Raw genomic sequence first — 56,345 nt, 5'->3', positions numbered from 1 at the left:
GAACCAGCACCAGATGGCCGACATTGCCCGAATGACCGCCACCGCCCGATCCGATACAGGTCAGCCCGTCCACCCCTGCCGCAATCGCCTTTTCGGCAAACCGCATCGATGTGACATCATGGAAGATCTTGAGGCCCGCATCATGCACGCGGGCGGCAAGCTCGGTCGGATTGCCAACTGCGCTGATGATCACCTCGACGCCATAGCGCTTGGCGAGATCGAGGTGGCGAGATGCCTCTTCGGCGTCCATCTGCGTGGCCAGGTTGACCGCCAGCGGGCCAATGCGCGCATCGGGGCTTGCCGCCTTGTGCTCGTCCAGAGCCTGCCGTATTTCGGCGAGCCAGCCTTCAAACATCTCGAAGCTGCGGGCGTTCTGGCGGGGCAAGGCCCCCATGATCCCGGCAAGACAGGCTTCTCGCACCATATCAGGATTGCTCACGAGAAACATCGGCGCACACACTGCAGGCAGTATCAGCCGGTCCCGCATGGACTGTTCAAGCGCCATATCCTAAGCCTTCCCCTCACGACGACATGTCATTTTATCGGTATAATGATATAGATAATTATCGGCGGCTCTGGCAAGCGATTATGGGAACACAGAGCCAACAGCAACAAGGATGGATATGAGCGAGCACGATCAGATCGCACAGGCCTATCAAAGCGTCGTCATGGGACGCCGCAGCATCCGGGGCTATCTGCCCAAGCCGGTGCCCAAGGCGCTGGTCGAAGAGGTGATCGCCATGGCGATGCGCGCGCCTTCGTCGCTCAACACCCAGCCCTGGAATTTCACCGTCGTCAGCGGCGCTGCGCTGGATGCGATTCGCAAGGGCAATACCGAACGCAACCTGGCAGGCGTCCCCTCCTCGCGCGAGTTCAAAGCGAGCGAAAGCTATGAAGGCGCGCACCGCGAACGGCAGATCGGGGTCGCCAAACAGCTGTTTGCCGCGATGGACATTCCGCGCGAAGACAAGGCAAAGCGCCTCGACTGGGTGCTGCGCGGCTTTCGCCAGTTCGATGCGCCGGTGTCGATCATCATCACTTATGACAAGGTGCTGCAAGGCAATGACATCGCGCCGTTCGATTGCGGCGCGGTGGTCAACGCGCTGGTCAACGCGGCATGGTCGCGGGGTCTGGGCTGCGTGATCAACAGCCAGGGAATCATGCAATCCCCGGTCGTGCGCGAAAACGCCCGCATCCCCGATGATCAGCTGATCATGATGTGCGTCGCCATGGGCTGGCCGGATGAAAGCTTCCCCGCCAACGCGGTGGTTTCGCACCGCAAATCGGTCGAGGAGGCGGTGACCTTCATCGACTTCGAGGAATGATCCTCAGTCTTTTGCCATCCAGTCGGCAAAGGCCTGTTTGTAATCGGGGTGCCAGCGCGACAATGCCGGACGGTTTTCGGTGATGTCGCCCGCATTCCACAGGACGCGGCGATTGTCGGTCTCGCGCGACGTTTCATTGTCGATGCACCAAAGATAGAAATCACCGCGCGACAGGCCCTCCATCATCACGTCGACCACCTGCTCGGGGGTCCAGGCTGCGGCGGGCTTTTCGGCGAAATGGCCCTTCATCATGCCCGTATAGGTAAATCCGGGAATCAGCAGATGCGCGCTGATCCTTCCCTGAGTTTCTTCGCGCAGCGTATGCGCCAGCCCCTCGGTCAGCGACTTGAGGCCGGCTTTGCTGACATTGTAAGCGGTGTCGCCCGGTGGCTGGGTGATACCCTGCTTGGAGCCGGTGTTGATCACAAGCCCCGGCGCGTCGCCTGCCACCATGGCAGGTACAAAGACCTGGATGCCATATAGCGGCCCCAGCAGATTGGTGCCGATCACCCGGTCCCACCCGTCCGGGTTGACCAAGGCGTTGCCGCCGCGACCGGTGCCGGCGTTGTTCATCAGCACCGAAACCGGGGTGCCCAGCCCTGCCACCCGATCGGCCAGCGCCTGAACCGAAGCACGGTCAGACACATCCGCTGGAATCGCGACGGCATTGCCACCCACCGCATCGCGGGCCGCAGACAGCTTGTCGGCATCGATGTCGCTCAGCACCACGGTCATGCCCAGGCCAGCCAAGCGGTGCGCGGCGGCAAGGCCGATGCCGTCTGCCGCGCCGGTAATCACGGCGAGTTTTCCGGCTGCAATGGCGGGATGGGTCATGGCTAATATCCTTATTTGACCAGGGAAATCAGGTCAGTCAGCGACTTTGGAACAGACGCGCATGCGCAGATCAAGCAACGGCGCATCGAGGATCGCGCGGCCCACGTCCACCGCGTCTGCCCCGGCGGCGGCGGCGGGGCCAAGATCCTGCAACCGCACGCCGCCGCCAAAGGCCAGCCGCACGCGGCTGCGCAGGTCCAGCCTTGTCAGCGCGGCATGGACATCGGCCAGATCATTGAGATCGGCCGTATCGACCATGATGATGCCAGCCCCGGTGGTGACGGCGGAAACCGCCTCTGCCACCGATTTGACCTGCACCGCAACCGGGCCGTGGCCCACCGCAATGCCCGCCGCGATCGCCTGATCCACCCCGCCCAGCATCATCACCGCATTCTTGGCGACATAGACGAAATCGCCATCGACCAGACGCGGCAAGATGCCCGAGACAGCCAACCCTGCGCGCAGCAACGGCTTGAGCGCCAAAGGCAGCTTCTTCCAGCCGCCACAGGCAATCGACAGCCCCTCAGGCGCTGCCTGCCGAAAGACGCGCGCGCGCGTCGCAATGCCCGATGCAAAGCCCAGAGCGCCAAGCACATGGTCTTCTGCAATGCCCAGCCGGGGGGCCATACCGATCAGCTCAACCAGCGGCTGGCCAGCCTCGACGACCTGGCCTTCAGCGACCAGCAGCCGCCACGATCCGCCCTCGCCCAGCGAGGTGGCAGGATCGACAAAACCGGTGCCCGCGATGGTGCCGGGCTCGCAGGCTTCGACCACAGCCCGATACCGCCCCGTCGCCCCCGCCAGCAGCGCGCCTGCAATATCCGCCGCTGCGGGGACTGCGGTCACAAGGTCACCAGAAAGAAGTTCGCGCCATTGGGCAGATGTTCGAACACCTTGCCGCCATAAGCTCTGGCAGAGGTCACCACCTCGCATTGCGGCCATTTGCCAAAGCGCGCACCTGCCGCTTTCAGGAACGCGAGCGCGGTCGGCGTGACGGTCTCGCCCATGCCGTCGGCGCCATAGACCGGAATGCCGCTCAGCATTTCCTGCACCGCAGGCGGCGGGCTGGCGAGCAGGCCGTGTTCGCAACGGATCACCCCGTCGCACATCGGCAGGGGGCTGCAATGGAACTCCGCCGGGTCAATCCGGGTGAACAGGCTAGCCGCGACACAGGTGTCGAGGATCGAATCGAGCGCGCCGACCTCGTGGAAATGCACCTCATCGACCGTGCAGCCGTGCACCGTCGCTTCGGCCTCGGCCAATATCGCAAAAGCGCGGCGGGCCAGCGCTTTGGCGGGATCACTCAGGGCGCTGCGGTCGATAATGTCGTAAATCACCGCCGGGGTGCGGTGATGATGCTCGTGCGGCAGCGTGATCCGCGCCTGCCATCCGGTGATCCAGTTGACGTGGTGCGGCTCGATGGTCACGCAATCGTGCAGCGCCTCGACCCCGATGCTGTCGACGATCGCGGACAGCTCGGCATTGCTGACATTCGCCAGCCGCGCCAGCCCGGTGAGCAGCATATCGCCGCTGATGCCCGACGGGGTCCGCAGGACAATGGCTTGCTGTTTCACGCCGTTTTCCCTGCCATCATGTTGAGCATGCGGATCGCACCGCAGGCGGCTCCAAATCCGTTGTCGATATTGGTGACCAGCACGCCTTGCCCGCAGCTGGTCAGCATCGAATGCAGCGCGCTGGTGCCGCCTGCGGCCACGCCATAGCCGGTCGACGATGGCACCGCGATCACCGGTTGCCCGGTCAGCCCGCCCATTACCGATGCCAGCGCCGCATCCCAGCCCGCCACGACGATGACGATGTCAAGGCTGCGGATATGGTCGATCCTCGCCAGCAGCCGGTGGATACCCGCCACGCCGACATCTGCGATCAGTTCTGTTGCGAGTCCGGAGAACTCCAGCGTCCGCACCGCCTCCAGTGCTACGCGCAGATCGGATGTGCCCGCGGTCACCACCGCGACCGATCCGGCGCGCGCAGGCAGATTGCCGTTCAATGTCCCCGTCCAGCCTTGCGGGTCATAGTCCAGCGCAGGGCAACCCAGCGTCTGCAAATGGTCATAGCGATCCGGGGGCAGCCGGGTGAACAGCACCGGCGCATTGGGCTTGGCGGCAAGTTCTGTGACGATCGCCTTGAGGGCGATGACATCCTTGCCCTCGCAGAATATCGCCTCGGGCATGCCCAGCCTTGTCAGCCGTTCTTCATCATGGACAAAGCCGCTGGTCATTCAGGCGCTCGCTTTCTGGCCGACAAAGGCCCTTCCCGGGCGATACGCCTCGTCATCCAATACGGCGGCGGCAATGCCTGGCTCCACCGATGCTGCCAATGTGCACAGATCCTCCAGGAGCGGCGCCGTGATAGCCGGGCGGTCGCCATCGGCCACCTCGACAATCAAAAGCTCACCGCGCACCCGGCACCGCACCACGGCAAGCCCGGTGCGCTGCTTGATCAGGCTCTCGCACGCATGAACGGCGCGCAGCCGTTCTGCAGTGACGCGGGTGCCGGTGTAAAGCCGACTGGCAAGGCAGGGCGAAGAGGGCAGCTCTGCAAACGGCAGGTCCAGCTGACGCGCCAGCACGCGGATGTCGGCCTTGGCAAACTGCGCCTCGATCCACGGATGGCGCACCCCGCGTTCGGCTGCGGCATCAAGGCCAGGGCGATATTCGCCCAGATCGTCGAGGTTCGCGCCGCTGACCACGGTGCCATTGCTATGGCCGGCGGCAATCTGCATCAGGCTGTCATACAGGTTGGACTTGCAGAAATAGCAGCGGTTGACCGGGTTGGAGAGATAGCTTTCATCCTCAAACTCGCCCGATTGCACGATGGACAGCGCCCAGCCTTCCTGCTGCGCCAGCGTGCGCACCCGCTGCGTCGCTTCGGGCGGGACCGCAGGGCTGATCGCATGTGCAACCGTCACCCGCCCGGGCATGTGGCGGTGCGTGACGACGGCCAGCAGCGTGGAATCGATCCCGCCGCTGCACGCGATGATCACGTGGTCCAGCGTGTCGAGTGCAGCGTGGATACGGGCCAAAAGATCAGGCATAAGCTGGCTTTGCGGTTGAGACATAAAGCTTATGCTGCGCAACATAATGCATGACAGCGGCAGGCATCAGCTTGGCAGTTGGGCGCTCGCCAGATGCCAGCATCGCGCGGATCTGAGTGGACGACACTGCAACGTGCGGAAGGCCCAGCCAGATCAAACGTTCATCTGCTATCTGGGGCGGCTTGGCCATGCGCGGGAGGATGGCAAAGCGCAGCATGGCATGCAGGCGGTCTATTCCCTTCCAGCGCGGCAGTCGTTCGATGCAATCATCGCCGAGCAGAAAAAACAGCTCTGTACCGGCGGGATAGTGGATTCGCAGGTCGGTCACCGTGTCTACTGTGAAGCTTGGCCCTTGCCGTTCTATTTCGATAGCACTGGCGTCCATAGCCGACTCCTCAGCCAAGGCCGCATCCAGCATCGCCAGACGATGGGCCCCGTGCGCCAAGCCACCAACGCCCTTCAGCGGCGGCGTGCCGGAAGGGATGAACAACACCCGGTCAAGCGCCAGCGCGCGCATGGCACCGCGCGCAGCGGCCAGATGGCCCTGATGCACCGGGTTGAAGCACCCGCCATACAAGCCCACCCGCATGATCAGGCTCCGACCAGCCAATAGCTGCCCATGCCGATGGCCAGCACCGCAACGCTGCCGCGCAGCGGCTTGTCCAGAGTCCTGGCCTGGGTCGCGATAAGCGTCTGCACCCGGTCCAAGCCATGACCAAAGCCCATCATGCCGATCAGCACCCCGGACGAGAACACCAGCACATAGAGCACCCCCAGCAACGGAGAGAGCAACCCGATCGGCAGCAGCGCAAACACCGCTGCGCTGCCTGCCGTGCCATGCACCATTCCGATCAGGAACGGTGCCTTGGAGCGCAGGCTGGATGGAGGCTGATCCCCGCCCCGGCTGCGCCACAGCGCCAGCGCAAGGCTGCCGCCCGCCGCGATCAGGATGACGCCGACAAAGCGTTCTGCGCCCTTGGGCAAAGTTTCAGGCATCGGGACATCGAACAGCAGCAGCGCCAGCGCCGCGATCACCAATATGCCGCCATGGCCCACGCCCCAGGACACGGCATAGCGCGCCGTCGCTCCGCGCGCATCGGGGCGAGCCCCCAAAGAGGACATCGTCATGACATGGTCCGGGTCGAACGCGTGCAGGATGCCCATCAGCAGTCCGGCGGACAGGACCGAGAGAAATCCCAGCGCCATCATGAGTGAGAATGACCCACTTTGTGTGCCTTCCACAGCGCACGGATGGGCGCGGCGACCGCTTCGGCGATCACGGAAGGCGACTGGCCCTGGCCCATGGCAATGGCAAGTTCAGGCAGCGCGGCGAGCACCTCGCGCGTCGGCCCCGGCAGCGCGACCAGCAATGTCTCGCCAACGCGCCCGCAAGCGACCCGCACATGCGGCTTGACGTGGCGGCCGTGGCCCACGGCATATTGCGCGAGGATGGCGGTGGACAGGTCAGGGGCCAGCCGCTGCATCGCTTCGATGGTCTTGTCCTTGTCCTCTGCCCCCACCCCGCCGGTCGTGATCAGCAGGCCATAGCCCTCGCCCAGCAAATGCCCGATACGCGCCGCGATCAGCGCCTCGTCGTCCTCGACAACGCCTGCGTGGTGGACAAGGTAGCCCATGTCTCCCAGCACGGATTTGACCGCCGCGTAGTTGGTATCCTCAATCTCACCGCGTGCCACCTCTCCACCGGTGGACAGCACCACAACAGCGCGTGAGACATAGGCCTGCAGGCTCGACTCCAGCCGGGCCGCATTGGCGATGATGTCGGCCGCCTGTTCTGCAGGGGCACCGATCACGCCCAGCACGCCATGGCTGTGCACCGATGCCGCACGGCCAAGCTGCACACCAGGGAATGCCGCCAGCGCGGCCAGAAGCTGCGCCTCTTTGCCCGCAATCGCATCCAGGCTGACCGAGGGGGAGACGACATCGAACACAACCCGGCCATCGCGCACATCGGTGACGAAGATATCCTGTGCGCCCAGCCCCAGCACCTGCCCCGCGCACTTGGCTAGCTGTGTCAGGTCGACATCCCTGAGCAGGATGTCTTCGACCCACAATTCGGTCTTCTCAAGCAGATCGAGCCCGGTCATCGCAGGTCAGGCCAGTCCGCGCTGCGCAAGCCATTTGGGCAGCAGCTCTTCACCCACCAGCTTGTCCACCGCAGGCGCGCGTTCCTTCAACAGATCGGCCAATTGCTGGTTGCAGGTCAGGTGGCCATAGCTGCCATCGAACACGATCAGCTTGTCGGTCTGGCCCTTTTCGCAGGCCATGGCGATGCCCTGCTCCAGGCTGTCGACCACCTTGGCGCGATCCATCAGCAGCGGGTTGGTCGGGTCCTCGCGCCACATCTCCGCCTGCTCCTCCCCCACGATATACATCGGCGTGGTGAACGGCATGGTGACATAGGGGATACCTGCGCCAACCCACGCCTGGTTGACGACGACGCCGCGCATATTCTTGTTGCGCGAGAAGTTCACAGGATTGGTGGGCGATTGCATGAAGCCTGCTACCACCGGCTGGTCGAGATCAAACGCATCCGAATGGTTGGTGAGCAACGTGCCGAAGATCAGCCCGCCGCCGTGCAGATAATAGCCCCAGCGTCCGCCATCCCAGACCGCGACACAATCCTTGATCTCGGCAAACAGCCGCTGCATCCGGCCATAGGTTTCCAAATGGCTTTTGGTGATGCGCCGGTCGATGGCATAAAGATCCGTCGTCGCATCGACTCCCACAACCCCCATCGGCGTGGTGCACAGCACCGAGCTGAACGTATAGCGCGATTGAATGAAGTCGGAATCGAACAACGCGCGCGGGATCACGCTGCCGCTGCGGTTGCCGAACATGCTGTGATAGACCGAGCGGGTCTCGTAGCGCGCATAGGACATGCAGAACGACTTGAACGACTTGTACAGCAGCCGGTTGAAATACATTTCGCGCGGGTCGTCATAATAAGCGTGGATGAACTTGGGCGCATCGAATGCGCGCTTGATCAGGTACATCGGGCCGATGGCGGTCTCCACCTCGACCCCTTGGTCGAACGGCCCTAGCCCCTTGACCCGACCCTCGAACGCCTCGTTAAAGCCGAAATGCTCGGCGACCTCGTCGGCCTCGCGGAAACCGCGATAGATGGCGAGGCGCAGGTGGATCTTGCGGCATCCGGTGCGTTCCATCACCACTTCGCGGATCGTCTTGATCATCTCGGCATAGGGCCAGCCGCCCATCAGGCCGAAGCCGTGCTCGGATGCCAGAATGTTGACGCTGTCGGTCGCCGCGATGTTCGACATATCGACCAGCGCCAGCGATTTGCGCGTTTCCGCCCGCACGCGTTCCAAATCCGCCTCCAGCGTCTCGGGATAGCCCGAAGTGATTGGCGGGGCAAAGCTCGGGAAGAAATCGGTCAGCGGCACCGAGACCATCGAATCGACCGTCTCGGACACGTGAGGCTGCAGCGCCGGGCCGTAATCCGAATGCATGAAGGCGGGGGGCTTGATCGCGGCAAGAGCGGTCATCACACGATCTCCTTGGGCAGCGGGCCGTATTTGTGGCCGGGATCGAACACCTCGCGATCTTCGGCGATGTACGCATCAGGATACCGAGCGCAGGCCTCGTCGCTCAGGTCGAACAGCGAGAGCGTCGTGGGATACCAGCGATGCTGCGGCGGCGGGGTCATGTCGCGGCCCGCCGCCTCCAGCAGCCTGAGCGCCGGCGCGACGCAATAGATGCCACAGCCAGAGCGCATACCGGTCATCGCGCAGACCTCTTCCAGCGTCTCCGCGCCCTTGATCACCGCGCCTGCAATCTCCGATGCCGGGGTCAGCGTACACACGCACACCGACACGGACGCCTCGATACCGGCCTTGAGCAGCAGCGCGGCAACCGCATCCTGATCGACCTCTTCAGCCCGGACCGTGGTGACCAGAGGCGCTTCGCGCGGCTTCATCCACATGATGTTTTCCGGGCAGCGATCGACGCAACGCCCGCAGCCGATGCACAGATCATCGTTGATGACCGGCTTGCGCGCCTCCATGCGGATTGCGCCGCTGGGGCAGACGATGTCGCACAGCTTGCAGCCGGTGCAGGGATCGGCGTTATAGTCTGCGACCAGTTTGACAATCGCCACGTCACACACTCCCTGAAGATGGGGCAGGTACGCGCAAGGCATCCAGCAGCACGCCGATCTGCGCGAACGCTGCAGTGACCGGCCGGATACCCTTGGGGTTGGCGAACAGCGCCTGTGCCAGCCCCCAGATCGAGTGGACATGCAGGATCGCCAGTGCATGCGAGTCCGATGCGTCAGGGATCAGCCCACCCTTGCGGCAGATTTCGAATAGGCGCTCGATCCGAGCAATCAGGTCCACGGTCAGCGCATGAACCTTCGCGGTGATCGAGGCGTCGGCACCCATCAGCGCGGCCGAATGCAACGCCATCTCGCCACGCACGGCCACCCCCAGATCGCACGATCCGTGCAGCCTGCCATAATAGCTCGCCACGGCAGCGAGGTGCCGCACAAGACAGCCCCAAGCCTCTTCGGCCGTCGCGTCATCTGGGCAATCGAGCAGGTCGAGATGGTTATCGCGGCTGATGCGTTCTTCGAGCAGCTCAAGCGCCAGCGCCGACTTTTCGGGATAGTGATACTGCGCAAGAGTCCGGCTGAAACCGGCCTTCAGGCTGATCGCCGACAAGGTCGTGGCATCATAGCCATCACTGCCGAACAGCTGAAGCGCCGCCTCCCGCAGCCGCTGTTTCGCGGCCTCGGTGCGCTCTTCCTGCGTCCGTGCGATTGCAGCGACGCCAGCCATAGCCATCCTCTCAAATTATCTTGCTTTGGCCACCCTACAAACTTACTGTCAGACAGTAAATAGGTTTGACGGCGATTTCATGCGTTGGGCAAACAGCCGGAAATCAAGCCCGGCATTGAGGAGAGAGCCTTGCCCAAGCGCGTCCGCATGGTGGCCCAGATCGTGGCAGACAAATGCACCGGCTGCCGGTTGTGCGAGCAGGTGTGCCCCACGGTCGCGATCGGCATGCGTCCACGGCGCGAAGACGAACCGGGCAAAAGCCGCAACATCGCGATGCTCGCCCCGGAAGCTTGCTATAACGCACAGGCCTGCGTCGAAATCTGCCCGGACGATGCCATCGAGATGGTCGAACTGGCCGAGCCGTTCGACATCGGGTTCGACCTGCCCCAGGTCGACGAAGATGCGGTCAAGGCGCTGTGCCGCAAGGCTGGCTATGGCCGCAACATGCAGATTTGCGTGTGCACCGATACCAAGGCGGGCGAGATCGCAACGGCCATTGTCGCAGGCGCGCACTCGCCCGAAGCGGTGTCATTGGCGACCGGCGCGCGCACCGGGTGCCTCGAACTGTGCATGCAGCCGATCCTGCACCTGCTCGCCTGCGCAGGCCATGGCGATGCGCCGCGCAACCCCAAGAACGGCTTCCAGTGGTATGGCGAATCCGCCACGCTCTGGCAGCATGTTCAAGCCGACGGCACCCTGCCCGATTCGATCCGCGACGCCTTTCCCGAATATCCGCTCGACAAGGAATTCGGCGACATGACCAAATTGAAGAGGCGATAGATATGGCCCTCCTCTCCCCGTTCATGGACGCCTTGCGTCCGCCCGCCTTCCACCGCACCTGGAACAAGCGCGAGCCCGGCAAGGTCGTCGCCAAGCGCGCCGCTGATCTGCCGGACATGACCGCGCTGCCCATCCGCGCGCTCATGCCGGACCTGCCGCCCACGATCTGGTCAGAAGACGCGCTGCTTGGCCCGACCTCGCTCGATGAGGTGCGTAGGCAGGCGCAGGAGCGCGCAGAGGCTATAGACTGGTCGAAGATCCAGCCCGGTCGCATGGTCAACCTGATCGCCAACCCGCACGGCCTGCAGCTGTGCGGCGAGGCCTATGTGACGATGCTCGAGGTGATCGCGGCGCACGTCAAGGAAACGCGCGGGGCCAAGGTGCGGCTGCGGATCGCCGAATCCATGGGACATATCGAAAACCCCGACTGGGTGAAGATTTACCGGTTGGAAGAGCGTTTCGGCGATGTCGAGGAATGCCCGCAAATGGGCGCAGGCACCAAGGTCGATACCAAGCTGGGTGATATGTATGTCACCAAGAAGCTGTTTGATGCGCCGTATTTCATCCACACCCATGTCACCGAAATGCGCGAGGGCTATCTGCACCGGATGCTCGACCGGCTGATGAAACCTTTCGGCATGGCCTATGCCCGGCTTGAATCGCGATCAGCCTATCATTTCGGCTTTGGCCCGCGCACCGGGCAGATCGTGTCACGCTGCATCTTCGAGAGCGACTTCATCCAGGACCGCTACGTTGCGACGATGGTGCTCGATACCACGTCCGAAGGCGTCGCCAGTGTCGAGGCGGACAACGACCTCAAGGCGCTGGATCGGCGGCTAGCGGCCGGAATCATGCGCAATTACGGCATGGCGATCAAGATCCTGGGCGAGATCGAGGATTGCGTCGTGGTGTTCGATGATCACGGCTGCGGCGTCTATTGCTATGCAGGCGGCATCGCGTTCGACAACATGCTGTGCGCCGATGTCGATTTCATGGATCTCGACAACCTCTCGCTGCTCGCCGCCGAACGGCACGACAGCGCAGAGCCGGGTCTCACCATGGGCAAGAACAATGCGATCAAGGGCATCGTCATCAACTATATGGCAGGCGGCGTGCCGCAGCCGTTTCTGTGGGACAATTACCCCGTCCACGTGGTCGGCGACACGGTCAACCGCTGGATGCTCAACGACCCGTCCAACTATCATTTCGACCGTGCCAAGGCTCCCGTCTGGCCGACGCTGGATGAGGCGGTGGCGGCGGCTTGCCGCGATGGTGGCACGGACAATGTCATCGTGTTTGACCGCACCCCCGGCGCGTTCCGCGTCAGCCGCAAGCTGGCTCAGCACCTTCTCGATCGCGCGCCTGCGGTGCGGGATAAAGTGGATAATGTCTATCTGCCCAAATGGCTGCGCCAGCGCGGGCTTACGCCATGACCTCTGTTCAGCTGCTCGAAAAGACCGAGGTCTGGCTGCACGGCATCGACCTCGACAATGCCAACCTGCCGGGTCTCGCCGACGTGGTGGCCGATGTGCTGTCACTGCCGCGCGACAAGGTGTTTGTCACCGATGTGCGCCCGCAGCTGGTGGTGCTGGATATTCTGGCACCGCGCGTTGAGCTTGAGGATGTCGCGGGCAAGCAGGACGCACTGCTGGCGGCGCTGGCGGCTGTTCCGGGCATTCGTGTCGCTGCGGATGCCACCGTGCATTCCGAAGGGATACTGGGCGTCATCGGCACCCCGCGCGCTGACGTGGACCGCTATCTGGCCGATGCGCGCAAGCTGGAAAGCCAGATCGCCACCTATGCTTCGCGCCGCGTTGCGGTGGTCAGCACCGGGAGCGAAATTCTGGCGGGCGAGATCGAGGATACCAACTACGCCGCGATCCGCGAGGCGATGGTGGCAGCCGGTTTCGAGGTCGAGTTTGGCGGCATCGCGGGCGACAGCGAGGCCGAGATCGCAGGCATGGTCGCGCGGCTTTCAGGCGAGGGCTTTGGCATCATCATCACCACCGGCGGGGTCGGCGCGGAAGACAAGGACCATACCGTCGAGGCGCTCGAACGGCTCGATCCACAACTGTCGACCGCCGTGCTGGCGCAATACACGCGGGGCCATGGCAGGCATGTCAAGGACGCTGTGCGGATCGCCATCGCCCGGCTGGGCTGGTCCACGGTCTTTGCCCTGCCCGGCCCGACGCATGAGGTGAAGCTGGCGCTGCCGGTGATCGTCGACGGGCTGGCAGCGGGTAGCAGCCTCCCGCAGCTGGTCGAAGCCATCGCGGCGCCGCTGCGTTCGACATTGCCGCACCATCAGCCGCATCATCATCATTGATCCGCTTCAGCCAGCAGGAACCGCCTTTATGTCTTTATTGCTTGATAACACCCGCGCCGTCGTCACCGGCGCAGCCTCGGGCATCGGCCGCGCCATCGCGCAGGAGCTGTCCGCGCGCGGCGCAAAGGTCATCGCCTGCGATGTCAACGAGGCCGGACTGGCAGAAACGCTGTCCATGCTGGGTGAGCGCTGCAGCACCTTCGTTTGCGACGTCTCCGACCACGCTCAGGTCGAGACGCTGGCCGCTTATGTCAGCGCCACGATGGGCGGTTGCGACATGCTGTTCGCCAATGCCGGGGTCATCGCTGCAGGGCGCTACACCAGGATCACGGCAGCCGAAGTCGACTGGATCCTCGGCGTCAACGTCCGCGGCGTGTGGAGCACCACATCGGTTTTCGCCCGGATGATGGAGCAGCAGCCCGAAGGTGGCCGCATCTGTTTCACCGGATCGGAGCATTCGCTCGGATATCAGCACGCTGGCGCTGCGGTTTATACCGCATCCAAGCACGCGGTGCTGGGGCTGGCCGAGATATTGCGCGCCGAAGCGCCTGAAAATCTGCACGTCAGCATCTTCTGCCCCGGCCTCGTCGGCACGGCGCTGGGCGGCGGCGGTCGTCCCGAAGGCTTGCCCGCGCAACAGCGCAATCTGGAAATGAGCGCCCGCATCCAGGCGCGCGGCATGCCGGTGGATGAAGCTGCGCGCGATGCGGTGGATGGCACGTTGCGCGGTGATTTCTACATCGTCACCCATTCGCATACCATCCGCGCCGCAGAAAAGCGGCTGGATGAGATGCAGTCCGCGTTCGCAGCGCAGGCCCCATGGGAGCGCAACGCGGACCGCTATGAGGTCAACAGCGTCATCGCTGCCGTGGCTGCGGACATGAAAGCCGAAGCCCAGTGACCGCCATGACCACCGCACCCGCTTCGATCTGGTGGCAGGGCGCACGCCCTCAGGCAGACGCGCTCAACCGCATCGGTGCCGATACGATGCAGGCGTTTCTGGGGATAGAGATTACCGATGTCACCGATGATGCGCTGATCGGACGGATGCCGGTCGAACCGCGCACCCACCAGCCATGGGGACGGCTGCACGGCGGCGCATCGATCGTTCTCGCTGAAACGCTCGGCTCGCTGGGCGCGGTGCATACGCTCGATCAGGAGCAATTCATGGCGGTGGGGATGGAGATTAACGCCAACCATATCCGTCCGGTGCGCGAGGGCTGGGTCATCGGCACTGCGCGCCCGGAATCGCGCGGGCGCACCACGCAGATCTGGTCGATCCGCATCACCGACGAACAGGGCAGACTGGTGTGCATTTCGCGCTTCACCGCCGCCGTCATTTCCATCGAACGCAATTGAGGAACTAGCCCATGAAATACATCAACCTGGGGGCGTCGGGTCTGGTTGTCTCGCGCATCTGCCTTGGCTGCATGAGCTTTGGTCGTCCCGGTGCCGGTCGCCATGAATGGACGATCGATGAGGCCGACAGCCGCACGATCATGCGGCAGGCGCTTGAGGGCGGTATCAACTTCTTCGATACCGCCAACGAATATTCGGCTGGCACATCGGAAGAGTTCGTCGGCAGGGCGATCGCCGATTTCGCGCACCGCGACGAGATCGTGCTGGCGACCAAGGCCTATGCGCCGTGGCGCGCGGCGCCCAACACCGGCGGGCTCTCGCGCAAGGCGCTGTTCCAGGCGATCGATGACAGCCTGGCCCGGCTGGGCACCGATTATGTCGATCTGTTCCAGATCCACCGCTGGGATTACGGCGTTCCCATCGAAGAGACGATGGAGGCGCTGCACGACATCGTGAAGGCCGGCAAGGCGCGCTATATCGGCGCATCATCGATGTACGCATGGCAGTTCGCCAAGGCGCAGTTCACCGCCGAACGCCATGGCTGGACCAGGTTCATCTCGATGCAGCCACAGGTCAATCTGGTCTATCGCGAGGAAGAGCGCGAGATGATCCCGCTGTGCATCGACCAGGGCGTGGGCGTGCTGCCGTGGAGTCCGCTGGCGCGCGGCATGTTGACCCGCGACTGGAACGAAAAGACCGCCCGGTCGCAAACCGACATGTTCAGCGCCTATCTATATCGCGCGACCGCAGACAATGACCGGCAGATCGTCGAGGCGGTCGCCGCCGTGGCACTGGAGCGCGGATTGCCGCGTGCGCAGATCGCCATGGCCTGGCTGCTGGGCAAAGCCGGCATCACCGCGCCGATCATCGGTGCGACCAAGCCTTCGCACCTTCACGATGCCATCGCGGCGGTGGATGTCACGCTGTCGCCCGACGAAATCAAGCGGCTGGAAAGCCCCTATCTGCCGCACGCCGTTATCGGCCTTGCTGGGCCATTGCCCGTTGGCGGTACGCTGACACTGAAAGACGCCCAATGACGATCAACGAAACCACCGCCGATCTGGATGTATTGTTCCAGCCCTATCAGCTCCGCGAGCTGACCTTGCGCAACCGCATCGTCGTCTCGCCCATGGCGACCTATTCGGCAGAGGATGGCTTTGTCACCGATTGGCATGTCCAGCATATCGGCAAGCTGGCCGCTGGCGGCGCGGGGCTGGTGTTTGTCGAGCAGAGCTCGGTCAACACCCAAGGGCGCATCACCCATGGCTGCCTTGGCATCTGGAAGGACGATCATGTCGAAGGCTTGCGGCGGCTGACCCGGCTGATCGCCAGCCTGGGCGCGGCCTCGGCGATCCAGATCGCGCATTCGGGACGCAAGGGCGCATCGCAAAGGCCCTGGGAGGGCGGCTCTCCGCTGGGCGATGCCGATATCGCGGCGCGCGGCGAAGGTCCATGGGAGATTTGCGCGCCAAGCTCCATCGCGTTCGATACCGGCTGCCAGTCCCCCACCGAAATGAGCCATGCGGCTATCGACCAGGTGGTCGAGGATTATCGCGCCGCATTCATCCGCGCGCGCGATGCCGGGTTTGATGTGTGCGAACTGCACTGCGCGCACGGCTATCTGATGCACAGCTTCCTGTCGCCATTGGGCAACCAGCGTCAGGATGAATATGGCGGCGACCGCGCAGGCCGGATGAAGCTACCGCTGCGCATTGCTGCCGCGATGCGCGACGTTTGGCCCGATCACCTGCCCTGTTTCGTGCGCATATCCTCGGTCGATGGCATGGGCGTGGGCTGGCAGCTTGAGGACTCGGTGGCTTATGCCGTGGAACTCAAAAAACTTGGCATCGACATGATCGATTGCTCGTCGGGCGGATTCAAGCTTCCAGCGGAGAACAATCTAGTCGCCCGCACGACCGGTTTCCAGCTGCCGTTCTCCGAGCGTATCCGGCATGAAGCTGGGCTACCGACGATGGGGGTCGGGCTGATCCGCACCGGGGAGCAAGCCGCCATAGCCCTGCAGGATGGCCGCGCCGACCTGATCGCATTGGGCCGAGAGCTGCTATGGAACCCCAATTGGCCGATGCAGATCGCGACCGAGCATGACGAGGCCAATGGCTGGAAGCTGATGCCGCCGCAATATGGCTGGTGGCTGCGGCGGCGCAAAGCCCAGCAGGGCAAATAGTCGAGGCCCGCAAGGAGCAAGAGCGATATGACCCAGCTGGTAACCTATGACTGCAGCGATGGCATTGCCATCCTGACGCTCAACCGGGCGGACAAGCGCAATGCGCTGTGCCTGGCGCTGTGGCAGGAGCTTGAAGGCCATCTCGATACGATCGAGGCGGCAGGTAATGCCATCGGCGTGGTCGTGCTGCGCGCGGCAGGGCCGGTCTTCTGCGCGGGCAATGACCTCAAGGAACGCGGGGTGAAATTTCCCCGGCCGTTCTACCAGCCGCATATCGTCACCCGGCTTGCGTCGATCCCCCAGCCGCTGATCGTCGCGGTGCAGGGCGGCTGCTTCACCGGCGGTTTGGAACTTGCGCTTGCAGGCGACATCATCCTGGCATCCGAAAGCGCAAGCTTTGCCGATACGCATGGTAAATTCTCCATGGTGCCGATGTGGGGAATGAGCCAGCGCCTGCCGCGCCGCGTCGGCAGCTTCAAGGCACGCGAGATCAGCTTTACCGGCCTCCCCGTTTCCGGGCGTGAGGCAGAGCGGATCGGGCTTGCCAACCAGTGCGTGGCCGACGACCAGCTTGAGGCGCGGACGATGGAGATGGCGCGCGCGATTGCCGGACAAAGCCGCCACAGCGTGTTCGCTTACAAGGAACTCTATATCGCGCAGGCCGATCTGCCGCTGGCAGCGGGTCTGGCGCACGAGGTGTTCAACACCAAGGGACGCGGCACCGATCTGGAAGAGCGGGTGGCTGAAGGGTTCGGCAAGAAATAGCCGCGTTTCACAACACGAACGGCACGCCTTCGGTCACCGATTTCCACTGCAGTCCATCATGCCCGAACAGGATGTGCGTACCGCTCTTGCGCAGCGCATCGAGGCGGCGATAGGTTTCCATCCCCTGCTCCAAGTTGGCGGTCGCATTGGGCAGCACCATCACATCGAGGTTACGCTCGGTGTAGCAGCAATCCCCTGCCAGCAGCACCTCGCCACCGGAGAGCTTTACGATCACGCTCTGGTGCCCCGGCGTATGGCCAAAGGTCGGCACGATCCGCACGCTGCCATCTCCAAACAGGTCATGCTCTCCCGAGACCGTCCTTATCGGCTGGCCGGTATCGTAATCGTCGGGCGTATAGAGCATCGGCTGCTCGCTGGTCCGCGCGGTCTCGAACTCGATTGCCTGCACCAGCACCGTCGCGTTGGGCAGATGCGCGTTACCGCCGCAATGGTCGATGTGCAGATGCGAGTTGATGATCCAGTCAATGCTCGCCGGATCGACGTCGATCGCCTTCAGCCGCGTGGCGATGTCCATGCCCTCGAACCATTCGAGCCCGAACTTGTCGGCGGGCAGCGCATTGGCCTGCTCCCGGCGAAAACGCACCCCCATTCCGGTATCGAAAACCGCGCGCCCCCTGGGATGCTCGATCAGATAGCTGGGCACCGGCGCGCGCATGTGCGGACCCTCGTCGCCTTCGACATAATAGCCTGGCTTGCACTGAAACCAGCCACAATTGAAAGCGTAGAGCGTCACGTCATCCTGCATGCTGATCCCCTATCTGGAAGCTGCTTGTCGTCACAATGATCTAAAGGATTGATGCTCGCTCGGCAATGGGAGTGTCGGGTGTTTGACCTCGCCCGATTGAAACCACGCAATAGCGCCCCCCGGCCAGCGGTTGCGTGTGCCGACGCTGCAGCCCCTCAAGGCAGGAAGGCACAAACAGAATCCCCTTGCCAATGCCGATTCAGATATATTATATATAGGATTAATAAAAAGATCCAGAATGGATAGGGAGGACGTCGATGCAAAGGCTTCTGGCAGCGCTGTGCGTTTCAACGATTTTGACCACCCCGGCCGCGTGGGCGCAGGACAATCAAACCGGGCAGGATGCTGACGCCGATAGTGGCGAGATCATCGTCACCGCGCAGCGCCGCGCCGAACGGCTGATCGATGTTCCGATCTCGATCAGCGCGCTCAGCGGCAATGCTCTCGAACAAGCCGGCATCCGCAGCACCGAAGACCTGACCGCGGTCATCCCGGGCCTCAATTTTGCCACCAACGGCGCCTTTGCCCAGCCTACCGTGCGCGGGATCGGCACGACGGTGACATCGGCCGGAAACGACGCCAATGTCGCGATCTATATCGATGGCGTCTATCAGCCCAACCAGATCGCCAATTTCAGCGATCTAGTCGATCTTGAGCAGGTCGAGGTGTTGAAGGGGCCGCAGGGCACGCTGTTTGGCCGCAACGCGACCGGTGGCGCGATCCGGGTCACCACCAAACGGCCATCGTTCACCCCCGAAGCGCGGCTGACCGCGTCTTACGGCCGGTTTGATGACGTGCGGCTGACCGCCTTTGGCACGGCCCCGCTGTCAGACAAGATCGCCGTCAGCTTTGCGTTCCTGTACGGCGATGATCAGGGCTATGTCCGCAACATCGGTACCGGCAACCGGGTCGCAGATAGCAATGCCATGTCGGTGCGCGGCAAGATCCTGCTGCAGCCGACCGACAGGCTAGAGTTCATCCTGACCGCCAGCCGATCCGAGCGTTCCGCGAACCCGGCGTTCACCCTCGGTGTGCTCAACGGCAACAGCAACGCGCTGCGACTGCCGGGCTCGCTGCAACCGGTCGGCCCGCGCCAGGTGTCGTTGAGCTTTGATCCGACGATCACCGTCGACAGCGATCAGGTCAGCCTGAACGCCACCGCAGACCTGGGCTTTGCCGAACTGTCTTCGATCACCAGCTATGCCAAGATTGTTACCGACCTCGTCACCGATGTTGATCGCACCAACCTGGCACTGGTGCAGGCGCAGGTTCCCGGGCGTCAGGAAACCTGGAGCCAGGAGCTGAACCTGGTATCGCAGGGCGATGGCCCGGTGAAGTGGTTTGTCGGCGCGTTTTACTACAATGACGATTCCACCAACGCGACCATCGTCAACAATGGCGCGGTGTTCAACACCATCCGCCAGAAGACCGAGGCGTTTGCGCCATTTGGCGAGATCAATGTGGAACTGGGCGACCTGACCCTGATTGCCGGCGCGCGCTACAATATCGAAAAGAAGGATTACAGCATCGTTCGCGGCCCTGCAGCGGTGCTGCGCGAGCAGACCTTCAAGACCTTCACGCCGCGCGTCGGCCTGCGTTATGCGGTGTCACCCAACGCCTCGGTCTACGGGACGTTCAGCAAGGGCTTCAAGAGCGGCGGGTTCGACGGTATCCTTGCCGCAGGGGCGCTGGCGGTCAATCCGGTGTTCCCCGAAAAGGTCGACGCCTACGAGCTTGGCTTCAAGTTCGGCAAGGGCCGCACCAGCCTTTCGGCTGCAGGCTTTTACTACGATTATTCGAACATCCAGTTTCAGGCCTTCAACCCCAATGCGGGTGGCCTGACCCAGGTGTTCAATGCCGCGGCGGCCGAAATCTATGGCGGCGAAATCGAAGGATCGGTCGAGATCGCGACAGGGTTCCTGATCCGCGGCTCGGTCGCTTATACCCGTAGCAAGTACAAGAACTTTCCGGGGGCGACCATCTTCTGCCCGCGTGGTGCGCCTGCCTTCGGCAATGCCTCCATCCCGATCGGGGCGATCAACCCGTGTGATGGCCAGCGCAACCTTGCCGGTGCCACCGGAGGCGAACTGATCCGCACGCCTGAATTCACCGCGTCGTTCGGCCCCAGCTACCGCCACGAATTTGCCGACAGCGGGGCGCTCGACCTGTCGGCCAACGCGTTTTACTCGGGTCGCTTTTTCTGGGACCCCGCCAACCGGCTTGAGCAGCCTTCCTATGTCCTGATCAATGCAGAGCTTGGCTACACCTTCCCCAGCCAGAACCTGAAGGTGGCGCTGTGGGGCCGCAATCTGGCGAACGAACTGTATTCGCTTTATGTCACCGAGGCAGCAGCAGGCGATTCCATCGCTTATGCACGGCCCCGGACCTACGGCATCCGCGCCGAACTGCAATTCTAGCAAGGCCGGTCGATGACCCCGGGTCCAACATCCGCTGTGCCACGGCTGCGCCCTGCCGAATGGTGGACCCTGATCATCCTGCTGACGATCTATGCGCTTGCCTATCTCGACCGCCAGATCCTGACCCTGCTGGTCGATCCGATCCGCGCCGATCTGGGTGTCAGCGATGTCGAGATGGGGTTCCTGCAGGGGCTTGGCTTTACGCTCTTCTTCGCGCTGTGCGGCCCTTTTGTGGGCTGGACGGTCGATCGCTACAACCGCCGTCTGATCATCTTCACCGGCATCGTCATCTGGTCGCTGAGCACGGCATCGAGCGCATTTGCCAACAGCTATGGCCAGCTGCTGCTGGCCCGCTTCGGGGTTGGCGCGGGCGAGGCTGCGCTGCTGCCCGCAGCCTATTCGATCATCAGCGACATGGTCGACAAATCCCGGCTGGGGCGCGCCATGGCGATCTTCTCGCTCGGCAGCATCGTCGGCGCATCGCTATCTTATGCGGTTGGCGGCGCGCTGGTCGGCTATGTCGGCGCCCTTGATGGTATCGCATTGGCTGGAATTGGTGCGCTACGGGATTGGCAGCTGGTGTTCCTTGCGATCGGCGCTGTCGGCCTGCCGATGGCGTTCCTGGTTTTCGCTTTTCCGGATCCGGGCAGGCGGCGCGCCGCCACCACCGGTGCGGTGACAGCGAGCGCCAGCCGTCAGCATTTCGCACGGCATTGGCGATTTTATGCCTGTCATTTTTCCGCCTTTTCATTGTTCTGCTTTCTGGGCGCGGCGACGACGGCGTGGTCGGCCACCTATATGATGCGCGAGTTTGGCTGGACCCCTGCGGGCGTCGGCGCGCTGCTAGGTATCAAGACTCTGGTGGCAGGTGCGCTGGGCATGATCGGCAGCGGGCTGATCGCGGATTGGCTGATCAGGCGCGGGCGGCAGGATGCCCATCTGCGGATGTATCTCTACATCCTGCCGATCCACGCCTTGGCCGGGATCATCGCCTTTCTCACGCCCAATATGTGGGTCGCCTTCGCCGCGCTGTCGTTTGTTTCGCTGATCTCGCCGTTCATCGCGGTGGCTGCAGCCGGGCTGCAGCTAGCCACCATTCCCGAACGCCGCGGAATCGCCTCTGCGACATTCCTGCTGGTCTACAACCTCATCGGGTTCGGCCTCGGCCCACCCGCCATCGCGCTCGCGTCGCGGTTGATGTTCGGGGACAACGCCAATCTCGGCCCGGCGATGGCTTTGGCCTTTGGCGTTCTGCCGCCGGTGATCATGATCCTGCTGGCTGTGGGCCTGGCCCCAATGCGCAAGGCGGTTGCAGACGTTGCGAACCGCGATAATCTTCACCGTGATGGGACCCCTTCCGCCAGTTCACCCAGCCGCGAAAGCTGACCGACCGTGCAGATCAGGGGTTGCCCGGCCGCACGGTTCCATGCACAGTAATCAGATAAACAATTAGGAGGATTAAGGTGCCGTCTCGGTATGCGCCATTTACTGGCCTGAAGGTAAGCCTCGCAAATTCCGTTCTGACCGTGATGCTCGATAATCCCCCGCTCAACGCCATGACCGGCCAGGCGCATGACGACCTGGGGCGAATCTGGGCCGTGGCAGGGTCAGACCCCGACGTCCGAGTCATCGTGATGACGGGCGGCGGCGACCGCGCATTCTGCGCCGGCGGCGACCTTAATCGCATGATCGAGAACTGGCCCGACCGCCCCCGCTGGCAGGTCGGCATGGCCGAAGCCCGCGCGATCATCATCGGCATGCTCGAGTGCCCCAAGCCGGTGATCTCGAGGATCAACGGACACGCCATGGGGCTGGGTGCGAGCATTGCGTTGGCAGGCGACATCACCATCATCGTCGAAGACGCAAAGATCGGCGATTCGCATGTCAGCGTGGGGCTTGCCACCGGCGACGGCGGTGCGCTGATCTGGCCGCACCTGATCGGCCTGGTCGAAGCGCGGCGGCACCTGCTTTCAGGAAAGCCGCTTTCCGGCGCGGATGCCAAGGCGAAGGGGCTGGTGACCGAAGCCGTCGCGCGCGACGCGCTCGACGCAACGGTCCAGCACTGGACCGACATGTTCCTCTCCCAGTCGCCCGAGGCGGTGCAGACCACCAAGCAATGCCTCAACCTCGACATTCTCGACAAGGCACGGCGCTATATGGACGAGATGCTGCGGCTGGAAACCGTGTCGTGGGAATCGCCCAACCACCCCGAAGCCGTGCGCGCCATCCTCGAAAAGCGCGCCCCCCGCTTCACCTCAAATTGACCAGCAGGATCACTGAAATGTCCGACGAAATCGACATCGGCGTGCTCGCCGAAAGCTTTGCCGAGTTCCTGGGTGCCGAATGGCCCCGCGAGAAGGCGGTGGCCTTTGCGCGCGGCGATGCGACGATGGCGGCAGACTTGTGGACCCAGGCTGGCGCGCTGGGCTGGACCGCGCTCACCGTGTCCGAAGCGCAGGGCGGGCTCGGGTTGGGCACGCAGGCTGCCGCGGCGCTGCATGAGGCGCTGGGTGCAGCCGCAGCGCCTCTGCCGATGCTGGGCAACACCCTGACCGTTGCCCTGCTGGACGCAGTTGCCACGCAAGAACAGCAGGACGCCCTGGTCGCAGGACTGTCCGACAGCAGCCAGCGTGCGGCCTTGGCCAGCCCAGGCTCCGCCGTGATCGACACCGATGGCGCGGTGCTGAACGGCGTGGTCTCCGATGTTCTCGACGCCCCGTCCGCCACCGTGCTTTTCCTGCGGGGCAGCCGCGTCGGCCAACCGGTGTGGATCGCGCTCCCGGCGGCTACGGCTGGCGTGACGATCGAGCGCTCGCTGCTTGCCGATACTTCGCGATCGCTGGGCACGGTCACGCTGCACAACGTCGCGCTGGCAGACGCCCATGTGCTGGCCGGGAATTGCGGGCCAGGCCTCGATGACGAACTGCTGCGGCTCGCGGCGATCGCATTGGCCGCGGACTCGCTGGGGTGCGGCAATGCCGTTCTGGTGGCGACCATCGAATATATGGGCGTGCGCGAACAGTTCGGGCGGCTTATCGGCTCCTTCCAGGCGCTCAAGCACCGGGTCGCCGATCACAAGGCCGCGCTCGAGGCTGCGCGCGGTCTGGTCGAGCACGCCTCTGCTCTCGCGCCCTACGCACCCGGCGCGCTGCTCGCCGCGCTCACCGCCAAGCAGCATGTCACCCGCATCGTCGCCGAAGTGGCGCGTGACTGCATCCAGCTGCATGGCGGCGTCGGATTCACGTCGGAGTACGTCCCGCATATCTATCTCAAACGCGCCAAGCTGAACGAAGCCCTGTTCGGAACCCGAACGGTATTGCTGGACCGCATTGCAGACATTCTGGAGGCCGCGTGATGAGCCGGACATATGACATTCTGGGCAAGGTTGGCGATGAGCAGGCTTTCCGGCAGGAAATCCGCGACTGGCTGGCAGAACACATGCCCCGGAACTGGCGGACCGAGTGGCAGCAGGTTCGCGGTTCGGCGCTGAAGACCGAGATCGTCAAGTGGCTCGAGGCGCGCCGCACAGTGGGTCTCGGCACGCCGCACTGGCCGAAGGAATGGGGTGGGCCGGGCCTTCCATTCTCGTACCAGATCATGGTCTATGAAGAGCTGTCGCGCGCCGATGCGCCCGAGGTCGAGATGTTCATCATCTCGCTGTTCCATACGCCCGCCACATTGTTCGAGCACGGTACGCCCGAGCAGAAGGACAAGTATCTCTCCGGAATCATCCATGGCACCGACATCTGGTGCCAGGGCTTTTCCGAACCCGGCGCGGGATCCGATCTTGCCAGCCTGCGCACCAGCGCCCGGCTGGAGGGCGATCATTATGTCGTCAACGGCCAGAAGATCTGGTCGTCGGGCGCAGCGCACGCCGATTATTGCCTTCTGCTCGCGCGCACCGACCCCAACGGCAAGCGCAAGCATGACGGCATCTCCTATTTCATCCTCGACATGAAATCGCCCGGTGTCGAAGTCCGCCCGATCAACCAGATCACCGGCGAAGCGCACTTCGCCGAGATCTTCATGGATGATGTCAAGATCCCCGTCGCCAACCTGATCGGCGCCGAGGGCAATGGCTGGAACATTGCCCAATCGACACTGTCGACCGAGCGGGGACTGTTGATCTTCGGCGAAGTCGAGCGCCTCGCCCGCTCGTTCGAGCTCGATGGCCAGGCGGCGCGTGACACATGGATGCGCGACGTGCAGTTCCGGCGGGAGTATGCCGCGCTTTATGGCGAATTGCAGACCGTCAGGCTGATGATCCGCAAGCTGCTGATCGAGCTTGAGGCCAATCCCGACAAGGCATCGCCCACGCTGCCGACCTATATAAAGCTGACCTGGGGCCCGTTCCTGCAGCGGTACACCGAGTTCCTGCTGCGCGCAGAGGGGCTGGAAACGCAAAAATGGCAGCCTGCCATTCCCGGCACCGGGCACAGCAGCCGCTTGCGGTTCAACGACTTCCTCAACAGCTATGGCTGGACCATCGCGGGCGGATCGAACGAGATCATGCGCAACATCATCTCCGAGAGAATTTTGGGAATGCCCAAAGGCTAGTCGAACCCAGCACAGCAAGCCGGCGATCCAAGACCGGCGAAGTGCCACAGGAGAGTGCAATGGATCAGGCCGCCACCGAGCGCACCGAACGGGGCGATTTCTATCGCCTCGTCATCCCGCTGATGATCGCAGAGCTAGTCGCGGCTCTCGAGCTGACAATGATCTATGCCGCGATGCGCAGTCTGGTCGCCGATTTCGGCGGCACCGCGCAGGCCGGGTGGCTGGTCACCGCGTTCATGCTGTCGGCAGCGGCAGGCGCGGCGCTGTTCGGGCGATTGGGCGACCTTCTGGGCAGGCGCAATATCCTGCTCTGGGTGCTCGCCCTGTCCACCCTGGGCTCTGCCATCAGCAGCGTGACCAAGGAACTGGAATGGCTGATCCTCGGGCGGACGTTGCAGGGCTTTGCAGGCGCCATCGTTCCCTTGTGCTTCGGCATGATCCGCGAACGGGTGAGCATCGATCGCGTACCGCTGGGCATTGGTCTCATCTCGTCTTCAGTGACCATTGCGTCAGGATCCGGCCTGGTGATCGGCGGCCTGATCATCGATTATGCCGACTGGACGATGATCTTCAAAATCTCGGTTGGCCTGGGTGCATGCGCATTTTTGACCGTGCTTGTCTTTGTCGCCAAGGATCGGCTGCGGGCTGGCGTCGGGGTGCTGGAAGATCTGCTCGGAGGCCTGCTGTTCATTCCGGCCGTGGTCAGCCTGTTGCTGGGGATCACGCACAGTTCCAGGTACGGCCTTGCAGACACAACGTCGCTCGCCTGGCTCGGCGGGGCTGCAGCGTTTCTCGCCGCTTGGGTCTGGCGGGAACTCAGCGTCAAGAACCCGCTGCTGGATGTACGCCTGCTGGCCAAGCCGGAAATCGCCTGGCCAAACATCCTCATGGTTTTCATCGCTCTGGGGGTCTACCAGGCAGGGCACCTCATGGCGCTCTTTGGTCAGCAGCCCCTGGCGACGGGCATCGGCTTAGGTCTCAGTGCAACGATGGCGGGGTTTCTGTTGCTTCCGGCCAATATCCTTACGGGGCTGACCACCCCGTTTGTGGCGTCCGCAGTGAAAAGGTTCGGGCCCAGAAACATTTCGCGGATGGGTTGCACGATGATGTGCTCTGCCTTCCTGATCCTGGCATTCTACAACAGCGACCCAGGCCTCGTGATTGCGCTCATGATCCTCCAGGGTATCGGATTGGGCATGACTCTTGTCACCATGCCGATCATCATCGTCCACGCCACCCCGCCCGACCGGACCAGCGAGGCCAGCGGCATGATGGCGGTGATCCGATCGACCGCCATGGCGGTAGGCGCGCAAACCGTGGCGACGTTGCTCGCAGCTGGAGGGGGCGGCGGACATGGCGGCGCTGGCGGCCATGCTTTCCCCGATGCGGCGGCGTATCAGACCGCCTTCCTGTATGTCGCGGGCACCGCGTTCATCAGCCTGCTGTTGTGCCAGATGCTGCCAAAGACATTATCGGCCGCGGCGGAAAGCTGACAGCGTTTCAGCCCTGGCTGACAGGCGGGGCGAAGTCGGCGATGACCGGGGCGAAGCGCGGCGTCCGCTTGTCCCGCCGTGCGGCCATCGCTTCCTTGAAGTCGGCATGGTCCAGCGTTGCAGGCACCAGCGCCGCAGCGTTCGCGCGCGCGGTCTCGAAATCCTGGGCATCGACCTCGGCCATCTGGCGCTTTATGTGCGCAAAGCTTGATGGTGCGTGCGCTGCGATGGAACGCGCATAGTCCAACGCGGCATCGGCAAATCCGTCTGCCGGCAGAACCCGCGACACCAGCCCCTTGGCGCAAGCCTCCTGCGCGCCGATGCGCCGGGCAGACAGCAGCATTTCGGTGGCGTTGCCCTGCCCCATCAACCGCGAGAGCGACCATGCCAGCCCGCCTTCGGCACACAGGCCGAGCGATGCGAACGGGGCGAGGAAGAACGCGCTGTCTGCTGCAATCCGGATATCGGCCGCACAGGCCATTGCCAACCCGATCCCCGCGCACGGGCCATGGATCGCAGCGATCACCGGTTTGGGCAGGTTGGTAAAGCCATCGTAGCGCAGGCCTGCCGAGGCATTGCTGGGCGTGTCGGGCCCCACCGACAGCGCATTCAGCACCTCGGTATCGGCGCCCGCGCAAAAGCCCCGCCCTGCCCCGCGCAACAGGATGACGCGCACATCCGGATCGAGCCCGGCGCGGGTGAAGGCTGCGGTCAGCCCTGCCGACATCGCCGCGTTGGATGCGTTCAACCGGTCGGGACGATTGAGCGTGATCACCGCCACGCCATCGGCAGCGTCATAGAGAACCGGGTCTGGCTCGGGCGCGGTCACCAGCCGGCCAGATCTGCGGCGCGCAGCCGGTGACGCGAGGGCGATCCCAGCCAGGCCCAGTTGAGCATCGCGCGCTTCATGTACAGATGCGTGTCATGCTCCCAGGTAAAGCCGATGCCGCCATGCGCCTCGACCGTATCGCGGGTAACCTGAAGATAGGTATCGGCCAGGTGCGCCTTGGCCTGTGATGCAGCGTGCGATGCCTTGTCGGGAATCGCGTCCCAGGCATGCGCGGCATACCAGTACAGCCCGCGCGAAGGCTCGGTCGCCAATGCCATCGCAACCAGCTGGTAGCGCAGTCCCTGAAAGCCCGCGATCGGCTGGCCATATTGCTCGCGGATTTTGGCATATTCCACCGACATCGTGACGCAGTGATGCGCGCCGCCGAACGAGTCCGCCGCCAGCAGCACCGCAGCCGCGTCCATCAGCCGCGTGACGACCTGTGCATCGCCCGGCATCGGATCGGCCGCAGCGCCATCGAACGTCACGGTATCGACCGGGCGGGTGCGGTCAGCGCTGTCGATGCGCACGCAGCTATAGGCTGCACCCTTTTCGACCAGCGCCAGCCCGTCTGCGGTGCCGACCACGATCAGGTCAGCCTCGGCTGCGTTGGGGACCAGCGTCTTGACCCCGCTCAGGCTGGTGCCCGGCAATGTCCAGGCGTCGGGCATCCAGCCGCTCTTGCCTTCGCAGAACGCGATCGTCGCCAGCGCTTCGCCGGACGCCAGCCGCGGCAGCCACTTGCCCTTCTGCGCTTCCGATCCGCCCAGCGCGATCGCAAGCGTCGCCAGCGCATGGCCCAGGAACGGCACCGGCGCGACCGCTTTGCCCAGAGCCTCGGCAACGATCGCCAGATCGACCAGCTCGAGCCCCAGCCCATCATGCTCTTCGGGCACCATGATCGCAGGCACGCCCATGGCGCACAGCGCGTTCCAAAGCTCTGCATCGAACTGCGCATCGCCAGGGGTATCGAATATCTTGTGGACACGCAGCGGATCGCACTTGTCGCGCAGCAGGTTGGTCACGCTATCGACCAGCGCCAGCTGGTCCTCGGTCAGCAGGAAGTTCATGCCGGCGCTCCCTGGGTCTTGTCGCGCGGCAGGCCAAGGCTGCGCTCGGCGATGATATTGCGCTGGATGTTCGATGTGCCCCCGGCGATCGACATCGACAGCGAGATCATGAACCGTTCGATCCATTTCAGCCGCTCGCCACCCATGTCGACAAAGTCGTTCTCGACGATATCGCGTGCCAGTTTCGAGATCCGGCCCGCCAGTTCGGTCATGTAGACCTTGGGCATGGTCTGGAACGCCCCGATTTCGCGGTCATGCACATCGTGCGAGGTGGCACGGTAGGTGGAATAGGTGAGGCTGAGTAATTGCCCCTCGATCGCGGCCAGTTCCTCGCGGATCCGCGGGTTCTTGATCGCAGGCGCGCCGTCATACTCGACCTCCCTGGCAAGCTTGACCAGATCGCGGAACATCGAAAGGCTCCAGGTCATCGTCGCGATCCCTGAGCGTTCGTGCTTGAGCGTGGAACGGGTGACGTTCCAGCCCTTGCCGCGTTCACCCACCAGCATGTCGGCAGGTGCCTCGACATTGTCGAAGAACACTTCGCTGAATTCCTTCTGCCGGGTCATCTGGACCAAAGGACGCACGGTGACGCCGGGCTGGCGGATATCGACCAGAATGTAAGAGATGCCGGCATGCTTGGCGGCGTCGGGCTCGGTCCGCACCAGGCAGAACATGTGCGTCGCCTTGTGCGCATGGCTGGTCCAGATCTTCTGGCCGTTGATGATCCATTTCGATCCGTCGGCGGAAAGTTCCGCCCGGGTGCGCAGCGAGGCAAGGTCCGATCCGGCATTGGGCTCGGAAAAGCCCTGCGCCCAGACGATGTCGCCGCGCAGCGTCGGCGCGATCCACTTTTGCTTCTGCTCCTCGGTGCCCCATTCGAGCAGGGTCGGCACGACCAGCCCATTGCCCGGAATCCGCCCCGAAGGTGCCCGCGCCTTGGTCAGTTCCTCGCGGATGATCTCTGCCTTGACGATGTCCGAAGGCTGCTCGGAACCGCCATAGGCCTTGGGGATGCTGCGGTGCATATAACCACGCTCGATCGCGGCGATGACGAAGGTGCGCTCGTTCTCGTGCGATTTGAAATTGCCGTCCGCAGGTGGCCAATGTCCCTTGATGAACTCGCGCACCTCCTCGCGGAAGGCATCAAACGCGCTGCCGAAACCCAATTCCATCGCAAATTCCTCTGGCCCGATTTTCCCCATCTGAAAACGGGTTGGGCACCCAAGTCAAGCGATAATCCTATAACTGATTGAGCGGATATTGTGCTACAAGCCACCGATCGGGCAACCACCGAATGACACCAAAGTCATATTGACATTTTTTGCCATTTTGTCAGGATGCCCGGACCAAGGAGAGACGCACATGCTGGTTCCCCAAGATTCGATTCCGGAAAACGTGCCCGCTGACCGCGTCGTCGATTTCGATTTTTTCGCGCTGGATCAGCTTGGCAAGGACGACATCCAACTGGCTTGGGCGACACTGCACGATGGCCCCGATATCGTCTGGACCCCGCACAATGGCGGTCACTGGATCGCCACGCGTGGTGAAGATATCGACGTCATGCAGGTCGATTACGAGCATTTCAGCCACAGGAACTTCAACCTGCCGCGCAGCGAGATGGACCAGTATTCGCTGCCGCTGGGGCTTGATCCGCCCCACCACACCCCGTTTCGCAAATCGATCATGCCCGCCTTCGGCCCGCGCATGATCAAGGCGCTGGAAGGCGTGGCGCGCGATACGGCGCGCGAACTGGTGGCGCAGATCGCCCCGCGCGGCCAATGCGAGTTCATCGAGGATTTCGCCAAGGTTCTGCCGATCAACGTCTTTCTGGGCATGGTCGATCTGCCGCTCGATCACCGCCACTTCCTGCTCGAATGGGCCGAGGTCGCGGTGCGTTCCCCCGATCTTGCCAAGCGCATGGAGGTGCACGGCAAGATGCGCGAGTATCTGACGCCCTATATCGATGCGCGGATGCAGACGCCGGGGGACGACGTGATCAGCATGGTGATCACCGGCGACATCGGTGGCCGCCCGCCTTCGCGCGATGAGGTATTCGGCATGTCGACATTGCTGCTGTTCGGCGGGCTGGATACGGTCGCCTCGCAGCTCGGCTTCATCGCGCTGCATCTGGCGCGCAATCCCGCCCAGCGTCGCGAGCTGATCGAGCACCCCGAGCTGCGCCCGCGCGCCACCGAAGAGCTGATCCGCCGCTTCGGCCTGCCCAACACCGCGCGCGTGCTGACGCAGGATTATGCCTATAAGGGCGTGCAGTTCCGCAAGGGCGACATGATCCAGCTGCCGAAATGCCTCTACGGGCTCGATGACCGGCAGAACGCAGATCCGCTGACGGTCGATTTCCACCGCAAGCCCTCGCAGATCAAGCATGCCGCCTTTGGTGCCGGGCCGCACATCTGCCCGGGTGCCTCGCTCGCCCGGCGCGAACTGATGGTGTTCATGGACGAATGGCTGCCGCTGATCCCCGATTTCGAGATCGATCCCGACAAGCCGCTGGTGATGAAATCCGGCCCGGTCAACGGGGTGCTGGAACTGCACCTGAAATGGCAGGCGTGAGGCGATGGGCATGATCGACGACAGCCCTGTCCGGGCAGCCATCCGCTCCGCTATCGAGGCCGGACATGAAGAGGCGGTGCATGTCGCTGCCTATAAGGACGGCAAGCTGTGCATCGACGTCTGGCACGGTCTGGCCGACCCTGCAGCTGGCACGCCCGCCACCGCCGACACGCTGTACAACGTGTACTCGGTGACCAAGGCGGTCGCCGCCACGGCGCTGCATATCCAGGTCGAAAAAGGGTTCGTGGATTGTGACGCCCCGATCGCCGACTATTGGCCCGAATTCGCGCAGAACGGCAAGGCTGCCGCAACGGTGCGCCACGCGCTGACGCACCGCGCCGGCGTTCCCCTTATGCCCGAAGGCGTGACGCCTGAACTTATGTGCGACACCGCCTGGATGGCGAGCGCGATTGCGGCGATGGAGCCGCTGGCGCCTCCGGGTGAGAAGACGCTGTACCAGTCGATGACCTTCGGGTGGATCGTCGGCGAGATCGTCCGCCGCAGCGATCCGGGCCAGCGCGATCTGAGCAGCTTCGTCCAGCAGGAGATCGCGCAGCCGCTGGGCCTTGCCGACCTGTGGATCGGCATTCCCGACAGCGTGGCGGGCAGGGTCGCGGCGATGTCCAACCGCAACGACAATGTTCCGCCCCCGCCCGAGGCAACGCTGTACGCGCGATCGATGCCGCATGCGGTCGATCTGGTGCCGCGCGTGTTCGGGCGGGCCGATGTCCAGCGTGCCTGCATCGCAGGCGTGGGCGGCATCTTCAACGCGCGCGACGAAGCCCGGTTCTGGGCGATGCTGGCAAATGGCGGCACGCTCGATGGCGTCCGCCTGCTGTCGCCTGAGCGCGTCGCTGCGTTTTCTGCCCTGCGCGACAATGGCGACGAACCCGATCCGGTGATGTTCGGCATGCCGATCCCGATCAGCGTCGGCGGATACTGGCTGGGGGGGCACCGCGTCAGCAGCCCGCGCGCGATCTGGCACCCAGGCGCCGGGGGATCGATCGGTTGGGCCGACCCCGACCAGAACCTTGCCGTGGCGATCTGCCATAACCGAATGTTCAACGCCCGCGACCCCAAGGACGATCCGATATTGCCGATCTCTAAGGCAGTGGTCGCAGCGCTGGGTCTGGAGTGGAAATCATGATGCCCTCACCGCAACTCGAAGACCTGTCCGACCCCGGTTTCGATCCTTTTGTGATCGAGAAGCTTTCGACGGGGGACTGCCACGACCCCTATCCGCAGATCCACGCGCTGATGCAGCGAGGACCAGTGGTCGAGGGTAGCTACCGCAGCCAGTTCACGTCCGTCCCCGACGTGCAGATGGGCCATCTGCCGCAGGTGATGGTGCTGGGATATGATGCGGTGCTGCACGTGCTGACACATCCGGAAATCTTCACCAACAAAGAGGCGTTCTCTCCGAATCTGGGCCGGGCCTTTGGCAATACGGTCACGGTGATGGACGCGCCCGAGCACCCAAGATACCGCAAGATCTTCCAGAAAGCCTTCCTGCCACAGGTGGTCTCCAAATGGGGGGAAACCGTCGTCGATCCGGTCGTGGACCGGCTGATGGCGAAATTCCTGCCGCACGGGCGCGCGGATCTCATCGAGGACTTTACCCACCACTATCCCTTCCAGGTGATCTATGCGCAGGTCGATCTCGATCCGGCGCAGGCACCGGTGTTCCACAAGCTGGCCATCGCGCAATTGCTGTCATCGATTGGCGCACCGCAGGGCCAGGAGGCGAGCAAGAAACTGGGCGATTTCTTTGGCGCGCTGGTCGAGCAGAAGCGTGCCAAGCCTGGCACCGACCTGATCAGCCACCTCGCCACGGTCGAAGCTGATGGCGAGCGGTTGCCCGATGACGTTTTGATCTCGTTCCTGCGGCAGCTGATGAACGCGGGTGGCGACACGACCTATCGCGGGACCAGCGTGTTGCTGACAGGTCTCCTCACCCACCCGGAACAGCTCAAGGCGGTTGCCGAAGACCGCAGCCTGATCCCGCAGGCGATCGACGAGGCTTTGCGCTGGGAAGGCCCTGTCGCCTCGACCTTCCGCTATGCCTCTGTCGATACCGAGATAGCGGGCGTGCCCATCAAAAAGGGCACCTTCGTAAACACCGTGCTGGCCTCGGCCAACCGCGACCCTTCAAAGTTCCCGAAACCGGACAGCTTCGATATCTTCCGAAGCCGAACACCCCGGCACCTCGCCTTTGCCAGCGGCCCGCACCTGTGCATCGGCCAGCATCTGGCGCGGGTTGAAATGACGCGGGCGCTGAGCGCGCTGCTGGATCGGCTTGTGAACCTTCGGCTAGATCCGGACAAGCCCGAGCCTCGCGTCACCGGCCACATCCTGCGCGCGCCAGAGCACCTGTGGGTGCGCTTCGACAGCTGAGGACACGGGCATGAAACAGTGGATGTGCATGAACTGCGGCTGGTTCTACGACGAGGCCTTGGGTGATCCTATGGGCGGCATTCCCCCCGGCACCGCATGGGAGGATATTCCCGACGACTGGAAATGCCCCGACTGCGGGGCGGAGAAGGCGGATTTCGCGATGGAAGAGGTCTGAGCGCCAGAATTGGCCATCGTGCAGGCCATGATGGCCCATCAGCTGTGGCTTTGGAGAAACGCGCGCAACCGCGCGATATCTCGCACGACAACCCCGCCATAGGCAGGTTGCGCCAGGCCCAGCTGCGCCATTTCCCGCAGCAGCATGTTGGTCCGTTGGCGCGATACGCCGATAATCTCGGCCAATGCCTGTTGCGGCATGCGCACCACGCCATCGGACGCCTGGGCGGCCTTGCCCAGAAGAAATCCGGCCAGGCGGACAATCGCGGTTTGAGTCCGAATACGTTCGCTGTGGCGCATCGCCCAGCGCTGGTGCGCGCAGCCGAGCAAGGCGATATCGCGCCACAGGCCAGGGTCTGCATCCGTCAGCGCCGTCACTGCCCCCATTGGCAAACGGGCAATGCGTGCGGCCGTGGTGGCGATGGCATCATGCGGTCGCGGCTGACCATCGATAACGGACAGTTCGCCGAACCACAGGCCTGGCCGCACCACCATCGCCACCATTTCCAGCCCGCTGCTGCTATAGCTTACCATGCGTACTTCGCCATCGAGCAAGGCGTACAGCCCATCGGGGGCATCGCCCAGCCGGTAGACATGGGCACCGCGAGAGACGGTGCGTCCGCGAACATGGTCGAGTATCCGGCGGCGCCGATCGGTCGCCAGCCCGCAGAACCAGGTGTCGCTTTCCAGCAGGGCGATATCCTCCGGGCTCATTGCGCAAATTTGAACGGCACGCCCTCAATTGTCAATGATGTGACATTTATGGTTCCAGCTTCACGCTATGCTCCCACCAGTTGAAGCGGGACGGGGATTTGCAATGACCGACTATGATCTGATCGTGCGAAACGGGCTGGTCTATGATGGCCTGGGGGGCCCGCCCGTTCGTGCCGATATCGGCATCAAGGATGGCATGATCGCGCATATCGGTGATATTGCAGGTCCTGCAGCCGAAGCCATCGACGCGGCAGGCAAGATCGTCACCCCCGGCTTTGTGGATATCCACACGCACTTTGACGGGCAAGCCACTTGGGAAAACCGGATGGTGCCATCCTCCAATCATGGTGTCACCACCGTAGTGATGGGCAATTGCGGTGTCGGTTTCGCCCCCTGCAAGCCCGATCAACGCGACATGCTGGTCGCGGTGATGGAGGGAGTCGAAGACGTTCCCGAGGTCGTGATGACCGAAGGACTGCCCTGGTCTTGGGAGACGTTCCCCGAATTTCTCGATGTCCTCGACACCCGCCACTATGACGTCGATATCGCCGCCCAGCTGCCGCATTCGGCGCTGCGGGTCTATGTCATGGGGGATCGGGCGGCGGCCCACGAGCCGCCCAGTGCCAAGGATCTGGAACAGATGCGCGCGCTGACCCGGGAGGCGATTGAGGCCGGAGCGATCGGCGTCTCCACATCACGCAACATGATGCACCGGACCAAGGCGGGCGCGCTCGCCCCCAGCCTGTTTTCCGAAGAAGACGAACTGAAAGCTCTCGCCACGGGGCTGCGCGATGCAGGTACCGGAGTTTACCAGATCATCCCGCGCGTGACGGGTTCTGCTGTCGACGAATTTGCCTTGATGGAGCGGATCGCCTCGGTGGCGGAACGACCCCTGTCCTATTCGCTGTTGCAGATGCCGGCAGGTGATCCTGACGAATGGCGTGTTTCGCTCGACGCGCTGACCGTCGCCAATGATCGCGGGCTGACCATGAAGGCGCAGGTGGCGCCGCGCCCGGTGGGTATGCTCTATGGCCTGGACCTCAGTTTCCATCCCTTCTCGCTGCACCCCAGTTTCCGGCCATTGCTCGACAAGCCGCTGGCTGAAAAGGTCGCAGCGATGCGCGATCCGGCGTTCCGCGCCCAGCTGTTGTCCGAAGAACCGGAGGACAGCAATCCGGTGTCGGTCAAGACCGTCATCGCCAGCCGCTTTGCCTATCCGATGGGCGACGTGCCCGTCTATGAACCCGATCTGGCAGACCGGATCGATAACCGCGCGGCAGCGCTGGGCGTCACTTGGCAGGAACATGCCTATGACCTGCTCTTGGAGCAGGAAGGCCGTGCAATCCTGTATCAGCCGGGAGCCAATTACCGCGATGGCAACCTGGATGCCGTGTGGGAAATGCTGACCCACCGCGACACGATCGTCGCGCTGGCCGATGGCGGGGCGCATTATGGAATGATCTGCGATGCGAGCTTCCCGACGTTCTACCTTTCCCGCTGGGCGCGCGACGCGGCAGCGGACCAGCGGATCGCGCTGGAAACTGCCGTTGCGGCGCTGAGCAGCGTCCCCGCGGATGCCGTTGGCCTGGGCGACAGGGGACGATTGGTGGCAGGGGCCAAGGCCGACATCAACATCATCGACCTGGACCGGCTGGCCCTACATGCGCCGACAGTGGCGCATGACCTGCCGGCTGGCGGCCGACGCTTGCGGCAATTGGCAGACGGCTATGTGGCCACCATCGTCTCCGGGGTGGTGACCTATCGCCAGGGTCTAGCGACCGATGCGCTGCCGGGCAGGCTCGTGCGTGGATGCAAAGCGATTGCCGCGCTCTAGCCGCGAGCCCATGGGGAGTGGAGCCGAGGCTGCACTCCCCTATCAGCGGTCAGACGATTTCGGCGATCACCACGCCGACTTCATAGGTCTCGCCAATCTCGCCGATGATCTTCAGCGTGCCGGTGGCAGGGCTCTCGACCTCGTTGGTCGATTTGTCGCTCTCCAGCGAATACAGCGGCTGACCCTCGGTGACCTGGCCGCCGTCTTCGATCAGCCATTCGCTCAAGATGCCTTCGTTCATCGAGAACCCGATCTTGGGTATGGTAACCTGAAATGCCATGAAAATACTCCTCAGCTTGCTAGTTCGACGACGGCCTGAAGGATGCGCTCTGCGTTCGGCGCAAAGGCGGATTCGAGCGGCTTCGAATAGGGGACGGGGCTGAAGGTACCGCCCAGACGCTTGACCGGCTTCTTGAGCTGGCCAAACAGTTCCTCGCTGATGACGGCGGCAATTTCCGCACCAACGCCATGTTCCTTCACCGCCTCGTGAACGATCAGCACCCGGCCCGTCTTGGCGGCCGAGGCAAGGACCGTCTCGCGGTCCCACGGCGCGATGGTGCGCAGATCGACGACCTCGACCGAGATGCCCTGCTCTGCCGCCTTGGCAGCCGCCTGCCGGGCTTCGATCGCCATGCGCGCGTACGTGACGATGGTCAGGTCGCTTCCCTCGATCTGCACCGCTGCCTTGCCCAGCGGCACGCGGTGACTGCTGTCGGGCAGTTCCATCGCCATCGGCATGAAATAGGTCGGCAGGTTCTCAATGAACAGCACCGGATCGGGATCATCGATGGCAGAGCGCAACAGGCCATAGGCATCTTCGGGCGTCGAGGCCGCGCACACCTTGATCCCCGCGGTATGCGCAAACCACGCCTCGAGATAATCGCAATGCTGCCCGCCCGAGCCGAAGCCAAGGCCGGTCATCGTGCGGATAACGATTGGCACGTTGGTCTGGCCGCCCGACATGAAGCGCAGCTTGGCGGCATGGTTGACGATCATGTCCATCGCCACCGTGGTGAAATTCATCAGCATGATCTCGGCGACAGGCTTGTAGCCGGCGAGGCTTGCCCCGATCGCCGCACCCATGATCGCCTGTTCCGATATGGGGGTAGAGCGGACACGGTCATCGCCGAACGCCGTCGACAGGCCCTTGGTGATCTTGGCGATGCCGCCGCCTTCGGGATCGGCAAGATCTTCGCCCAGCGTGATGACCTTGGGGTCATCGGCCATCGCGTCGTGATAGGCCTTGGCAATCGCCGCGAGGATCGAAACGGTGGGCTTGGGCGCCTTGGTCGGCTTTTCTGCCTGTGCAACATCGGTCATGCCGACATCTCCTTTTCGAACACATCGAAGCGCAGCGAATCCGGTTCAGGCCATGGCGATGCCAGCGCAAATTCGAGCGCGTCGTCGATCTGCGCCTCGATATCCGCTTCCATGGCAGCAAGTTCCTCCTCGGTCGCAATGCGGTCGGCTATAAGCCGGGCGCGCAGGCGCGGAACCGGATCAGCCTCAATCGCCGCGGCCTTTTGCGCCGGCGGAATGTAGCTGTCGTCGTCACCGAAGTTGTGGCCATAGAAGCGGAAGGTCATGCATTCGAGCAAGGTCGGCCCCTCGCCTGCCCGCGCGCGGGCGACCGCCTCGGCGAAGGCGGAATACATCGCTTCGGCATCGTTGCCATCGACGCGCACGCCGGGCATGCCATAGCCCTCGGCACGATTGGCGATGTTCTGCCCGCCGGTCATTTTCTCGAATGTCGTGTGCTCGGCAAACAGGTTGTTCTGGCACACAAAGATCGTCGGCAGCTTCCAGACGGAAGCGAGGTTCATCGCCTCGTGCACCGCGCCGATGTTCGAGGCACCGTCACCGAAGGTGCAGACCGAAACCCGGTCGCTCTTGTCCAGCTGAGTTGCCCAGGCCAGGCCATTGGCAATCGGCGCGGACGATCCGACGATGCCGGTCGTCACCATAATGCCCTTGGGCGGATAGGTGAGGTGCATCGGACCTCCCTTGCCCTTGCACGAACCGGTTGTGCGCCCTGCGAGCTCCGCCCACAGCTCGCGCAGGGGAAAGCCCTTGCCAAGCATGTCGTGGATGCCGCGATAGATCGTGCAGAGCGTGTCGTCATCACGCAGAATGTTGCCCATCACCGACGGGATGATCTCCTGGCCGCGATAGGAATAATAGACCATCGCGATCTGCCCGGACAGAATCACCTTGCGGGCGCGCTCGTCATTGGCCTTGAGCAAGGCCGCACGCCGGTAAATATCCAGCAACGCTCCGGAATCTGCTACAAGTTGCCTATTGGCCATGCACCGGCTCCCTCTACCTAAAGCAGTTTAATCAGTGTAATCCGCTATATGATTACACGACTGCTGTCGAGGGGTTTGGTGCGCTGATCAGTCGAGCAGATCGACCGCCGTATTGCGCCCCACCTGCGCCAGCCAGACCTCTCCGGCGGCAACCATGTGCTTTTTCCAGTGTGCCTCGGCGGCATCGCCGTCCTTGGCCTCGATCAGATCGACGAGGCGGGTGTGCGACTTCAAGCCGAAGCGCAATTGCCTTTCCGAAAAATCGGGATCCTCCCCCTGGCGCCGGCGCGAGGACAGCGACAGGTGTGCATCAACCAGACCACGCAGCGCTTGAGAAAACATGTTCAGCGTGCGGTTCCCAGAAAGCTCCATCAACAACCGGTGGAACTCTGCAATCTGCAAAGTCACGGCCATGCGATTCTTGATGTTTCTCATCTCGTCTTCGATGAACGAGCGCAGAATCGGCACCGCTACCTCGCTGTTGCGCTCCGCGACGAGACGCGCCGCAGGCGGCTCGATCAACGTGCGCATCTCGTATAGGTCGCCGATGGTCACGCTTTGCGCCTGCAGGATGATCCCGGCGGCGCGTTCGACCATTTCGTAGTTCGGAGAGCTGACCTTTGCCCCGCCGCGGGCCCCGCGAGCGACCGTGACGAGCCCTTCTGACTCCAGGATCCTGACAGCTTCGCGGATCGTCGGCCGTGACACCTCAAATTCGGAGATAAGCTGGGCCTCTGCGGGCAGCGTATCGCCATCCTTGAGCTCGCCGCGGATGATGGCATTGCGTATCTGCCGCGCCACCAGTTCGGCAGTTTTCGGAACCCTTACAGCGTCAGCATTGCTCCGGCTTCCCACAGGAATGACCGCAAATCCGTTAGACAATTTATATTCCTTCGTCAGCCTGTCCGTTCTTACCCTGCAAACGCTTGTTTCGGCAAGAACCATCGCGTTTTCCACGCTTGCATTTAGACGTATTAACTAGTTAGATGATAATTGGGAGCGGCCCACCTCACGTAAGGGGGATATGAACCGCCGGCCAAGCGCTTGTCAGGAGCAGGATGTGATCATGGAGTATGCGGTTGAGGGGGCGTTCAGCCTCCGATCCAGCCTCCCTCCCGTCTGCTGTCGCCCTGCGCCAGAGTGATGTTTTGCTGAATTTGAAGGGTGATTTGATGGCTAACTGGGACGAAAGCGCCGATTTCGTGATTGTCGGAAGCGGCGGCGGATCGATGGTCGCGGCGCTGGCGGTGGCCGATGCAGGCAAGCGGCCGCTGATTCTGGAAAAGACCGACAAGATCGGCGGATCGACCGCGATGTCCGGTGGCGTGTTCTGGATTCCCAACCATCCGCTGCAGGCACGCGACGGTATTGCCGACAGCGACGAGAAGGGCCGCACCTATCTGGACGCGGCGGTCGGCGATCTTGGCCCTGCCACCTCGCGAGCGCGCAAGGACATGTTCCTAAAACAGGGACCCAGACTGTTCGATTACCTCGAAGCCAAGGGCATGCCGTTCGTGCGCTGCGATGGCTGGTCGGACTATCACGATGATCTGCCAGGCGGCATGGCGGAAGGTCGCTCGCTCGCCGTCGAGCCGTTCAACGTCAAGGAACTGCCCGGCGAATGGGCATCCAAGCTGCGCCGGGGCCTGTCGGCGCTTCCGGTGCGCGGGGTCGAAGGGCGTCAGCTGATGCTGCTCAAGCGCACCTTCAGCGGCAAGGTGGCTGCGCTCAAGCTGGGAATGCGGATCATCAAGGCGAAGATCCAGGGCCGCGAACTGGTCGGTGCCGGAACCGCGATCCAGGGCCGGATGCTGCAGATGGCGGTGCGGCAGAACATCGATATCCGCATCAATTCGGGCGTCAGCGAGCTGATCGAGGAAAATGGCCGGATTACCGGGGTCGTTACGCAGAAGAATGGCGAGCCCTGGCGGGTCGAGGCGCGCGAAGGCGTGCTCATCAACGCCGGCGGCTTTTCGCACAACGAGGCGATGCGCAAGCAATACGGTCCGCAGCCGTCATCGGTCGCGTGGACCAACGCCAACCCCGGCGACACCGGGGAAATGATCCAGGTGGCCAAGGCGCATGGCGCGGCGCTGGATTTCATGGATGGCGCGGTGTGGATCCTGACATCGACCCCGCCATCGGGCGAACGGTACATCCACGTGCTCGACATCCCCAAGCCGCACTGCATTCTGGTGAACCAGAAGGGCCAGCGTTATACCAATAAGGCGCAGAGCTATATGGCGAATGGCCAGGCGCTTTATGCCAATGGCGACGTGCCGGTCTGGGCGATCATCGAATCGCGCCACCGCGATCGCTATCCCTGGAGCTTCAACGCCGGCAAGACCCCGCAATCGTGGTTCGACAGCGGCTATATGAAAAGCTCGGAAACGATCGAGGGCCTCGCCGAGCAGATCAACGTGCCGCCCGCAAACCTCAAGGCTACGATCGAGCGGTTCAACGGCTTTGCCCGCAAGGGCATCGACGAGGATTTCGGGCGCGGGTCCAAGGCCTATGATCTGGTGTTTGCCGATCCGACGCACGGCCCCAACCCGGGCCTGGGCGCGTTCGAAAAGCCGCCCTATTTCGCCGTTGCGATCTATCCGGGCGATGTCGGCACCTTTGGCGGCATCCTGACCGACGAATTCGCGCGCGTGCTCAAGGAAGATGGGTCGGTCCTGCAGGGGCTGTATGCGACCGGTAATTCCACCGCCTCGGTGATGGGCAAGACCTATCCGGGAGCCGGAGCCAGCATCTCGCCCGCGTTCATCTTTGGCTGGGTCGCAGCCCGGCACGCGCTGGGCCAGGCGCCCAACTGACGCCAGCGACAAGGACGCCTGCAATGCAACCCGATCTCGAAGCTATGGTGCGCGAACTGTATGATCGCCAGAAGATCCGCGAGGTGGTTACCAATTACTGCCGCGGCGTGGACCGGATGGATCGCGACCTGCTGTTGTCCTGCTATCATCCCGATGCGGTGGACGATCACGGCTTCTTTGTCGGCGGGCCGGAAGCGTTCTGGGATTGGGTCAACCACTATCACAACAACGCGCAGGCCACCCACCAGCACATCATCACCAACCACAATTGCGACCTCGAGGGCGATGTCGCGCATGCAGAAACCTACTGGATGATGGCGGGCATGGACGCGAAGGACTTCACCCTCGCGATCGGCGGTGGCCGCTATGTCGACCGGATGGAAAAGCGCGACGGCCAGTGGCGCATCGCGGCGCGCAAGTGTGTCTCCGAATGGGGCGGCGTCCCGCAACCCTCAAAGGTGCCGCCGCAGTTCATGGCGATGCTGCGCGAAAGCGGCGTGGTCGCGCGCGACCGATCCGATTCGTCCTATGAACGCCCGCTGACGGTCGATCCGGCGCGGATCGGCATCAACCTCGATATCCTGCCGCCCGGCTACGCGCCCGATTGACGGCGGAGCGATGAACGAGATGCACGCCTATCGGCTGAGCGCGGCCGGTTCGCTCGACAATCTGGTCAAGCGACAGGAGCGTCAGCCGGACATCGGCCCTGATGATGTGCTGGTCCGCATCCGTGCGGTCTCGCTGAACGCGCGCGATCTGATGATATTGCACGGCCCGCAGCCTTATGGCCCGAAGCCTGATATCATTCCCGTTTCCGATGGTGCGGGCGAGGTCGTCGCCTGCGGGTCAGCCGTCAGCGACCTGAAACCCGGCACACGCATTGTGCTGCCGTTTCGTCCGGGCTGGATCGACGGGCCATTCAAGCCTGCCGATGCCGCCACGGATCTGGGCGGAGCCGTGGACGGCGTCTTGTGCGAGTATGTCGCCATCGCCGCGCGCGCCGTCGTGCCCATTCCCGATGACATGAGCTTTGAAGCTGCTGCCACCTTGCCGTGCGCAGGTGTCACTGCCTGGTCGGCGCTGACTCGCGGCAACCCGGTCAACGCGGGCAGCCATGTTCTGGTGCTGGGAACCGGCGGCGTCTCGATCTTCGCGCTGCAGATCGCCAAGTCGATGGGCTGCACCGTCATTGCCACGACGTCCAGCAATGCCAAGGCGCAGAGCCTGATCGCACTGCGCGCGGACCATGTGATCAATTACGTGACCACCCCCGATTGGAGCGCGGCGGTGCGCAACATCACCGGCGGTCACGGGGTTGACCGGGTTGTCGAAGTCGGCGGGGCAGGCAGCCTGCCGCACTCGATGAAAGCGCTTGCCCCGGAGGGCGAGATCGCTCTGATCGGCTTGCTGGATAATCCGATGGACACGATCAGCCCGCTGCCCCTGATGTCCAGCATGGGCGTTATCCGCGGAATTTCTGTTGGCTCGCGCGCCGATCTGGTCGCCTTGCTGGCAGATATGCATCAAAGCTTCGCACCCGTCATCGACCGCGTCCTCGATTTCGACGAAGCCCCGCAAGCTCTGGCGTATCTCGCGTCGCGCCAGCATGTCGGCAAGATCGTCATCCGCGTTTGACGCAGAGCTTGCAAAGTCAGCCGCGCACGAACGCTCCGGCGCGACGTTCGGATACCGCTTTGATCCCTTCGGCAAAGTCCTGCGTCTGCTTCAAGCCTGCCTGCAGCACCGCCTCCTTTGCGGTAGCGGCGCGGATCCGGTCGGCCAGCCCTGCACGCAGCGTTTCGCGCGTGGCCTCGACTGCCAGCGGCGCATTCTCCGCAATCAGCGCAGCAAAGGCGCGGGCGGATCGCGCAAGATCACCGGGTGCTGCCAGTTCATCGACCAGCCCCCAATCGAATGCGGTCACACCGCTGATCCGCTCGGCGGTCAGCAGCATCCGCGCAGCCTTCTGCCCGCCGACGATCTCGGGCAGGCGCACCGAAATTCCGAACCCTGCGTGAAAGCCGAGCTTGACGAAATTGGCGGAAAACCGCGCATCGTCGGTCGCAATCCTGAAATCGCCGACCAGCGCCAGCCCCAGGCCCGCGCCGATTGCCGCCCCCTGCACCGCAACGATCAGCGGCTTTCGATTCGAATAAAGCCGCACCGCCTGGGCATATAATTCCAGCGTCTGGGCGTTCTCATCGTCCTGCGCAAAATCGCCGCCTGCGGTGAAATCGGCACCAGCACAGAACACCTTGCCTTCCGATTGCAGCAGCACGACGCGGCAGGCATCATCCTTGTCCAGCGCATCCAGCGCATCTGCGATCGCCCTGAGAAGGGGGACAGAGACATGGTTGTACGGGGGGCAGGCAAATGTGACGACGCCGATATGCCCCTCGACCACCGACGCCAGGCGAAAGGCTTCTTGTGCAGCGGTCATTCGCGTGTCCCCAGCAGGTTGCGCGCGACCACCCAGTTGTGGATTTCGCTCGGCCCGTCATAGATGCGCATCGTGCGCAGCTTGTTCGACATCAGGTACAAGGGCAGCTCGCGGGTCATGCCCATTCCGCCGAACATCTGCATGGCATGATCGACGATCTCATAGGCCGATTCGGTGCAATAGGATTTGATCATCGAGATTTCCTGACGGGTATCGCGGCCCTCATCGATCTTCCAGGCGCAGTCATAGGTCATCAACCGCATCGCGTGGATGCGGGTTGCAGCGTCGGCCACCCAATTCTGTACCGTTTGCCGCGCGGCCAGCGGCTTGCCGAAGGTCACCCGCTGGGGGGCGTATTCGACCATCATGTCGAGCGCGCGCTGCGCCATGCCGATCGACCACGACGCCATCTCGATCCGCCGGGTGCCCAGCCGCACCTGCATCGGCGCAAAGCCCTGGCCGCGTGTTCCCAGCAGTTTCCATCCCGGCACACGGCACTCCTCGAGCGCGATCTCGTAGGTTGCGCTGCCATCGATCATCGGGATCTTGCGCAGAACATTGAAGCCGGGCGTGTCTCTGTCGACCAGAAACGCCGACATGCCGTTGCGGCCGTTGGGGTTCTTGTCGGTCACCGCCATCAGGATGGTGAAATCGGCTTCGGCGGCGCGCGTGATCCAGATCTTGCGGCCGTTGATCACCCAGTCATCACCATCTTGCACCGCGGTGGTGGTCATCCGCGAAGGGTCTGCGCCTGCGCCGGGCTCGGAAATCCCGATCGCCGATATGGTCTCGCCGCGCACATAGGGTTCCAGATAGGCTTCGCGCTGGCGCGCGTCGGCGGCGACCATCATCATCCGCAGATTGGGCGAGTCCGGTGGCAGCGTATAAGGTGTCGCGGTGCGGCCCAGTTCCTCGTTCACCCCGACCATGGCCACCATCGGCAGGTTCATGCCGCCAACCTCTTCGGGAGCATCCAGCCCCCACAGGCCCAGATCGCGCGATACCGCATCGACCTTGGCGAGCTCGTCCTTTGACAGGTAGCTGCCCTTGCCCGATGACTCGCGCGCCAGCACGTCAGCTTCCAACGGCATAAGCTGCGCCTTGACGAACTTGGCGACGAGGTCCTTCAACATCTGATGCTCATGGGCGAGCTCGAAATTCATGTGCGACGCTTTCCTGGCTTCTTTTAACGTGGTGCCGGCAGATCGCTCAGCGTCCGGTGTACCGGTTCCTGACATCATAGGTCAGAGCCCCGGTCACCAATGGATCGCAAATCCCCTCCCATGTCCAGCCGCCCGCCATGAACTGATTGCGGATAAGCTCGGGTTCCTGAACCAGCGCAACCTGCGCGCCGCAGATGAACACCTCGCGCCCATTGATATTCTCCGACAAGGGCGAGCAAAGCCAGGCTAGCACCGCTGCCACCGAAAACGCCTCGGTCTGCAGGTTATGGGGCAGCAGCCACTGGTTGGATAGCGGCGGAATACCCAGTGTTTGCGTCTGGTAGCCGATGGTTTCCATAACCTCCGGGATTGCCATGTTCGTCGCCTGCGACATCGGGCGTACCGCATTGCAGCGGACGCCGAATTCGCCCAGTTCGCGCGCGATCGAGCGCGTAAGCCCAACAACGCCCTCTTTCGATGCGCTGTAGTTGGCCATGCCGAGGTGGCCAAAACCCGAGGGCGAGCTGAGGTTGACGATCGCGCCACCCTGTCGCTTGATATACTCAGCCCCCGCGCGGATGGTCGCGAAATAGCCTTTCAGGTTCACCGCCATGACGGTGTCGAAATCTTCCTCGCTCATCTCCGTGATCCGCTTGGGACGGATGATCCCTGCATTGTTGATCAAGAAATCGAGGCGGCCAAAACTGTCCATCGCGCATTCGACGACAGCCCTTCCGCCAGCCATGGACGAGACGCTCGAGGTTTCGGCAACCGCTTTTCCTCCGGCGGCAACGATATCATCGACGACCTGCTGCGCCAGCGATGTATCGCCCCCGCCGCCCTGGGGGCCTCCACCAAGATCGTTGACGACAACGCTGGCGCCTTCGCGGGCCATCAGCAGCGCCGTGTCCCGGCCGATACCGCGCCCGGCACCTGTGATCACTACAACCTTGTCTGCAAAATGGCCCACGATCTGTCCTCTCCGGTTGACGCTTTTTGCAAGTGCCTTGCATTCAATCAGCGATATTCATATAAATCCGTTACACATTAAATCAACCGACTCGATGGGGACTCCCGATAATGACAAGCTTGAGTTCGATCGTCCGTAACGTCCTGACGATTGAGCCGTCCGCCCCAGCGTTGGAATATGAAAAGACGTGGCACAGCTGGGGCGAGCTGACGGCGATCATCGATGCCGTGGAGACGGTGCTGCAAGAGAACGGTATCGGTCCAGGCGCGCGCATCGGCGGCATATTGCGCAATACGCCGCAGATCGCAGCCGTGATCATCGGCACCATCATCAACGACCGGTGTGTCGTCACGTTGAACCCGGCGCTGCCCGATGCCAAGCTGGTCAACGACATCGCCACGCTGAAAACGCCGGTACTCATCGCGCAGAGCCTCGACTGGCAGCGGCCCGAAATCCGGGAAGCGGCGCGCAGGACCGGCGCGCTGTGCCTGGAAGTGACCGGCGATCTCGACACCCCCGTCAAGACGGTCTTCGAGATGACCGGATCGGATTTTGACACCGATGCCAAAGGCGTCGGAATCGAAATGCTGACCAGCGGGACAACCGGGGCACCCAAGCGCATTCCGCTGATGGCCGAGAACTTCTCGAAGATGGTGCTGGATGCAGCGGTTTATGAAAAGCGTGATATCGCAGCGGCGCCGAAGCTCTCTCGCTCGGTAACCATCGCCAACACCCCGTTCTCGCATATCGGCGGCATTTTCGGGCTGTTCGTCACGCTGTCTGCCGGGCGCAAGGCCTGCATGCTCGATCGCTTCCGCGTCGATGAGTTCGTCGATGCCATCCAGCGGCATCAGCCCAAGGTGGTCGGCGCGCCGCCGTCTGCGCTGCGGATGATCATCGATGCCAAGGTGCCCAGGGAGGCGCTGTCCAGCCTTGTGGTGTTCCGCACCGCGACAGCCCCGCTCGATCCCAGCCTGGCCGATCAGTTCTATGAAATATACGGCGTTCCGGTCCTGCAGAATTATGGGGCCACCGAATTTGCCGGCGGCGTTGCGGGATGGACCCTCCCGGACTTCAAGAAGTACGGCCCGGAACGTCGTGGCAGCGTCGGCAGGATGAACCCCGGCATCGAAGGCCGCGTCGTCCATCCGGAAACCGGCGAACCGCTTGCCTTCGGCGAGCAGGGACTGCTTGAGCTGCGCGCCAAGCATCTGGGCGATGGACAGGCCTGGGTCCGGACGACCGATCTCGCACGAATGGATGCCGAGCAGTTCCTGTGGATCCTCGGCCGCGCCGACAACGCCATCATTCGCGGCGGCTTCAAGATCATCCCCGACGATGTCGTCAAGGCCATCGAATCGCACCCCGATGTGCTCGAGGCATGCGTCGTGGCGCTGCCCGATGCCCGGCTGGGCCAGGTTCCGGCAGCAGGCTATCGGGTGCGCACCGGCCATACGCTGACCGAAGAGGATCTGCGTGCATATCTGCGCGAGAAGTTGACCGCCTATCAGGTTCCGACCAAGCTGCTTGCGGTGGACGAGTTCCCCCGCACGCCGTCGATGAAACCCAGCCAGCCCGAGCTCAAGAAGCTGCTCGAAGCGGTGTGACAGACGCCGTGCCCTCGGCCGACCGACGCGCGATGCAGTACCGACCGCTTCCCTTTCGGGCGCACGATACGCGGATCGAACACCGGGAGGACGGATGCTGGCTGTTCACGCCGGGCTATCCAGCCGTCGCACAATGGCCATCGATCCCGCACCTGGCCATCGACCGGGCAAGCCGCATCCCAGATGCACCCTTGATCGCGCGGCGTGCGCTGCTGGAGGATGGCAGCCGGGGCGCATGGCAGCGCCGCAATTATGCCGACATCATCGCCAGCGCGCGCAGCCTGGCGCAGGCGCTGCTGGACATGAACATCGCTTCAGACCGGTGCATCATGGTGCTGTCGGGCGCATCGGCCAACCATCTGGTGGTCAATCTGGCCGCGCAGATGGCCCGCATTCCCTACGCGCCGGTGTCGGTGAATTATGCGATGGCAGGTGGCGGCCATACCCGGCTGCGCCATTGCGCCGACGTTTGTCGCCGCAACTGGTTTATGCCGATGACTGGCAGCAGTTCCTTCCCGCCATGCGTGCGATCAGCGGCTCGGGCGACGTGATGTTCGTCACCGATGAAGCCGCTCCTTCAGGCGAAAGCACCGCCCTGCAAGAGCTGATGACCGGACCTGCAAGCGAGGCGGTCGAACGCTCGATCGCCGCGATCATGCCAGACACCCATGCCAAGACCATCTTCACCTCGGGTTCGACCGGCAAGCCCAAGGGGGTGATCCAGACCCAGCGGATGCTGACCGGCGTCGTGGCGCAGCATGATGCGATGTACCAGCATTCCGAACGGCCGCTGGGCACGCGGTCGTATCTGTCGTGGATGCCGTGGAGCCATGTCGGCGGCAACAACACGCTGATGGCCGATGTGCTGAACGATGGCGCGTGTCTCTATATCGATGACGGCCGCCCGGTGCCGGGACAGTTCGGCGAATCCATCCGCAACCTGCACGAGATTTCGCCCTCCGAGTTCACTTCCACCCCGTCCTTCTATTCCGAACTGGTGAACGCGATGGAGGCGGACCCGGGTCTGCGTGACAGGTTCTTCAGCCAGCTCAATCATCTGAGCTTTGGCGCTGCGGGCCTGTCCGAGGACGTGTTCCGGCGGCTGCAGGCCTTATCCGTCGCCGCGACCGGACAGGGCATCCCGATCATCGCCAAATACGGCACCAGCGAAACGCAGGGCACGTTCGCGACCCCGTGGCCGATCGAGCAGACCGGCCCGATCGGACTGCCGTTCGCGGGCAATGTGGTCAAGCTTGCACCTGTCGTCGACAGCTTCGAGATCCGGGTCAAAGGCCTCACCGTGACGCCGGGGTACGTCAACGATCCGCAGGCGACCGCCGATGCGTTTGACGATGAGGGCTTCTATCGCACCGGCGATGCCGCCCGGCTGATCGACGCAGAGCAACCCGAACTGGGCGTGGTGTTCGACGGCCGCCTGTCGGAAAACTTCAAGCTGCAATCGGGCACATGGGTGGACGTCGGCAACCTGCGGCTGGCGTTGATCGCGGCGCTCGACCCGCTGCTGATGGATGCGGTCATCCTCGGCGAAGGCGAGGCGGATGTGCGTGCGCTCGGCTGGCTTCGGGTCGCCGATGCTCGGGCGCTGGTCGGCGAGGCTCTGCCGCTGGACCTGCTGGTGGCGCACCCGCTGATCCACGCGCATTGCGCCGCCGCGCTCGCACGCTGCAATGCTGCAGCCGGCGGGCAGTCGCGCCAGATCGCGGCTCTGCGCCTGCTCGCCACGCCACCTGGAGGCGACGAGATTGCCGACAAGGGCTATATCAACCAGCGCGAGGTGATGCGGCAGAGGCCGGATGATGTCCGCGCGGCCTATCGGGGCGAGGGAATTCTGCCGCGCGCCTAGCGCGGGGCCATGCGGATCGCGCCATCGAGCCGGATCGACTGGCCGTTGAAATAGCTGTTGCGCGCCAATTCCATCACCAGGCTGCCGAACTCCTCGGGCTTGCCCAGCCGCTTGGGGAAGGGAACCGATGCGGCAAGGCTTTCGAGCACCTGCGGCCTGGCCCCCAGCATCAGCGGGGTGGCGAAGATGCCGGGCATGATGCAGTTAACGCGGATGCCAAGGTCCATCAGATCGCGCGCCATCGGCAGCACCAGACCGTTGACGCCGGACTTGGCCGATCCATAGGTCACCTGACCGATCTGGCCATCCTGCGCTGCCACCGATGCGGTCAGCGTGATCGCGCCGCGCTCGCCATCTTCCAGCGGTTCCAGCGTCGCCATGCCCTCTGCGGCCAGCGATGCCATGCGATAGCTGGCGATCAGGATGCCGTGGACGCCATAAGCATAATCCTCGGTCGAAAGGCGCTTGAGGCGGCCTGCCTCCTTGTCGAACGCCAGCGTCTTGCCCCGGCGCGATGCCATCGCGCAGTGCACCAGGATGCGTTCCTGACCATGCGCCGCGCGTGCCCTGGCATAGCCTGCGACCACGGAGTCCTCATCCATGATGTCTACCTTGCAGAACAGCCCGCCGATCGCCTTGGCCACTTCCTCGCCGCCTGCCTCGTTGAGATCGAAGATCGCGACCTTGACGCCGGCCGCTGCCAGCGCCTCCGCCGAGGCGCGCCCCAGACCCGAGGCTCCGCCGGTGACCACGGCTGCGGTGGTGTTGTCGATGATCATGGGATCAGTTCCTTTCAATCAATAGCTGCGGGGAAGGCCGAGGACATGCTCGGCAAGATAGCTCAGGATCAGGTTGGTGCTGATCGGGGCGACGGTGTAGAGCCGCGCCTCGCGGAACTTGCGCTCGACGTCGTATTCCTCGGCAAAGCCGAAGCCGCCATGGGTCTGCACGCACATATCGGCAGCGGCCCAGCTAGCTTCGGACGCCAGCATCTTGGCCATGTTGGCCTCCGCCCCCGGATTGCCGCCGGCATCGAACACCTGCGCTGCGTGGTGGACCATCAGCTCGGCCGCGCGCATCTGCGCATAGGCCCGGGCGATGGGGAACTGCACGCCCTGGTTCTGGCCGATCGCACGCCCGAAAACGTTGCGCTCATTGGCATAAGCGGTCGCCTTCTGGATGAACCACTTGGCATCGCCGATGCACTCTGCGGCGATCAGGATGCGCTCTGCGTTCATGCCCGACAGGATGTAGCGAAAGCCCTTGCCCTCTTCCCCGACCAGCGCCGAGGCCGGGATGCGCATGTCGTCGAAGAACACTTCGGTGGTCGAGTGGTTCATCATCGTGCGGATCGGCTTGATCGTCATGCCATTCCCCACGACCATGCGCATATCGACGAGGAAGATCGACAGGCCTTCGGTCTTGCTCGCCACGTGGTCGCGCGGGGTGGTGCGGGCTAGCAGCAGCATCAGGTCCGAATACTCAGCACGGCTGGTCCAGATCTTCTGGCCATTGATGACGTAATCCTCGCCATCGCGCACCGCCACGGTGCGCAGGCTGAGGGTATCGGTGCCGCTGGTGGGTTCGGAGACGCCAAACGCCTGCAACCGCAATTCACCGCTGGCGATACCCGGGAGATAGGCGCGCTTCTGCTCCTCGCTGCCATATTTGAGCAGCGTGTTCATGATGTACATCTGCGCGTGCGCCGATGCGCCGTTGCAACCGGCGGCCTGGATTTCCTCCATGATCACCGCGGCTGCATCGAGGTTGAGGCCCGATCCGCCATAGGCTTCGGGGATCAGCGCCGCCAGGAAGCCCGACTTGGTGAGAGCATCTACGAATTCGCCCGGATAGGCGCGCGCGGCATCTTTCGCCCGCCAGTATTCCCCCGGGTAATCCGCGCACAAGGCCTGAACGGCGCGGCGGATCTCGGCAACATCTTCGCTTTCTGTCATATCAGTCTTTCCTTGTGGCGCTGGCCGCCATCACCTGCCGCCCATCGGCGGCAAAGGCTGCGAGTTCGAATGTCGTGTCGGTGCCGCGCATCACCAGGTGCAGCGCCTCGCCGCAGATCGCAGGCGAAAGCCCGCGAAAGGCAAAGCTGGCAATCGCATTGTCACCCAGCTGCCGCCGCGCCAGATCGAGCAACAGGCTGGCAGTCAGCGGCCCGTGGACCACCAGCCCGCGATAGCGCTCAACGCTCTGCGCATATGGCAGGTCATAATGGATGCGGTGGCTGTTGAAGGTCAGCGCGGAAAACCGGAACAGCAGGGGTTCAGAGGGCGTGATGACGCGGTGAACGTCCCAGCCTGCCGGATCGAACATTGCCTCGCCAGCCGGCGGGGGCGAAAGCGGCGCATCGGCTGCAGCGGCATCGCGATAGACAATGCTCTGCGTCTCGCGCACCGCCAGACCGTTCTCGCCGCACGTCTCATGGCCGATTTCGACGAACACCAGCTGCCCGGAAGCGCCGCTCTTCTCCACAACAGACAACACGCGCGATGTGCGGGTGACCGCCTCGCCTGCGCGCAGGGGGGTCAAAAACTCCAGCTTGCTCGATGCCCACATGCGCCGGGGCAGCGGTACAGGGGGCAGGAAGCTCTGCACGCTGTCATCGCGCAGCGGATGGCCATCCGGCCCCAACCGGGCAGTCGGCGCATCGGGCAGGCACAGGCACCAATGATACCCTTGCGGAACCGCACCATCGGCGAGCGGATCGCGATTCAGCGTTGCCAACCAGCGCCCCAGCCCACCTGGATCGATCCGATCGCTGCGGGATTCCTCGCGCCCGATCCATGCATTCCAGTCCACCATCAGTTGCGCCCCCCGGCCAGTCCCTTTGCGATCACCTGCGCCTGAATTTCCGCCGCGCCTTCAAAGATGTTAAGGATGCGCGCGTCGCACAGCACCCGGCTGATTTCATATTCCAGCGCATAGCCATTACCGCCGTGGATCTGCAGCGCTGCGTCGGCATTGCTCCACGCCGCACGCGCCGCCAGCAGCTTGGCCATTCCCGCCTCGATATCGCAGCGTTTGCTCGAATCCTTGGCGCGGGCCGCCGCGTAGGTCAGCTCGCGCGCCAGCAACAGGTCACTCAGGCTCATGGCAATCTTGTCAGCCACGCGTGGGAAATGCACGATCGCTTTGCCGAACTGCTTGCGGCCGATGGCGTAGTCCACGCCAAGCTCGAGCGCACGCCTCGCCACGCCCACGGCGCGTGCTGCGGTCTGGATGCGAGCGCCTTCAAAGGTCCGCATCAGTTGCTTGAAGCCCTGGCCCTGCTCGCCCCCCAGCAACGCCTCGACTGGCGCTGCCATCCCGTCGAACTGCAGCGCATATTCGCGCATGCCGCGATATCCCAGCACCTCGATCTCGCTGCCGCTCATCCCCTGGTCGGGGAAGGGATCGCCATCGGTGCCGCGAGTCTTGGGCACCAGCAGCATCGACAGGCCGGCATAGCCTTTGACGTCGGGCAAGGTCCGCACCAGCATGGTCATCAGGTCGGACCGGCTGGCGTGGGTGATCCAGGTCTTGGCACCGCTGATTACCCAGCCGTCCGGCCCAAGCTGCGCCCTGGATTGCAGCGAACCCAGATCGGAGCCGGTATCCGGCTCGGTGAAAACCGCCGTGGGCAATATTGCGCCGCTGGCAATCCTGGGCAGCCAGTGGGCCTTTTGCTCTGGCGTACCACCCAGCACGATCAATTCGCCCGCGATCTCCGACCGCGTGCCAAGCGAGCCTGCGCCGATCCAGCCGCGCGACAGCTCTTCGGTGACCACGCACATCACCAGCTTCGACTGGCCCAGCCCGCCGAACTCCTCGGGGATGCACACGCCGAACGTCCCCAGCCCGGCCATCGCGGCAATGGTGGCATCGGGGATCAAGGCATTGGCGAGATGCCATCCATGCGCGTGCGGGAGGATCTCCGCCTGGGTAAACCGCCGGAACTGGTCGCGCACCGTGTCCAGATCCGTATCGTGCAGCGTTTCGCTGACGCCCTGCCCTGCTGCCACCGCCTGCGCCACCGCCATCCGGGTTGCGGCGTGGTCTGCCTCCAGCAACCAGGCGCATTCTGTAATCAGGGTCCGGGCGGCATCACCGAGCCCAAGGTCGCCAGAACGAAACAGCTCGTTCTGAACCATCGGCAGACCGCCTGTGAGTTGACCCAGCGTCTCGGCAAAGGCCAGCGTCGCCACCTGCCGGTCCAGCGCGGAGCCGCCATCATTGCTTTCCAGCCATTCGGCCACCGCCTCCAGCGCCGCCACGCTGGTCGCCACCCAGGCAAAGCCATGCGCGGCACGCTGCTCTTCATCCATCGACCGGCGCTGCAACCGTTCGGTCAACGCCGACTTTGCGGCATCGCGATAGCTGGAGGCAGCAGCTAGGGCTGCGGCAAAGGTCATGCTCGCTCGAACACGGCAGCGATCCCCTGCCCTCCGCCGATGCACATCGTCTCGAGCCCGTAACGCACATCGCGGCGGTGCATCTCGCGGGTGAGGTCGGCGAGGATGCGACCGCCGGTCGCCCCGATGGGATGGCCCAGCGAGATCCCCGATCCGTTGACGTTGAGCATGTCATGACGGCTGTCGTCCTCGGCCCAGCCCCAGGCCTTGAGGCAGGCGAGCACCTGCGGCGCGAACGCCTCGTTGAGCTCGATCAGGCCGATGTCGCTCCACGACAGGCCATTGCGCCCCAGCAAACGCTCGGTGGCCGGGACAGGGCCAATGCCCATCCGCGAGGGATCACAGCCCGCCGCTGCCCAGCTGTGCAGATAGGCGATGGGTTCGAGCCCCAGCTCCTCCAGCCGGTCCTCCGCCACCACCAGACAGGCCGCTGCCGCATCGTTCTGCTGGCTGGCGTTGCCCGCCGTGACCACACCGCCTTCGAGCGGGCGCAGGGCCGCCAGCGTTTCCGCGCTGGCATCGGCGCGATAGCCTTCGTCGTGATCGAAGATCAGCGGATCGCCCTTGCGCTGCGGGATCGCGACCGGCACCAGCTCGTCGGCAAACAGGCCCTTGCTCCAGGCCGCAGCCGCGCGCTGGTGCGAGCGGGCCGCATACGCATCGCACGCCTCGCGGCTGATGCCATAATCCTTCGCCAGGTTTTCTGCGGTCTCGATCATCCCGGTGATCACGCCGAATCGTTCTACAGGCTGCGACATCACCCGCCCGCGGGTCAGCCGGTCATGCAGCGTCAGATTGCCCATCCGCACCCCCTGGCGCAGATCGGTGGTGTAATGCTCGACATTCGACATGCTCTCGACGCCCCCTGCGACCACCACATCGCTGACGCCGGTCTGCACCATCATCGCGGCATTGACGATGGCCTGCAGCCCGGACCCGCAGCGCCGATCGACCTGATAGCCCGGCACCTCCAGCGGCAGCCCCGCTGCCAGCCATGACCAATGGCCGATACACGGCGCCTCGCCATTGCCATAGCCTTGCGCGAACACGACATCATCGACCCGCGCCGGATCGATCCCGGTCCGCTCGATCAGCGCGTTCAGGACTATGCCGCCCAGTTCGCCAGCGGTGAGCGACGACAGCGCCCCGCCAAACTTGCCGACAGCGGTGCGAATGGGAGCGACGATGGCAGCACGGCGAAGGGTCATGGGGCGGTTCCTACAATTTTCGAGTCGATCAAACGGGCAATTTCGCCGGAAGACAGGCCAAGCCGTTGGCTGAGCACCTGCTCGCTGTCAGCACCATTGCGCGGGGCGGCTTGCGGGGGCGTCCGCTCCAGCTGTGGTATAGTGCCAAAGGCGCCTGCAGCCGGATAGGCAAAGCCCGAGGGGTTAGCGTCGAACGGGCTGAACATCGGGTTGTCACCCACAAGGCGAGGGTCGTGCGCGGCATCGAGCATCGTGCGGTACGCCGAATGCACGATGCCCCCCGCATCCAGCGCCTCGCCCAGCGCGGCGTGATCTTGCGCGCCGATCGCCGCCTCGAACAGCGGGTACAAGGCATCGCGATGATCGAACCGCAGCCCGTCATCGCGCGCGAAGCTGACGCCGCGCGCTGCCTCGATCGCGGTCACTGCTTCATTCAGATCCAGCGCGGTCAGCAGGTTCGCCCATTGCCGCGGCGTGACCACCACGATCATCGTGCGCATACCATCGCGCGTCACGAAATCCCGCCCGAACAGGCCATATACCGCATTGCCCAGACGCGGGCGATTGGCACTGTTGTGCAGCACTTCGGCAATGCCGCCCATATTGGCGACCGTGCCGATGGCGACATCGGACAACGGCACGCGCACCTCGCTCCCCTCGCCCGTCTGCTCGCGCCGCCGGATCGCCGCCAGCATCGCAAACGCGGCATAGGCCCCGCTCAGCAGATCCCAGGCGGGAAGCACATGGTTGACCGGCTCGGGCCCCGGCCCGGTCATCATCGGATAGCCGACCGCGTTGTTGATGGTGTAGTCGAGCGCCGGCGCGCCATCGGCCCAGCCCATGATCCGCGCCGTCACCAGATCGGCCCGTCCTTGCGCGAGGGTGGCGTGCGACAGAAAGCTCTCCGCCGGGAAATTGGTGATCAACTGGCCCGTGGCGCGGATCAGGGCCTGCAACAGTTCCCGCCCCTCGGGCCGCGACAGGTCCAGCGCCACCGATTTCTTGCCGCGATTGAGGTTCTCCCAATAGAGCGAGTCATTGGCCTCTGTGACCGGCCAGCGGCGAAAGTCCGGTCCGCCGCCGATCTGGTCAACCCGGATCACATCTGCGCCAAATTGCGCACAATAGAGCCCTGCCGTCGGCGACGCCACGAAGGATGACGCCTCGATGATCGATAGCCCTTCGAGCAGGTTATACATCGATCATGCCTGCGCCGCCCATTCGCGCAGCATGTGCTTGGCGATCTGAAGCTGCAAGATCTGGGTGGTGCCTTCATAGATGCGATAGACGCGCGCATCGCGGA

Annotated in this window: 57 protein-coding genes (2 of these 57 cut by a window edge); 26 read left to right on the top strand and 31 right to left on the bottom strand. The window is 63.6% G+C overall.

Features of this window, described 5'->3' with window-relative positions:
• Positions 1-394 carry the start of an NAD(P)H-dependent flavin oxidoreductase gene (locus tag BSY18_RS19020; RefSeq protein WP_236823413.1) on the bottom strand. It extends 506 nt beyond the left edge of the window, so only the first 394 of its 900 coding nucleotides appear in the window; the start codon lies at positions 392-394; its stop codon lies off the left edge, out of view.
• Between the two features lie 229 nt (positions 395-623).
• Between BSY18_RS19020 and BSY18_RS19015 the strand changes: the two genes are divergently transcribed.
• Entirely contained in the window at positions 624-1,325 is a 702-nt protein-coding gene (locus BSY18_RS19015) for a nitroreductase (protein ID WP_069052041.1), read from the top strand.
• A gap of 3 nt (positions 1,326-1,328) precedes the next feature.
• Here BSY18_RS19015 and BSY18_RS19010 read toward each other — a convergent pair whose 3' ends face one another.
• The 11 genes from BSY18_RS19010 to BSY18_RS18960 are packed head-to-tail and all read right to left on the bottom strand — an operon-like array spanning position 1,329 to position 10,034.
• On the bottom strand, positions 1,329-2,159 hold the full coding sequence (locus tag BSY18_RS19010) for an SDR family NAD(P)-dependent oxidoreductase (RefSeq protein WP_069051557.1): 831 nt from the start codon (positions 2,157-2,159) through the stop codon (positions 1,329-1,331).
• Between the two features lie 33 nt (positions 2,160-2,192).
• Positions 2,193-3,005 carry a hypothetical protein gene (locus tag BSY18_RS19005; RefSeq protein WP_069051556.1) on the bottom strand — a complete coding sequence of 271 codons (813 nt, stop codon included), beginning with the start codon at positions 3,003-3,005 and terminating at the stop codon, positions 2,193-2,195.
• The gene (gene larC, locus BSY18_RS19000) at positions 3,002-3,733 is read right to left on the bottom strand and encodes a nickel insertion protein (RefSeq protein ID WP_083231583.1); all 732 of its coding nucleotides are present in this window, start codon (positions 3,731-3,733) and stop codon (positions 3,002-3,004) included. The genes BSY18_RS19005 and larC overlap by 4 nt, the downstream gene beginning before the upstream one ends.
• Positions 3,730-4,398: a nickel pincer cofactor biosynthesis protein LarB gene (larB, locus tag BSY18_RS18995; RefSeq protein ID WP_069051555.1), complete on the bottom strand. Its 669-nt coding sequence runs from the start codon at positions 4,396-4,398 to the stop codon at positions 3,730-3,732. The genes larC and larB overlap by 4 nt, the downstream gene beginning before the upstream one ends.
• The gene (gene larE, locus BSY18_RS18990) at positions 4,399-5,214 is read right to left on the bottom strand and encodes an ATP-dependent sacrificial sulfur transferase LarE (RefSeq protein ID WP_069051554.1); all 816 of its coding nucleotides are present in this window, start codon (positions 5,212-5,214) and stop codon (positions 4,399-4,401) included. It abuts the gene before it with no gap.
• Positions 5,207-5,803: a nicotinate-nucleotide adenylyltransferase gene (gene nadD / locus BSY18_RS18985; protein ID WP_069051553.1), complete on the bottom strand. Its 597-nt coding sequence runs from the start codon at positions 5,801-5,803 to the stop codon at positions 5,207-5,209. The genes larE and nadD overlap by 8 nt, the downstream gene beginning before the upstream one ends.
• A gap of 2 nt (positions 5,804-5,805) precedes the next feature.
• Positions 5,806-6,423, bottom strand: coding sequence for a hypothetical protein (locus BSY18_RS18980; RefSeq protein WP_069051552.1), 618 nt, complete (start codon positions 6,421-6,423; stop codon positions 5,806-5,808).
• Positions 6,420-7,319 carry a molybdopterin-binding protein gene (locus BSY18_RS18975; RefSeq protein ID WP_069051551.1) on the bottom strand — a complete coding sequence of 300 codons (900 nt, stop codon included), beginning with the start codon at positions 7,317-7,319 and terminating at the stop codon, positions 6,420-6,422. The genes BSY18_RS18980 and BSY18_RS18975 overlap by 4 nt, the downstream gene beginning before the upstream one ends.
• 6 nt (positions 7,320-7,325) lie before the next feature.
• Positions 7,326-8,738 (bottom strand): hypothetical protein, encoded by a 1,413-nt coding sequence (locus BSY18_RS18970; protein ID WP_083231581.1) that lies wholly within the window; start codon positions 8,736-8,738, stop codon positions 7,326-7,328.
• Positions 8,738-9,349 (bottom strand): 4Fe-4S binding protein, encoded by a 612-nt coding sequence (locus tag BSY18_RS18965; protein ID WP_069051550.1) that lies wholly within the window; start codon positions 9,347-9,349, stop codon positions 8,738-8,740. Before BSY18_RS18965 ends, BSY18_RS18970 begins: the two co-directional genes overlap by 1 nt.
• 1 nt (position 9,350) lies before the next feature.
• Positions 9,351-10,034 (bottom strand): TetR/AcrR family transcriptional regulator, encoded by a 684-nt coding sequence (locus BSY18_RS18960; RefSeq protein WP_083231579.1) that lies wholly within the window; start codon positions 10,032-10,034, stop codon positions 9,351-9,353.
• A 123-nt stretch (positions 10,035-10,157) separates the two neighbouring features.
• Between BSY18_RS18960 and BSY18_RS18955 the strand changes: the two genes are divergently transcribed.
• From BSY18_RS18955 to BSY18_RS18920, 8 genes are read left to right on the top strand one after another with little or no spacing between them, the layout of a single operon-like run.
• Entirely contained in the window at positions 10,158-10,808 is a 651-nt protein-coding gene (locus tag BSY18_RS18955) for a (2Fe-2S)-binding protein (RefSeq protein WP_150126338.1), read from the top strand.
• A gap of 2 nt (positions 10,809-10,810) precedes the next feature.
• Positions 10,811-12,241, top strand: coding sequence for a hypothetical protein (locus tag BSY18_RS18950; protein WP_069051547.1), 1,431 nt, complete (start codon positions 10,811-10,813; stop codon positions 12,239-12,241).
• A complete protein-coding gene (locus BSY18_RS18945) occupies positions 12,238-13,134 on the top strand; it encodes a molybdopterin-binding protein (protein ID WP_069051546.1) in 897 nt (298 codons plus the stop codon). Before BSY18_RS18950 ends, BSY18_RS18945 begins: the two co-directional genes overlap by 4 nt.
• Before the next feature lie 28 nt (positions 13,135-13,162).
• Positions 13,163-14,035, top strand: coding sequence for an SDR family NAD(P)-dependent oxidoreductase (locus tag BSY18_RS18940; protein WP_083231577.1), 873 nt, complete (start codon positions 13,163-13,165; stop codon positions 14,033-14,035).
• 5 nt (positions 14,036-14,040) lie between these two features.
• Positions 14,041-14,493, top strand: coding sequence for a hotdog fold thioesterase (locus BSY18_RS18935; protein ID WP_069051544.1), 453 nt, complete (start codon positions 14,041-14,043; stop codon positions 14,491-14,493).
• 11 nt (positions 14,494-14,504) lie between these two features.
• Positions 14,505-15,530, top strand: coding sequence for an aldo/keto reductase (locus tag BSY18_RS18930; RefSeq protein WP_069051543.1), 1,026 nt, complete (start codon positions 14,505-14,507; stop codon positions 15,528-15,530).
• Positions 15,527-16,678 (top strand): NADH:flavin oxidoreductase/NADH oxidase, encoded by a 1,152-nt coding sequence (locus BSY18_RS18925; RefSeq protein ID WP_069051542.1) that lies wholly within the window; start codon positions 15,527-15,529, stop codon positions 16,676-16,678. Before BSY18_RS18930 ends, BSY18_RS18925 begins: the two co-directional genes overlap by 4 nt.
• A gap of 27 nt (positions 16,679-16,705) precedes the next feature.
• Positions 16,706-17,443 carry an enoyl-CoA hydratase/isomerase family protein gene (locus BSY18_RS18920; RefSeq protein ID WP_069051541.1) on the top strand — a complete coding sequence of 246 codons (738 nt, stop codon included), beginning with the start codon at positions 16,706-16,708 and terminating at the stop codon, positions 17,441-17,443.
• A gap of 7 nt (positions 17,444-17,450) precedes the next feature.
• On the opposite strand, the gene BSY18_RS18915 is transcribed toward BSY18_RS18920, so the two are convergent.
• Positions 17,451-18,209 (bottom strand): N-acyl homoserine lactonase family protein, encoded by a 759-nt coding sequence (locus tag BSY18_RS18915; RefSeq protein ID WP_069051540.1) that lies wholly within the window; start codon positions 18,207-18,209, stop codon positions 17,451-17,453.
• 257 nt (positions 18,210-18,466) lie between these two features.
• On the opposite strand from BSY18_RS18915, the gene BSY18_RS18910 reads away from it, so the two are divergent.
• The 6 genes from BSY18_RS18910 to BSY18_RS18885 all read left to right on the top strand — a co-directional run bounded on the left by BSY18_RS18910 (position 18,467) and on the right by BSY18_RS18885 (position 26,676).
• Positions 18,467-20,626, top strand: a complete 2,160-nt coding sequence (locus tag BSY18_RS18910; protein WP_069051539.1) for a TonB-dependent receptor — start codon at positions 18,467-18,469, stop codon at positions 20,624-20,626.
• 12 nt (positions 20,627-20,638) lie between these two features.
• On the top strand, positions 20,639-22,012 hold the full coding sequence (locus tag BSY18_RS18905; RefSeq protein WP_083231576.1) for an MFS transporter: 1,374 nt from the start codon (positions 20,639-20,641) through the stop codon (positions 22,010-22,012).
• Positions 22,013-22,089: 77 nt separating this feature from the next.
• A complete protein-coding gene (locus BSY18_RS18900) occupies positions 22,090-22,890 on the top strand; it encodes an enoyl-CoA hydratase/isomerase family protein (RefSeq protein ID WP_257785055.1) in 801 nt (266 codons plus the stop codon).
• A 17-nt stretch (positions 22,891-22,907) separates the two neighbouring features.
• Complete coding sequence (locus tag BSY18_RS18895; protein ID WP_069051537.1) at positions 22,908-23,981, top strand: acyl-CoA dehydrogenase family protein; 1,074 nt, start codon at positions 22,908-22,910, stop codon at positions 23,979-23,981.
• Positions 23,981-25,183: an acyl-CoA dehydrogenase family protein gene (locus BSY18_RS18890; protein ID WP_069051536.1), complete on the top strand. Its 1,203-nt coding sequence runs from the start codon at positions 23,981-23,983 to the stop codon at positions 25,181-25,183. Before BSY18_RS18895 ends, BSY18_RS18890 begins: the two co-directional genes overlap by 1 nt.
• 59 nt (positions 25,184-25,242) lie before the next feature.
• A complete protein-coding gene (locus BSY18_RS18885; RefSeq protein WP_069051535.1) occupies positions 25,243-26,676 on the top strand; it encodes an MFS transporter in 1,434 nt (477 codons plus the stop codon).
• A 7-nt stretch (positions 26,677-26,683) separates the two neighbouring features.
• On the opposite strand, the gene BSY18_RS18880 is transcribed toward BSY18_RS18885, so the two are convergent.
• The 3 genes from BSY18_RS18880 to BSY18_RS18870 are packed head-to-tail and all read right to left on the bottom strand — an operon-like array spanning position 26,684 to position 29,747.
• A complete protein-coding gene (locus tag BSY18_RS18880; RefSeq protein ID WP_069051534.1) occupies positions 26,684-27,505 on the bottom strand; it encodes an enoyl-CoA hydratase-related protein in 822 nt (273 codons plus the stop codon).
• Positions 27,502-28,575: an acyl-CoA dehydrogenase family protein gene (locus BSY18_RS18875; protein WP_069051533.1), complete on the bottom strand. Its 1,074-nt coding sequence runs from the start codon at positions 28,573-28,575 to the stop codon at positions 27,502-27,504. Before BSY18_RS18875 ends, BSY18_RS18880 begins: the two co-directional genes overlap by 4 nt.
• Positions 28,572-29,747 (bottom strand): acyl-CoA dehydrogenase family protein, encoded by a 1,176-nt coding sequence (locus tag BSY18_RS18870; RefSeq protein WP_069052037.1) that lies wholly within the window; start codon positions 29,745-29,747, stop codon positions 28,572-28,574. Before BSY18_RS18870 ends, BSY18_RS18875 begins: the two co-directional genes overlap by 4 nt.
• Positions 29,748-29,937: 190 nt before the next feature.
• Between BSY18_RS18870 and BSY18_RS18865 the strand changes: the two genes are divergently transcribed.
• Genes BSY18_RS18865 through BSY18_RS18850 form a run of 4 tightly spaced genes read left to right on the top strand, consistent with a single transcriptional unit; the run spans position 29,938 to position 33,715 of the window.
• Positions 29,938-31,146 carry a cytochrome P450 gene (locus BSY18_RS18865; RefSeq protein ID WP_069051532.1) on the top strand — a complete coding sequence of 403 codons (1,209 nt, stop codon included), beginning with the start codon at positions 29,938-29,940 and terminating at the stop codon, positions 31,144-31,146.
• 10 nt (positions 31,147-31,156) lie between these two features.
• Positions 31,157-32,293: a serine hydrolase domain-containing protein gene (locus BSY18_RS18860; RefSeq protein ID WP_216094712.1), complete on the top strand. Its 1,137-nt coding sequence runs from the start codon at positions 31,157-31,159 to the stop codon at positions 32,291-32,293.
• Entirely contained in the window at positions 32,290-33,540 is a 1,251-nt protein-coding gene (locus BSY18_RS18855) for a cytochrome P450 (protein WP_069052036.1), read from the top strand. Before BSY18_RS18860 ends, BSY18_RS18855 begins: the two co-directional genes overlap by 4 nt.
• A 10-nt stretch (positions 33,541-33,550) precedes the next feature.
• Positions 33,551-33,715 (top strand): rubredoxin, encoded by a 165-nt coding sequence (locus tag BSY18_RS18850; RefSeq protein WP_069051530.1) that lies wholly within the window; start codon positions 33,551-33,553, stop codon positions 33,713-33,715.
• 38 nt (positions 33,716-33,753) lie between these two features.
• On the opposite strand, the gene BSY18_RS18845 is transcribed toward BSY18_RS18850, so the two are convergent.
• The gene (locus tag BSY18_RS18845) at positions 33,754-34,428 is read right to left on the bottom strand and encodes a Crp/Fnr family transcriptional regulator (RefSeq protein WP_069051529.1); all 675 of its coding nucleotides are present in this window, start codon (positions 34,426-34,428) and stop codon (positions 33,754-33,756) included.
• Between the two features lie 103 nt (positions 34,429-34,531).
• Here BSY18_RS18845 and BSY18_RS18840 point away from each other — a divergent pair, with 103 nt between their 5' ends.
• Positions 34,532-36,262, top strand: a complete 1,731-nt coding sequence (locus BSY18_RS18840; protein WP_069051528.1) for an N-acyl-D-amino-acid deacylase family protein — start codon at positions 34,532-34,534, stop codon at positions 36,260-36,262.
• 49 nt (positions 36,263-36,311) lie between these two features.
• Here the strand turns inward: BSY18_RS18840 and BSY18_RS18835 are convergent, their stop codons facing one another.
• The 4 genes from BSY18_RS18835 to BSY18_RS18820 form a co-directional block, all read right to left on the bottom strand.
• The gene (locus tag BSY18_RS18835) at positions 36,312-36,542 is read right to left on the bottom strand and encodes a biotin/lipoyl-containing protein (protein ID WP_069051527.1); all 231 of its coding nucleotides are present in this window, start codon (positions 36,540-36,542) and stop codon (positions 36,312-36,314) included.
• A gap of 11 nt (positions 36,543-36,553) precedes the next feature.
• Positions 36,554-37,582 (bottom strand): alpha-ketoacid dehydrogenase subunit beta, encoded by a 1,029-nt coding sequence (locus BSY18_RS18830; protein ID WP_069051526.1) that lies wholly within the window; start codon positions 37,580-37,582, stop codon positions 36,554-36,556.
• Positions 37,579-38,568, bottom strand: a complete 990-nt coding sequence (locus BSY18_RS18825) for a thiamine pyrophosphate-dependent dehydrogenase E1 component subunit alpha (protein WP_069051525.1) — start codon at positions 38,566-38,568, stop codon at positions 37,579-37,581. The genes BSY18_RS18830 and BSY18_RS18825 overlap by 4 nt, the downstream gene beginning before the upstream one ends.
• 87 nt (positions 38,569-38,655) lie before the next feature.
• Positions 38,656-39,513 carry a FadR/GntR family transcriptional regulator gene (locus BSY18_RS18820; protein ID WP_150126337.1) on the bottom strand — a complete coding sequence of 286 codons (858 nt, stop codon included), beginning with the start codon at positions 39,511-39,513 and terminating at the stop codon, positions 38,656-38,658.
• Between the two features lie 227 nt (positions 39,514-39,740).
• Between BSY18_RS18820 and BSY18_RS18815 the strand changes: the two genes are divergently transcribed.
• Genes BSY18_RS18815 through BSY18_RS18805 form a run of 3 tightly spaced genes read left to right on the top strand, consistent with a single transcriptional unit; the run spans position 39,741 to position 43,022 of the window.
• Positions 39,741-41,387, top strand: coding sequence for an FAD-binding protein (locus BSY18_RS18815; protein WP_069051523.1), 1,647 nt, complete (start codon positions 39,741-39,743; stop codon positions 41,385-41,387).
• A 23-nt stretch (positions 41,388-41,410) separates the two neighbouring features.
• Positions 41,411-41,995, top strand: coding sequence for a nuclear transport factor 2 family protein (locus BSY18_RS18810; protein ID WP_054133558.1), 585 nt, complete (start codon positions 41,411-41,413; stop codon positions 41,993-41,995).
• 10 nt (positions 41,996-42,005) lie between these two features.
• Positions 42,006-43,022, top strand: a complete 1,017-nt coding sequence (locus BSY18_RS18805; RefSeq protein ID WP_216094711.1) for a zinc-dependent alcohol dehydrogenase family protein — start codon at positions 42,006-42,008, stop codon at positions 43,020-43,022.
• Positions 43,023-43,038: 16 nt separating this feature from the next.
• Here the strand turns inward: BSY18_RS18805 and BSY18_RS18800 are convergent, their stop codons facing one another.
• Genes BSY18_RS18800 through BSY18_RS18790 form a run of 3 tightly spaced genes read right to left on the bottom strand, consistent with a single transcriptional unit; the run spans position 43,039 to position 45,960 of the window.
• Entirely contained in the window at positions 43,039-43,827 is a 789-nt protein-coding gene (locus BSY18_RS18800; RefSeq protein ID WP_069051522.1) for an enoyl-CoA hydratase/isomerase family protein, read from the bottom strand.
• A complete protein-coding gene (locus tag BSY18_RS18795) occupies positions 43,824-44,990 on the bottom strand; it encodes an acyl-CoA dehydrogenase family protein (protein WP_069051521.1) in 1,167 nt (388 codons plus the stop codon). Before BSY18_RS18795 ends, BSY18_RS18800 begins: the two co-directional genes overlap by 4 nt.
• Positions 44,991-45,036: 46 nt before the next feature.
• On the bottom strand, positions 45,037-45,960 hold the full coding sequence (locus tag BSY18_RS18790) for an SDR family NAD(P)-dependent oxidoreductase (protein ID WP_054133561.1): 924 nt from the start codon (positions 45,958-45,960) through the stop codon (positions 45,037-45,039).
• 110 nt (positions 45,961-46,070) lie between these two features.
• Here BSY18_RS18790 and BSY18_RS18785 point away from each other — a divergent pair, with 110 nt between their 5' ends.
• Genes BSY18_RS18785 through BSY18_RS18780 form a run of 3 tightly spaced genes read left to right on the top strand, consistent with a single transcriptional unit; the run spans position 46,071 to position 49,431 of the window.
• Positions 46,071-47,567 carry a class I adenylate-forming enzyme family protein gene (locus BSY18_RS18785; RefSeq protein ID WP_069051520.1) on the top strand — a complete coding sequence of 499 codons (1,497 nt, stop codon included), beginning with the start codon at positions 46,071-46,073 and terminating at the stop codon, positions 47,565-47,567.
• The gene (locus BSY18_RS21100) at positions 47,564-48,118 is read left to right on the top strand and encodes an AMP-binding protein (protein ID WP_150126336.1); all 555 of its coding nucleotides are present in this window, start codon (positions 47,564-47,566) and stop codon (positions 48,116-48,118) included. The genes BSY18_RS18785 and BSY18_RS21100 overlap by 4 nt, the downstream gene beginning before the upstream one ends.
• Complete coding sequence (locus tag BSY18_RS18780) at positions 48,037-49,431, top strand: AMP-binding protein (RefSeq protein WP_171900280.1); 1,395 nt, start codon at positions 48,037-48,039, stop codon at positions 49,429-49,431. The genes BSY18_RS21100 and BSY18_RS18780 overlap by 82 nt, the downstream gene beginning before the upstream one ends.
• On the opposite strand, the gene BSY18_RS18775 is transcribed toward BSY18_RS18780, so the two are convergent.
• The 7 genes in view from BSY18_RS18775 to BSY18_RS18745 are tightly spaced (at most 18 nt apart) and all read right to left on the bottom strand, a layout consistent with a single transcriptional unit that may run on beyond the window.
• Positions 49,428-50,210 carry an SDR family oxidoreductase gene (locus tag BSY18_RS18775; protein ID WP_069051519.1) on the bottom strand — a complete coding sequence of 261 codons (783 nt, stop codon included), beginning with the start codon at positions 50,208-50,210 and terminating at the stop codon, positions 49,428-49,430. The two genes, BSY18_RS18780 and BSY18_RS18775, sit on opposite strands and share 4 nt — an antisense overlap.
• A gap of 18 nt (positions 50,211-50,228) precedes the next feature.
• Positions 50,229-51,386, bottom strand: a complete 1,158-nt coding sequence (locus BSY18_RS18770; RefSeq protein ID WP_069051518.1) for an acyl-CoA dehydrogenase family protein — start codon at positions 51,384-51,386, stop codon at positions 50,229-50,231.
• Position 51,387: 1 nt separating this feature from the next.
• Positions 51,388-52,245 carry an FAS1-like dehydratase domain-containing protein gene (locus BSY18_RS18765; protein ID WP_069051517.1) on the bottom strand — a complete coding sequence of 286 codons (858 nt, stop codon included), beginning with the start codon at positions 52,243-52,245 and terminating at the stop codon, positions 51,388-51,390.
• Entirely contained in the window at positions 52,245-53,834 is a 1,590-nt protein-coding gene (locus tag BSY18_RS18760; RefSeq protein WP_069051516.1) for an acyl-CoA dehydrogenase family protein, read from the bottom strand. Before BSY18_RS18760 ends, BSY18_RS18765 begins: the two co-directional genes overlap by 1 nt.
• Entirely contained in the window at positions 53,831-55,042 is a 1,212-nt protein-coding gene (locus BSY18_RS18755; protein WP_069051515.1) for an acetyl-CoA C-acetyltransferase, read from the bottom strand. The genes BSY18_RS18760 and BSY18_RS18755 overlap by 4 nt, the downstream gene beginning before the upstream one ends.
• The gene (locus BSY18_RS18750) at positions 55,039-56,241 is read right to left on the bottom strand and encodes a CoA transferase (protein WP_069051514.1); all 1,203 of its coding nucleotides are present in this window, start codon (positions 56,239-56,241) and stop codon (positions 55,039-55,041) included. The genes BSY18_RS18755 and BSY18_RS18750 overlap by 4 nt, the downstream gene beginning before the upstream one ends.
• A gap of 3 nt (positions 56,242-56,244) precedes the next feature.
• Positions 56,245-56,345 carry the final stretch of an acyl-CoA dehydrogenase family protein gene (locus BSY18_RS18745; protein ID WP_069051513.1) on the bottom strand. Its footprint extends 1,054 nt past the window's final position, so 101 of the gene's 1,155 nt are visible here — the last part of the coding sequence; the start codon falls outside the window, past its right edge; it ends in the stop codon at positions 56,245-56,247.

The organism is Blastomonas sp. RAC04, assembly GCF_001713435.1.
In the GTDB taxonomy this organism is placed as follows: Bacteria; Pseudomonadota; Alphaproteobacteria; order Sphingomonadales; family Sphingomonadaceae; genus Blastomonas; species Blastomonas fulva.
Note: the sequence above shows the minus strand (reverse complement) of the source record. Positions and strands in the feature narration are given on the sequence as shown.

Coding starts and splice junctions, on each gene's coding strand:
- BSY18_RS19015 (WP_069052041.1), top strand. CDS start 624: ATGAGCGAGCACGATCAGATCGCACAGGCCTATCAAAGCGTCGTCATG.
- BSY18_RS19010 (WP_069051557.1), bottom strand. CDS start 2,159: ATGACCCATCCCGCCATTGCAGCCGGAAAACTCGCCGTGATTACCGGC.
- larB (WP_069051555.1), bottom strand. CDS start 4,398: ATGACCAGCGGCTTTGTCCATGATGAAGAACGGCTGACAAGGCTGGGC.
- larE (WP_069051554.1), bottom strand. CDS start 5,214: ATGCCTGATCTTTTGGCCCGTATCCACGCTGCACTCGACACGCTGGAC.
- nadD (WP_069051553.1), bottom strand. CDS start 5,803: ATGCGGGTGGGCTTGTATGGCGGGTGCTTCAACCCGGTGCATCAGGGC.
- BSY18_RS18980 (WP_069051552.1), bottom strand. CDS start 6,423: ATGATGGCGCTGGGATTTCTCTCGGTCCTGTCCGCCGGACTGCTGATG.
- BSY18_RS18975 (WP_069051551.1), bottom strand. CDS start 7,319: ATGACCGGGCTCGATCTGCTTGAGAAGACCGAATTGTGGGTCGAAGAC.
- BSY18_RS18970 (WP_083231581.1), bottom strand. CDS start 8,738: ATGACCGCTCTTGCCGCGATCAAGCCCCCCGCCTTCATGCATTCGGAT.
- BSY18_RS18960 (WP_083231579.1), bottom strand. CDS start 10,034: ATGGCTATGGCTGGCGTCGCTGCAATCGCACGGACGCAGGAAGAGCGC.
- BSY18_RS18950 (WP_069051547.1), top strand. CDS start 10,811: ATGGCCCTCCTCTCCCCGTTCATGGACGCCTTGCGTCCGCCCGCCTTC.
- BSY18_RS18945 (WP_069051546.1), top strand. CDS start 12,238: ATGACCTCTGTTCAGCTGCTCGAAAAGACCGAGGTCTGGCTGCACGGC.
- BSY18_RS18940 (WP_083231577.1), top strand. CDS start 13,163: ATGTCTTTATTGCTTGATAACACCCGCGCCGTCGTCACCGGCGCAGCC.
- BSY18_RS18935 (WP_069051544.1), top strand. CDS start 14,041: ATGACCACCGCACCCGCTTCGATCTGGTGGCAGGGCGCACGCCCTCAG.
- BSY18_RS18930 (WP_069051543.1), top strand. CDS start 14,505: ATGAAATACATCAACCTGGGGGCGTCGGGTCTGGTTGTCTCGCGCATC.
- BSY18_RS18925 (WP_069051542.1), top strand. CDS start 15,527: ATGACGATCAACGAAACCACCGCCGATCTGGATGTATTGTTCCAGCCC.
- BSY18_RS18920 (WP_069051541.1), top strand. CDS start 16,706: ATGACCCAGCTGGTAACCTATGACTGCAGCGATGGCATTGCCATCCTG.
- BSY18_RS18915 (WP_069051540.1), bottom strand. CDS start 18,209: ATGCAGGATGACGTGACGCTCTACGCTTTCAATTGTGGCTGGTTTCAG.
- BSY18_RS18910 (WP_069051539.1), top strand. CDS start 18,467: ATGCAAAGGCTTCTGGCAGCGCTGTGCGTTTCAACGATTTTGACCACC.
- BSY18_RS18905 (WP_083231576.1), top strand. CDS start 20,639: ATGACCCCGGGTCCAACATCCGCTGTGCCACGGCTGCGCCCTGCCGAA.
- BSY18_RS18895 (WP_069051537.1), top strand. CDS start 22,908: ATGTCCGACGAAATCGACATCGGCGTGCTCGCCGAAAGCTTTGCCGAG.
- BSY18_RS18890 (WP_069051536.1), top strand. CDS start 23,981: ATGAGCCGGACATATGACATTCTGGGCAAGGTTGGCGATGAGCAGGCT.
- BSY18_RS18885 (WP_069051535.1), top strand. CDS start 25,243: ATGGATCAGGCCGCCACCGAGCGCACCGAACGGGGCGATTTCTATCGC.
- BSY18_RS18875 (WP_069051533.1), bottom strand. CDS start 28,575: ATGAACTTCCTGCTGACCGAGGACCAGCTGGCGCTGGTCGATAGCGTG.
- BSY18_RS18870 (WP_069052037.1), bottom strand. CDS start 29,747: ATGGAATTGGGTTTCGGCAGCGCGTTTGATGCCTTCCGCGAGGAGGTG.
- BSY18_RS18865 (WP_069051532.1), top strand. CDS start 29,938: ATGCTGGTTCCCCAAGATTCGATTCCGGAAAACGTGCCCGCTGACCGC.
- BSY18_RS18860 (WP_216094712.1), top strand. CDS start 31,157: ATGATCGACGACAGCCCTGTCCGGGCAGCCATCCGCTCCGCTATCGAG.
- BSY18_RS18855 (WP_069052036.1), top strand. CDS start 32,290: ATGATGCCCTCACCGCAACTCGAAGACCTGTCCGACCCCGGTTTCGAT.
- BSY18_RS18850 (WP_069051530.1), top strand. CDS start 33,551: ATGAAACAGTGGATGTGCATGAACTGCGGCTGGTTCTACGACGAGGCC.
- BSY18_RS18845 (WP_069051529.1), bottom strand. CDS start 34,428: ATGAGCCCGGAGGATATCGCCCTGCTGGAAAGCGACACCTGGTTCTGC.
- BSY18_RS18840 (WP_069051528.1), top strand. CDS start 34,532: ATGACCGACTATGATCTGATCGTGCGAAACGGGCTGGTCTATGATGGC.
- BSY18_RS18835 (WP_069051527.1), bottom strand. CDS start 36,542: ATGGCATTTCAGGTTACCATACCCAAGATCGGGTTCTCGATGAACGAA.
- BSY18_RS18830 (WP_069051526.1), bottom strand. CDS start 37,582: ATGACCGATGTTGCACAGGCAGAAAAGCCGACCAAGGCGCCCAAGCCC.
- BSY18_RS18825 (WP_069051525.1), bottom strand. CDS start 38,568: ATGGCCAATAGGCAACTTGTAGCAGATTCCGGAGCGTTGCTGGATATT.
- BSY18_RS18820 (WP_150126337.1), bottom strand. CDS start 39,513: ATGGTTCTTGCCGAAACAAGCGTTTGCAGGGTAAGAACGGACAGGCTG.
- BSY18_RS18815 (WP_069051523.1), top strand. CDS start 39,741: ATGGCTAACTGGGACGAAAGCGCCGATTTCGTGATTGTCGGAAGCGGC.
- BSY18_RS18810 (WP_054133558.1), top strand. CDS start 41,411: ATGCAACCCGATCTCGAAGCTATGGTGCGCGAACTGTATGATCGCCAG.
- BSY18_RS18805 (WP_216094711.1), top strand. CDS start 42,006: ATGAACGAGATGCACGCCTATCGGCTGAGCGCGGCCGGTTCGCTCGAC.
- BSY18_RS18800 (WP_069051522.1), bottom strand. CDS start 43,827: ATGACCGCTGCACAAGAAGCCTTTCGCCTGGCGTCGGTGGTCGAGGGG.
- BSY18_RS18795 (WP_069051521.1), bottom strand. CDS start 44,990: ATGAATTTCGAGCTCGCCCATGAGCATCAGATGTTGAAGGACCTCGTC.
- BSY18_RS18785 (WP_069051520.1), top strand. CDS start 46,071: ATGACAAGCTTGAGTTCGATCGTCCGTAACGTCCTGACGATTGAGCCG.
- BSY18_RS18775 (WP_069051519.1), bottom strand. CDS start 50,210: ATGATCATCGACAACACCACCGCAGCCGTGGTCACCGGCGGAGCCTCG.
- BSY18_RS18770 (WP_069051518.1), bottom strand. CDS start 51,386: ATGACAGAAAGCGAAGATGTTGCCGAGATCCGCCGCGCCGTTCAGGCC.
- BSY18_RS18765 (WP_069051517.1), bottom strand. CDS start 52,245: ATGGTGGACTGGAATGCATGGATCGGGCGCGAGGAATCCCGCAGCGAT.
- BSY18_RS18760 (WP_069051516.1), bottom strand. CDS start 53,834: ATGACCTTTGCCGCAGCCCTAGCTGCTGCCTCCAGCTATCGCGATGCC.
- BSY18_RS18755 (WP_069051515.1), bottom strand. CDS start 55,042: ATGACCCTTCGCCGTGCTGCCATCGTCGCTCCCATTCGCACCGCTGTC.
- BSY18_RS18750 (WP_069051514.1), bottom strand. CDS start 56,241: ATGTATAACCTGCTCGAAGGGCTATCGATCATCGAGGCGTCATCCTTC.